The 57,671-nt window shown below is 67.8% G+C and carries 50 protein-coding genes, 1 tRNA gene and 1 pseudogene (1 of these 52 running past the window's edge); 40 read left to right on the plus strand and 12 right to left on the minus strand.

Annotated elements, in window-relative coordinates; genetic code table 11:
- Positions 1–446: 446 nt before the first annotated feature.
- Positions 447–1,286: a hypothetical protein gene (locus AC5RV3_RS00005; protein ID WP_494120445.1), complete on the minus strand. Its 840-nt coding sequence runs from the start codon at positions 1,284–1,286 to the stop codon at positions 447–449.
- A gap of 234 nt (positions 1,287–1,520) precedes the next feature.
- Here AC5RV3_RS00005 and AC5RV3_RS00010 point away from each other — a divergent pair, with 234 nt between their 5' ends.
- The 10 genes from AC5RV3_RS00010 to AC5RV3_RS00055 all read left to right on the plus strand — a co-directional run bounded on the left by AC5RV3_RS00010 (position 1,521) and on the right by AC5RV3_RS00055 (position 11,220).
- Positions 1,521–2,321 (plus strand): hypothetical protein, encoded by an 801-nt coding sequence (locus tag AC5RV3_RS00010; RefSeq protein WP_494120446.1) that lies wholly within the window; start codon positions 1,521–1,523, stop codon positions 2,319–2,321.
- Positions 2,311–3,291 (plus strand): HAD-IIA family hydrolase, encoded by a 981-nt coding sequence (locus tag AC5RV3_RS00015; RefSeq protein WP_494120447.1) that lies wholly within the window; start codon positions 2,311–2,313, stop codon positions 3,289–3,291. Before AC5RV3_RS00010 ends, AC5RV3_RS00015 begins: the two co-directional genes overlap by 11 nt.
- Positions 3,292–3,351: 60 nt before the next feature.
- On the plus strand, positions 3,352–3,555 hold the full coding sequence (locus AC5RV3_RS00020; protein ID WP_494120448.1) for a hypothetical protein: 204 nt from the start codon (positions 3,352–3,354) through the stop codon (positions 3,553–3,555).
- 5 nt (positions 3,556–3,560) lie between these two features.
- On the plus strand, positions 3,561–4,433 hold the full coding sequence (locus AC5RV3_RS00025) for a TlyA family RNA methyltransferase (protein ID WP_494120449.1): 873 nt from the start codon (positions 3,561–3,563) through the stop codon (positions 4,431–4,433).
- On the plus strand, positions 4,430–5,425 hold the full coding sequence (locus AC5RV3_RS00030) for an NAD kinase (RefSeq protein ID WP_494113766.1): 996 nt from the start codon (positions 4,430–4,432) through the stop codon (positions 5,423–5,425). The genes AC5RV3_RS00025 and AC5RV3_RS00030 overlap by 4 nt, the downstream gene beginning before the upstream one ends.
- Entirely contained in the window at positions 5,422–7,134 is a 1,713-nt protein-coding gene (gene recN / locus AC5RV3_RS00035; protein ID WP_494120450.1) for a DNA repair protein RecN, read from the plus strand. The genes AC5RV3_RS00030 and recN overlap by 4 nt, the downstream gene beginning before the upstream one ends.
- Positions 7,135–7,252: 118 nt before the next feature.
- A complete protein-coding gene (gene pyrG, locus AC5RV3_RS00040; protein ID WP_494120451.1) occupies positions 7,253–8,974 on the plus strand; it encodes a CTP synthase in 1,722 nt (573 codons plus the stop codon).
- The gene (locus tag AC5RV3_RS00045) at positions 8,975–9,652 is read left to right on the plus strand and encodes an NUDIX domain-containing protein (RefSeq protein WP_494120452.1); all 678 of its coding nucleotides are present in this window, start codon (positions 8,975–8,977) and stop codon (positions 9,650–9,652) included. It abuts the gene before it with no gap.
- 93 nt (positions 9,653–9,745) lie between these two features.
- A complete protein-coding gene (gene xerD, locus AC5RV3_RS00050) occupies positions 9,746–10,639 on the plus strand; it encodes a site-specific tyrosine recombinase XerD (protein WP_494120990.1) in 894 nt (297 codons plus the stop codon).
- A gap of 77 nt (positions 10,640–10,716) precedes the next feature.
- Positions 10,717–11,220 (plus strand): 8-oxo-dGTP diphosphatase, encoded by a 504-nt coding sequence (locus tag AC5RV3_RS00055; RefSeq protein ID WP_494120453.1) that lies wholly within the window; start codon positions 10,717–10,719, stop codon positions 11,218–11,220.
- On the opposite strand, the gene AC5RV3_RS00060 is transcribed toward AC5RV3_RS00055, so the two are convergent.
- From AC5RV3_RS00060 to AC5RV3_RS00075, 4 genes are read right to left on the minus strand one after another with little or no spacing between them, the layout of a single operon-like run.
- Positions 11,217–12,377: a bifunctional 2-methylcitrate synthase/citrate synthase gene (locus AC5RV3_RS00060; RefSeq protein ID WP_494120454.1), complete on the minus strand. Its 1,161-nt coding sequence runs from the start codon at positions 12,375–12,377 to the stop codon at positions 11,217–11,219. The genes AC5RV3_RS00055 and AC5RV3_RS00060 overlap by 4 nt on opposite strands.
- 21 nt (positions 12,378–12,398) lie before the next feature.
- Positions 12,399–13,304, minus strand: a complete 906-nt coding sequence (gene prpB, locus AC5RV3_RS00065; protein WP_494120455.1) for a methylisocitrate lyase — start codon at positions 13,302–13,304, stop codon at positions 12,399–12,401.
- Positions 13,305–14,825, minus strand: a complete 1,521-nt coding sequence (locus AC5RV3_RS00070; protein WP_494120456.1) for an MmgE/PrpD family protein — start codon at positions 14,823–14,825, stop codon at positions 13,305–13,307.
- A complete protein-coding gene (locus AC5RV3_RS00075; protein WP_494120991.1) occupies positions 14,826–15,497 on the minus strand; it encodes a GntR family transcriptional regulator in 672 nt (223 codons plus the stop codon). It abuts the gene before it with no gap.
- 263 nt (positions 15,498–15,760) lie between these two features.
- On the opposite strand from AC5RV3_RS00075, the gene AC5RV3_RS00080 reads away from it, so the two are divergent.
- The 13 genes from AC5RV3_RS00080 to AC5RV3_RS00140 all read left to right on the plus strand — a co-directional run bounded on the left by AC5RV3_RS00080 (position 15,761) and on the right by AC5RV3_RS00140 (position 26,554).
- Entirely contained in the window at positions 15,761–16,651 is an 891-nt protein-coding gene (locus AC5RV3_RS00080) for a ParA family protein (protein ID WP_493987502.1), read from the plus strand.
- On the plus strand, positions 16,651–17,598 hold the full coding sequence (locus AC5RV3_RS00085; RefSeq protein WP_494113757.1) for a segregation and condensation protein A: 948 nt from the start codon (positions 16,651–16,653) through the stop codon (positions 17,596–17,598). Before AC5RV3_RS00080 ends, AC5RV3_RS00085 begins: the two co-directional genes overlap by 1 nt.
- Complete coding sequence (gene scpB / locus AC5RV3_RS00090; RefSeq protein ID WP_494120457.1) at positions 17,591–18,217, plus strand: SMC-Scp complex subunit ScpB; 627 nt, start codon at positions 17,591–17,593, stop codon at positions 18,215–18,217. Before AC5RV3_RS00085 ends, scpB begins: the two co-directional genes overlap by 8 nt.
- 59 nt (positions 18,218–18,276) lie before the next feature.
- Entirely contained in the window at positions 18,277–19,527 is a 1,251-nt protein-coding gene (locus tag AC5RV3_RS00095; RefSeq protein ID WP_494120458.1) for a pseudouridine synthase, read from the plus strand.
- A gap of 3 nt (positions 19,528–19,530) precedes the next feature.
- A complete protein-coding gene (locus AC5RV3_RS00100; protein WP_494120459.1) occupies positions 19,531–20,649 on the plus strand; it encodes a prephenate dehydrogenase in 1,119 nt (372 codons plus the stop codon).
- Positions 20,646–21,350: a (d)CMP kinase gene (cmk, locus tag AC5RV3_RS00105; protein WP_494109104.1), complete on the plus strand. Its 705-nt coding sequence runs from the start codon at positions 20,646–20,648 to the stop codon at positions 21,348–21,350. The genes AC5RV3_RS00100 and cmk overlap by 4 nt, the downstream gene beginning before the upstream one ends.
- A 275-nt stretch (positions 21,351–21,625) precedes the next feature.
- Positions 21,626–23,179, plus strand: coding sequence for a ribosome biogenesis GTPase Der (gene der, locus AC5RV3_RS00110; protein ID WP_494120460.1), 1,554 nt, complete (start codon positions 21,626–21,628; stop codon positions 23,177–23,179).
- A 126-nt stretch (positions 23,180–23,305) separates the two neighbouring features.
- Positions 23,306–23,379, plus strand: a tRNA-Pro gene (locus AC5RV3_RS00115).
- 141 nt (positions 23,380–23,520) lie between these two features.
- On the plus strand, positions 23,521–23,907 hold the full coding sequence (gcvH, locus tag AC5RV3_RS00120) for a glycine cleavage system protein GcvH (protein WP_493977985.1): 387 nt from the start codon (positions 23,521–23,523) through the stop codon (positions 23,905–23,907).
- A 75-nt stretch (positions 23,908–23,982) separates the two neighbouring features.
- Entirely contained in the window at positions 23,983–24,462 is a 480-nt protein-coding gene (locus AC5RV3_RS00125) for an FHA domain-containing protein (protein ID WP_494113529.1), read from the plus strand.
- A 75-nt stretch (positions 24,463–24,537) separates the two neighbouring features.
- Positions 24,538–25,215 carry a transcriptional regulator FtsR gene (gene ftsR / locus AC5RV3_RS00130; protein ID WP_494120992.1) on the plus strand — a complete coding sequence of 226 codons (678 nt, stop codon included), beginning with the start codon at positions 24,538–24,540 and terminating at the stop codon, positions 25,213–25,215.
- 11 nt (positions 25,216–25,226) lie between these two features.
- Positions 25,227–25,730, plus strand: a complete 504-nt coding sequence (locus AC5RV3_RS00135; RefSeq protein WP_494113528.1) for a bifunctional nuclease family protein — start codon at positions 25,227–25,229, stop codon at positions 25,728–25,730.
- Positions 25,731–25,957: 227 nt separating this feature from the next.
- On the plus strand, positions 25,958–26,554 hold the full coding sequence (locus AC5RV3_RS00140; RefSeq protein ID WP_493999446.1) for a MerR family transcriptional regulator: 597 nt from the start codon (positions 25,958–25,960) through the stop codon (positions 26,552–26,554).
- Between the two features lie 132 nt (positions 26,555–26,686).
- On the opposite strand, the gene AC5RV3_RS00145 is transcribed toward AC5RV3_RS00140, so the two are convergent.
- On the minus strand, positions 26,687–27,526 hold the full coding sequence (locus AC5RV3_RS00145) for a ParA family protein (protein ID WP_494120461.1): 840 nt from the start codon (positions 27,524–27,526) through the stop codon (positions 26,687–26,689).
- Positions 27,527–27,831: 305 nt separating this feature from the next.
- Between AC5RV3_RS00145 and AC5RV3_RS00150 the strand changes: the two genes are divergently transcribed.
- Entirely contained in the window at positions 27,832–31,263 is a 3,432-nt protein-coding gene (locus AC5RV3_RS00150; protein WP_494120462.1) for a pyruvate carboxylase, read from the plus strand.
- Positions 31,264–31,336: 73 nt separating this feature from the next.
- On the opposite strand, the gene AC5RV3_RS00155 is transcribed toward AC5RV3_RS00150, so the two are convergent.
- Positions 31,337–33,145, minus strand: coding sequence for an AMP-dependent synthetase/ligase (locus AC5RV3_RS00155; RefSeq protein ID WP_494120463.1), 1,809 nt, complete (start codon positions 33,143–33,145; stop codon positions 31,337–31,339).
- 176 nt (positions 33,146–33,321) lie between these two features.
- Here AC5RV3_RS00155 and AC5RV3_RS00160 point away from each other — a divergent pair, with 176 nt between their 5' ends.
- On the plus strand, positions 33,322–34,281 hold the full coding sequence (locus tag AC5RV3_RS00160; protein ID WP_494120464.1) for an ROK family glucokinase: 960 nt from the start codon (positions 33,322–33,324) through the stop codon (positions 34,279–34,281).
- Positions 34,282–34,296: 15 nt separating this feature from the next.
- Here AC5RV3_RS00160 and AC5RV3_RS00165 read toward each other — a convergent pair whose 3' ends face one another.
- Together AC5RV3_RS00165 and AC5RV3_RS00170 are read right to left on the minus strand one after the other, a co-directional pair.
- Positions 34,297–34,767, minus strand: coding sequence for a hypothetical protein (locus AC5RV3_RS00165; RefSeq protein WP_494120465.1), 471 nt, complete (start codon positions 34,765–34,767; stop codon positions 34,297–34,299).
- Complete coding sequence (locus tag AC5RV3_RS00170; RefSeq protein WP_494120466.1) at positions 34,754–35,542, minus strand: alpha/beta hydrolase; 789 nt, start codon at positions 35,540–35,542, stop codon at positions 34,754–34,756. The genes AC5RV3_RS00165 and AC5RV3_RS00170 overlap by 14 nt, the downstream gene beginning before the upstream one ends.
- 159 nt (positions 35,543–35,701) lie before the next feature.
- On the opposite strand from AC5RV3_RS00170, the pseudogene AC5RV3_RS00175 reads away from it, so the two are divergent.
- Positions 35,702–36,388 (plus strand): annotated as a pseudogene (locus AC5RV3_RS00175) (lysophospholipid acyltransferase family protein); the annotation flags it as partial.
- A gap of 490 nt (positions 36,389–36,878) precedes the next feature.
- The gene (locus tag AC5RV3_RS00180; RefSeq protein ID WP_494120467.1) at positions 36,879–38,264 is read left to right on the plus strand and encodes a class II 3-deoxy-7-phosphoheptulonate synthase; all 1,386 of its coding nucleotides are present in this window, start codon (positions 36,879–36,881) and stop codon (positions 38,262–38,264) included.
- 123 nt (positions 38,265–38,387) lie between these two features.
- Here the strand turns inward: AC5RV3_RS00180 and pknB are convergent, their stop codons facing one another.
- On the minus strand, positions 38,388–40,373 hold the full coding sequence (pknB, locus tag AC5RV3_RS00185; RefSeq protein WP_494120993.1) for a Stk1 family PASTA domain-containing Ser/Thr kinase: 1,986 nt from the start codon (positions 40,371–40,373) through the stop codon (positions 38,388–38,390).
- A 77-nt stretch (positions 40,374–40,450) separates the two neighbouring features.
- Positions 40,451–42,211, minus strand: a complete 1,761-nt coding sequence (locus tag AC5RV3_RS00190) for a LysM peptidoglycan-binding domain-containing protein (protein WP_494120468.1) — start codon at positions 42,209–42,211, stop codon at positions 40,451–40,453.
- Positions 42,212–42,428: 217 nt separating this feature from the next.
- Here AC5RV3_RS00190 and AC5RV3_RS00195 point away from each other — a divergent pair, with 217 nt between their 5' ends.
- A complete protein-coding gene (locus tag AC5RV3_RS00195) occupies positions 42,429–42,782 on the plus strand; it encodes an Rv2175c family DNA-binding protein (protein ID WP_494120469.1) in 354 nt (117 codons plus the stop codon).
- 76 nt (positions 42,783–42,858) lie between these two features.
- Here the strand turns inward: AC5RV3_RS00195 and AC5RV3_RS00200 are convergent, their stop codons facing one another.
- Complete coding sequence (locus AC5RV3_RS00200) at positions 42,859–43,959, minus strand: polyprenyl synthetase family protein (protein ID WP_494120470.1); 1,101 nt, start codon at positions 43,957–43,959, stop codon at positions 42,859–42,861.
- 105 nt (positions 43,960–44,064) lie between these two features.
- Between AC5RV3_RS00200 and dinB the strand changes: the two genes are divergently transcribed.
- The 12 genes from dinB to murG all read left to right on the plus strand — a co-directional run.
- The gene (gene dinB, locus AC5RV3_RS00205; RefSeq protein WP_494120471.1) at positions 44,065–45,381 is read left to right on the plus strand and encodes a DNA polymerase IV; all 1,317 of its coding nucleotides are present in this window, start codon (positions 44,065–44,067) and stop codon (positions 45,379–45,381) included.
- Positions 45,382–45,553: 172 nt separating this feature from the next.
- A complete protein-coding gene (locus AC5RV3_RS00210) occupies positions 45,554–45,928 on the plus strand; it encodes an SCO2097 family morphological protein (RefSeq protein WP_494113518.1) in 375 nt (124 codons plus the stop codon).
- A gap of 415 nt (positions 45,929–46,343) precedes the next feature.
- A complete protein-coding gene (gene mraZ, locus AC5RV3_RS00215) occupies positions 46,344–46,775 on the plus strand; it encodes a division/cell wall cluster transcriptional repressor MraZ (protein ID WP_493987551.1) in 432 nt (143 codons plus the stop codon).
- A gap of 200 nt (positions 46,776–46,975) precedes the next feature.
- Complete coding sequence (rsmH, locus tag AC5RV3_RS00220; RefSeq protein ID WP_494120472.1) at positions 46,976–47,965, plus strand: 16S rRNA (cytosine(1402)-N(4))-methyltransferase RsmH; 990 nt, start codon at positions 46,976–46,978, stop codon at positions 47,963–47,965.
- Entirely contained in the window at positions 47,962–48,627 is a 666-nt protein-coding gene (gene ftsL / locus AC5RV3_RS00225; RefSeq protein ID WP_494120473.1) for a cell division protein FtsL, read from the plus strand. Before rsmH ends, ftsL begins: the two co-directional genes overlap by 4 nt.
- 27 nt (positions 48,628–48,654) lie before the next feature.
- On the plus strand, positions 48,655–50,433 hold the full coding sequence (locus tag AC5RV3_RS00230; protein ID WP_494120474.1) for a peptidoglycan D,D-transpeptidase FtsI family protein: 1,779 nt from the start codon (positions 48,655–48,657) through the stop codon (positions 50,431–50,433).
- Positions 50,430–52,088, plus strand: a complete 1,659-nt coding sequence (locus tag AC5RV3_RS00235; protein WP_494120475.1) for a UDP-N-acetylmuramoyl-L-alanyl-D-glutamate--2,6-diaminopimelate ligase — start codon at positions 50,430–50,432, stop codon at positions 52,086–52,088. The genes AC5RV3_RS00230 and AC5RV3_RS00235 overlap by 4 nt, the downstream gene beginning before the upstream one ends.
- Before the next feature lie 6 nt (positions 52,089–52,094).
- Entirely contained in the window at positions 52,095–53,618 is a 1,524-nt protein-coding gene (locus tag AC5RV3_RS00240; protein ID WP_494120476.1) for a UDP-N-acetylmuramoyl-tripeptide--D-alanyl-D-alanine ligase, read from the plus strand.
- The gene (gene mraY / locus AC5RV3_RS00245; RefSeq protein WP_494120477.1) at positions 53,615–54,727 is read left to right on the plus strand and encodes a phospho-N-acetylmuramoyl-pentapeptide-transferase; all 1,113 of its coding nucleotides are present in this window, start codon (positions 53,615–53,617) and stop codon (positions 54,725–54,727) included. The genes AC5RV3_RS00240 and mraY overlap by 4 nt, the downstream gene beginning before the upstream one ends.
- Complete coding sequence (gene murD, locus AC5RV3_RS00250) at positions 54,724–56,256, plus strand: UDP-N-acetylmuramoyl-L-alanine--D-glutamate ligase (protein WP_494120478.1); 1,533 nt, start codon at positions 54,724–54,726, stop codon at positions 56,254–56,256. Before mraY ends, murD begins: the two co-directional genes overlap by 4 nt.
- On the plus strand, positions 56,256–57,572 hold the full coding sequence (gene ftsW / locus AC5RV3_RS00255; RefSeq protein ID WP_494120479.1) for a putative lipid II flippase FtsW: 1,317 nt from the start codon (positions 56,256–56,258) through the stop codon (positions 57,570–57,572). The genes murD and ftsW overlap by 1 nt, the downstream gene beginning before the upstream one ends.
- Before the next feature lie 49 nt (positions 57,573–57,621).
- Positions 57,622–57,671: the beginning of an undecaprenyldiphospho-muramoylpentapeptide beta-N-acetylglucosaminyltransferase gene (gene murG, locus AC5RV3_RS00260; RefSeq protein WP_494120480.1), read on the plus strand. The gene runs 1,069 nt beyond the window's last position; 50 of the gene's 1,119 nt are visible here — the first part of the coding sequence; it begins with the start codon at positions 57,622–57,624; the stop codon falls past the right edge of the window.

The raw sequence follows: 57,671 nt of genomic DNA on the forward strand, positions 1-57,671 counted from the left end.
CGATGGTACTGCACTCGGGAGGGTGTGGGAGAGTAGGTCGCCGCCGGACATTCTTTGAACACGGGAAGGCCCCGCCAACGATGGCGGGGCCTTCCCGCGTTTAACCAGGGTCCCGATTCGTTAGTGGAGTCACAGTCCGCCGGCGGTTGTCTGCAAGTAGCGGAACAGTCGGCTGGACTAGAATGGATCGATGGTACGGGCGCGCCACAGAGAATTGCGCCCACAACAAGACAAGCATTTCATAGGGATTTTGATGGCTGTGGTTGGCTGGTTCGACCTTGGCCCGCACTGAGAGGAGTTCCGGCATGGCTGATTTCCGGGGTCGTGAAGGACGAGACGACAGGGGTGCAGGCAGAGGCAACTTTGGCAACCGGTCAGGAGCCGAGCGCTCCAGCGAGGGCGGCCAGAGAAAGCGCCCCGACAACCAGGACCGGCGCAGCAGCGCCTCAGGTAACGCTGGCGGCTTCCGTTCGCGGGATGATCGTCCGCGTGAGGATCGTGGTGAGCGTCGGGACTTTGGGGATCGTCGTTCGCAGGGGGACCGCCCCCGCCAAGACCGCGGCAGCAGCAGCCGATCGGGTAGCGACGGTTTCCGTTCGCGGGATGATCGTGGTGAGCGTCGGGACTTTGGTGACCGTCCCCGTCAGGACCGTGGTGAGCGTCGGGACTTTGGCGATCGTCGTCCGCAGGGGGATCGGCCGCGTCAGGACCGTGGCGGCAGCGCATCCGGTAATGACGGCGGCTTCCGTTCGCGGGATGATCGGCCGCGTCAGGATCGTGGTGAGCGTCGGGACTTTGGCGATCGTCGTCCGCAGGGGGATCGTCCGCGTCAGGATCGTGGTGAGCGTCGGGACTTTGGCGATCGTCGTCCGCAGGGGGATCGTCCGCGTCAGGATCGCGACGGCGGCACATCCGGTACGGCTGGCGGCTTCCGTTCGCGGGATGATCGTGGTGAGCGTCGGGACTTTGGTGACCGTCCCCGCCAGGATCGTGGTGAGCGTCGCGACTTTGGCGATCGTCGTCCGCAGAGTGACCGTCCCCGTCAGGATCGTGGTGGTAGCGCATCCGGTACGGCTGGCGGCTTCCGTTCGCGGGATGATCGGCCGCGTCAGGATCGTGGTGAGCGTCGGGACTTTGGTGATCGGCCGCGTCAGGATCGTGGTGAGCGTCGGGACTTTGGTGATCGGCCGCGTCAGGATCGTGGTGAGCGTCGGGACTTTGGTGATCGGCCGCGTCAGGATCGCGGTGACAGGTCGTTCGACCGTGCCGGCGGAGCCCCCGAACACAACGCCCGGGACCTGCGCAGCTCCAACCGGGTCGACCGCCCGCGATCGCCGGAGATTGACCCCGACGTCACAGGGACAGAACTGGACCGCGTCACTCGCGCCCAGCTGCGGACCTTGGAATCCAAGAACGCTGAATGGGTTGCCAAGCACTTGGTGATGGCCGGACGGCTACTCGACGAGGAACCGGAACTGGCCTTCCAGCATGCCTTGGCGGCAAGCCGCAGGGGTGGGCGTATGGCACCAGTGCGAGAGGCCGTCGGCCTGACTGCCTACGCGGCCGGTCACTACGGTGAAGCCCTGAGGGAGTTCCGCACCTTCCGCCGGATCAGCGGTTCCAACGAGCACCTGCCGATCATGGCCGACTGCGAACGTGGCCTCGGGCGCCCGGACAGGGCGTTGGAGCTGACACGATCAGAGGACGCCGAAACTCTGGATACGACGGGCAAGGTGGAGCTGGCGATTGTGGCTTCCGGTGCACGCTCCGATCTGCAGCAGTATGATGCGGCGGTTGCAGCCTTGGAGATTCCGCAACTGGACCGGAACCGGGCGTTCTCCTACAGCCCGCGGCTCTTCCGCGCTTATGCGGACGCTTTGGATGCCGCTAACCGCAGCGAGGAAGCACAGCAGTGGAGACGCCAGGCGATGGTGGCCGAAAACGCTCTGGGTGTGGGAGATTTTGCCGAACCTGAGATTGTCGACTTGGTCGGCGATGACATGGAACCGGCCGACGGCCCGCGCGAGGCAGGATCCGCTGCTGAAGAGCCAGCTCTGGTCGGCGACGCCGGCATGACCGGGCCGGTTGAATCTGAAGAGGCGATGCCGGACGACGGTGAAACCGAAACTGCGGACGAGTCTCTGGCAGGCTCCGATGAAGTGGCTGCTCCAGCTGCTACGGACGCCGAAGCTACGGACGCCGAAGCTACGGACGCCGAAGCTACGGACGCCGAAGCTACGGACGCCGTAGACACGGACGTCGAAGCCACGGGCGCTCCCGGCGCCGCACCTGCGCCGGCCAGCAGGGACAATGACGGTTAAGCCCCTGATCTCCGGCTATGACGCCGTGCTGTCGGATCTGGACGGCGTCGTCTACGCCGGGCAGAAGGCCATCCCCGGGGCCGTCGAAGCGTTGAAGCGCCTCGCGGAGACCCGGACCGCACTGGGGTACATTACCAACAACGCGTCCCGGTCACCGGCGCAGGTGGCCGCTCATTTGCGCGAGCTCGGTGCGCCGGCCACCGCCGATCAGGTCTTCGGATCGGCACGCGCCGGTGCGCTGATGCTTGCTCGGCACGTTCCCGCGGGCTCCAAAGTCCTGGTCACGGGCAGCCAGACACTGGCGGATGAAACAGCGGCCCAGGGCTTCGTCCCGGTCCGCTCCGCCCTCGATGCTCCGGTTGCCGTGATCCAGGGGTTCGACCCAGAGCTGGGCTGGAAGGACCTGGCGGAGGCGTCATTCGCGGTCGCCGCTGGCGCCGTCTGGATCGCCACCAACACCGACCTGACCATTCCCCGGGAGCGTGGGATCGCCCCCGGAAACGGGTCATTGGTGGCCGCCGTCCAGGCGGCCACCGGCGTGGCCCCTCTGGTCGCAGGAAAGCCGGAAGCGGGCATCTTTACGACGGCGGCTGCGGCGTTGGGAGCGCACCGGCCGTTGGTGGTGGGGGACCGGCTCGACACTGACATCCTGGGCGGCAACAACGCAGGCATGGACACGGCAGTCGTACTGACCGGCATTGACGGGGTCGAAACGGTGCTCGCCGCGCGCACGGCGGAACGGCCACGGTATCTCCTGGGCAGCCTGACCGAACTGTACCGGCCCTATCCTGCCGTTACGCCTGACGGCTCCGGGTTCCGCTGCGGTGCAGCGCTGGCCGCCGTCGAAAACGGAAAGCTCACCGTCTCCGGCAGCCGGGAGGATGCGGACACCTGGCGGGCTGCCTGCGCGGCCTGGTGGGATGCCTATCCGCACCAGGCATCCGCGGCCACGCCTGACCTTTCCGACTGAACGCCGATATTAGACTGACTCATGCGGTTGGGAACATCCGCCGACGCAAGGGAGGAAAGCTTGCACCTGCCGGAAACAGGGGAAAGCGGCGGCCAGATGCAGCCGCAGTGGCCAGTCCCCGGTGACTCCACGGCCGACGAGTCAGTCGACACCATCATCTCCGCCCTGACCCGTATTCCGGACCTCCCGGTACGCGAGCACCAAGCGGTGTACCAGCAGATCCACGACGATTTGTTGGCCGACCTGGAGACCGAGGCTGATTGAGCCCAATGCCCAGACTGGACCAGGAGCTCGTTGCCCGCGGATTGGCACGGTCCCGTACCCATGCAGCGAAGCTCATAGCGTCAGGGCGGGTCAGCCGTGCCGGAACCGTTCTGACCAAGGCGTCGGCCGCCGTCGGCCCGGACGACCGGCTGGTTGTGGCCGCCGACGGAGGCCCCGACTACGTCAGCAGGGCCGGACACAAACTGGCCGGCGCACTGGCGGCCTTCCCCGCAGTTGATCCGGCCGGCCTGCGCTGCCTCGATGCCGGAGCTTCTACCGGCGGTTTCACCGATGTACTGCTTCGCTCCGGGGCGCGGGAGGTCGTCGCCGTGGACGTCGGGCATGGCCAGCTCGTCGACGCGATTCGCACGGACAGCAGGGTCAGGGTGTTCGAAGGCATGAACGTCCGGTATCTCGACCCGGCAGCGATCGGCGGACCGGTGGATCTGACCGTCGCGGATTTGTCGTTCATCTCCCTCACCATGGTCATCGAACCCTTGGCCGGCGCCACCCGTCCGGCCGGGAATCTCCTGCTGATGGTCAAGCCGCAGTTCGAGGTTGGCCGCGAACGGCTGGCGCGCACCGGCGTCGTAAGTTCACACGCGGAACGCTACAGGGCGGTACGCAACGTTGTTGCCGCGGCCTTGGAGAGGGGGCTGGACGTACGCGGATTGGCGGCCAGTCCGCTCCCGGGTCAGGACGGGAACGTCGAATATTTCCTGTGGATAAGTGTGCCGCCGGGGGCTCCCGAGCGCAGAACGGGTAGTGTGCTGCAGGGGGCAGTAGACGCAGCAATGGCCGATTTCCCGCAGGATCGGGGAGCTCGGCCGGACCAGTTGAATGAACCGAGAGGGCAGGAACCGGAAGTGGAGCGATGAGCCGGCGGATATTGGTGCTCGCGCATACCGGGCGGGCAGACGCCTTGGCGGCCGCCCAGGAAACGTGCGCCCAACTCCACTCGTCGGGCCTGGTGCCGGTCATGCGACGGGAGGAGGTCGGACACCTCCAGGAGACCTATGGCGAGCTGGCCGTTCCCACCGAGATCCTGGACGAGGACATCAGCCTGGACGGTGTCGATCTGGGCATGGTGCTCGGCGGTGACGGCACCATCCTGCGCGCCGCTGAACTGGTCCGGGAATCGGACGTCCCGCTGCTTGGCGTCAACCTTGGACATGTCGGCTTCCTGGCCGAGAGCGAGCGGGCGGACCTGGCCCAGACGGTCCACTGGGTGGTAAACCGCGAATACACAGTTGAAGAGCGCCTGACCATTGACGTGCAGGTGTGGCTGGACAAGCGCAAGATCGGCCATACCTGGGCGCTGAACGAGGCAGCGGTGGAAAAAGGCGACCGGCAGCGGATGCTGGAAGTAGTGGTCGAGGTCGATGCCCTGCCCATCAGCTCGTTCGGGTGCGACGGCGTGGTGATGGCCACCCCCACCGGGTCGACGGCCTATGCCTTCTCGGCGGGCGGCCCGGTGGTTTGGCCGCAGGTGGAAGCCCTGCTGATGACACCGATCAGCGCCCACGCGCTGTTCGCCAAACCGTTGGTGGTTGCCCCGGATTCGATCATGGCAGTGGAAGTGCTCAGCCGCAGCGATGCCAACGGCGTATTGTGGTGCGACGGCCGCCGCAGCTTGGAGCTGCCGCCCGGTTCCCGGATCGAAGTGACCCGCTCCAACAAACCCGTGCGGCTGGCCCGCACCCGGAGAACGCCGTTCTCGGAGCGTTTGGTCCGCAAATTTGAACTACCGACGTCGGGATGGCGCGGCCCCGTCAGCCCCTCGGAAGAACAACCGCCGACCTCGTCCCTGCCTACCGTGCGAACAGTGGAACCACGCTACGCCCAGCCAAGCCAGGAGGCGCCGAAGTGATCGAAGAAATCCGGATCCGCAACCTGGGCGTCATCACCGAGGCCACGCTTCCGTTGGGGCCGGGCCTGTCGGTGGTGACGGGCGAGACCGGAGCCGGCAAGACCATGGTGGTCACCGCGCTTGGCCTGTTGCTGGGAGCCCGCGCCGACGCCGGGGCGGTGCGGACCGGGGCACCCAACGCCGTGACCGAGGCCGTGGTTCAGCTTGCCGCGGGAAGTCCTGCCCTGGCCCGCGCTAGTGAAGCGGGGGCGGACATCGACGAGTTCGACGGCGGAGCCGAACTGATGCTCGCCCGTACGGTGAACGCCGACGGCCGCAGCCGCGCGCACGTCGGCGGCCGGGGAGCGCCGGTGGGAACGCTGGCCGAAATAGGCGGCCACCTGGTGGCGGTCCACGGCCAAACAGACCAGCTGCGGCTCAAGAGCCAGCAGGCGCAGCGGGAAGCGCTGGACAAGTTCGCCGGTGAAGCCCTCACCACGGCGCTGTCCGGTTACGCGGCATCGTTCGCCCGTTGGAAGGAAGCCAGCGCCGAGCTGGAGACCCTGCGCACCGAAGCCCGCGAACGGCTGCGCGAAGCCGAGGCGCTGCAGCAGGCACTGGAGGAAATTGATGGGCTGGACCCCCAGCCCGGTGAAGACGACGCCCTCAAGGCCGAAGCCGTGAAGCTGGCGAACGTCGAGGAACTGCGGGCTGCTGCCACCTTGGCGCACCAGGCACTCGTGGCCGAGGAGTACACCGACTCTCCGGACGCGACGGCCCTGGTGGACGCGGCGAAGCGGTCGCTGGAGCAGGTCCAGGACGAAGACGCCGAACTGGGCCGCGCTGCGGCCCGACTGGCCGAAGTCGGAATCATCCTCGCCGACGTCGCCGCGGAGTTGGCGAGCTACGGCGCCTCGCTGGACAGCGAGGGCCCGGGCCGGCTGGAAGAGGTCGAAGCGCGCCGGGCCGACCTGGCACGGCTTGTGCGCAAATACGCGCCCAGCATCGACGAAGTCCTCGAGTGGGCCGTTCAGGCCCGCAGCCGCCTGGAGGACCTGACCGACGACTCCAGCCGGATCGAGCGGTTGGAGGCGGAAATCGCCGAACTGGACTCCGCCTTGGCCGTCCGGTCCGCCGCCGTGACGGCGCTGCGGCGTGAAGCCGCTGCCGAACTTGGCCGCCGGGTCGGCGCAGAACTGTCGGCCCTTGCCATGGCCGAGGCCGAACTGTTGATCGACATCGAACCGGCGCCCGCCCTGACGGTGCACGGCGCCGACGTCATCACGTTCTTGCTGAAGCCGCACCGGGGCGCCCCGCCGCGCCCGCTCGGCAAGGGTGCCTCCGGCGGTGAACTGTCCCGCGTGATGCTTGCCATCGAAGTGGTGCTGGCGGAGGTGGATCCCGTGCCCACCTTCGTCTTCGATGAAGTCGATGCCGGCGTCGGCGGCAAGGCAGCCGTCGAGATCGGCCGTCGCCTGGCCATGCTGGGCCGCTATGTGCAGGTCATCGTGGTGACGCACCTGCCGCAGGTGGCGGCCTTCGCCGACCAGCACATCCGCGTGATCAAGACGGCCGGCGGGGACGACGGCGGAATGACCGCCAGTGACGTCCGGTTGCTCGACGACGAGGAACGGGTGACCGAACTGGCCCGCATGCTTGCGGGCCAGGAAGAATCCCATTCCGCCCGGGCCCACGCCCAGGAACTGATCGACGGAGCGAGGGCGCTGTAGCATCGGCTACAGGCACGACCAGCCCCGCCGCCGGCGGGGGAGGAGTTGACCGGCGGGTGTGTGTTCGCACACCCGGCAGCGGTCGGAACGGCCTTGAGATCCGAGGGCGTCCAGAAAGGTGATAGGCTCGAATTCCGTGGTGCAGCGAACTAATTCCCGGTTTTCCAAGTCGTCCAAGACGACCAAACATATCTTCGTCACCGGCGGCGTGGCGTCCTCGCTCGGGAAGGGACTGACGGCTTCAAGCCTCGGCCACCTGCTCCGTGCCCGCGGCCTCTCCGTGACGATGCAGAAGCTCGATCCCTATCTGAACGTGGATCCGGGCACGATGAATCCCTTCCAGCACGGTGAAGTCTTCGTCACGGACGACGGCGCGGAAACCGATCTGGATATCGGACACTACGAGCGGTTCCTGGACGAGAACCTGGACGGCTCGGCAAACGTGACCACCGGCCAGGTTTACTCCACGGTGATCGCCAAGGAACGCCGCGGCGAATACCTCGGCGACACCGTTCAGGTCATCCCGCACATCACCGATGAGATCAAGCGCCGCATGCGCCTGCCCGCCGAGCCTGTCGCGGGCAAGAAGGTTCCGGACGTGATCATCACCGAGATCGGCGGCACCGTCGGCGACATCGAGTCGCAGCCGTTCCTCGAATCCGCCCGCCAGGTCCGCCAGGATGTCGGGCGGAACAACGTGTTCTTCCTCCATGTCTCGCTGGTGCCGTACATCGGCCCGTCGCATGAGTTGAAGACCAAGCCGACACAGCATTCCGTCGCCGCGCTTCGCTCCATCGGCATCCAGCCGGACGCCATCGTCATCCGGTCCGACCGGGAAGTCCCCGCGGCGATGCGGGAGAAAATCGGCCGCATGTGCGACGTGGACATCGACGCAGTCATTGGCTGCCCGGACGCGCCAAGCATCTACGACATCCCCAAGACCCTGCACTCGCAGAACCTGGACGCGTACATCGTGCAGCACCTTGACCTGAAGTTCAAGGATGTCAACTGGACGAAGTGGGACCGGCTGCTGTCGGCGGTCCACAACCCGAAGCACCACGTCGAGGTGGCGCTGGTGGGCAAGTACATCGACCTGCCCGACGCCTACCTGTCGGTGACCGAAGCGCTGCGCGCCGGCGGCTTCGCCAACCAGACCCGGGTGAAGATCCGTTGGGTTCCCTCGGACGACTGCGCCACCGAAGAGGGCGCGGCCGCCGCACTCGACGGCGTGCACGCCATGTGCGTTCCCGGCGGCTTCGGCATCCGTGGCCTGGAGGGCAAGCTCGGCGCACTCAGGTACGCCCGCGAACACAAGCTGCCCACCCTTGGGCTGTGCCTGGGCCTGCAGTCGATGGTGATGGAGTACGCCCGCAACATCGTGGGACTGGAAGACGCTTCGTCCACCGAGTTTGATCCGGACACCAAGCACCCGGTGATCGCAACCATGGCCGAGCAGCTGGACATCGTCGACGGCAAGGGCGATTTGGGCGGCACCATGCGCCTGGGCCTGTACGAGGCAGCGCTGCAGTCGGGTTCGGTCGTTGCAGAGACCTACGGCAGCACCAAGGTCAGCGAACGTCACCGTCATCGCTACGAGGTCAACAACGAATACCGCGACCAGCTGGCTGCGGCGGGCCTGGTTTTCTCGGGTACCTCCCCGGACGGCAAGCTGGTGGAGTTCGTTGAACTGCCCCGTGACGTGCACCCTTACTACGTCTCCACCCAGGCGCATCCGGAACTCAGCTCGCGCCCCACGCGCCCGCACCCGCTGTTCGCGGGCCTCGTTGCCGCCGCCCTGGAACATGGCAAGGCCAAGACACCGGCAAAGTCCGGAGCCTGAGTGTCGGCACACCCCGAGGCCTTCGCGGACGTCCCTGATCCGCGTCCGCTGGTCGACAGCCATACGGTGTACCGGGGACGCATCTGGGACGTGGTCAGCGACACCTTCACCCTCGGCCCGGGTACCGGCGAGACGTTGGTGCGCGACTACATTGCACATCCGGGGGCGGTGGCCATCCTGGCGATGGACACGCAAGGACGGGTCCTGCTGCTGAGGCAGTACCGCCAGCCCACCAGGATGTCGCTGTGGGAGATCCCCGCGGGCCTGCTGGACGTGGACGGCGAGGACTTCGTGGATGCCGCCGTGCGGGAACTCGCCGAGGAAGCGGATCTGGTGGCCGGCCGCTGGAACGTGCTCGTGGACTTCTTCAATTCGCCCGGGTCATCCAGCGAGGCGATCCGGATCTACCTGGCCCGTGACCTCTCGGAGGTTCCGGAAGCCCAGCGGCATCAGCGCACCGATGAGGAAGCCGAGATCGAGCACCTCTGGGTGGATCTGGACGACGCGGTGGACGCGGTCATGGCCGGACGTCTGCACAATCCGTCGGCCGTGACCGGGGTGCTCGCCGCCGCCAGGGCTGCCGCCACCGGCTTCGAGGACCTGCGCCCGGCAGATGCTCCATGGCCCGAGCATCCCAGCCAGCGCCCGGACGGTGCCGCTGGAACCGGCCGGGACTGATCCGCCATCGCGTCCGTGCAGGCCCCGTCAGCCAAAGGAGACGAATTCACCGCGACGCCGTTGGGCCGCGCCGCGGGCGACTACTTGCAGCACATGGCGGTGGAACGCGGGCTGGCTGCCAACACCGTAGCGGCCTACCGCAGGGATTTGGGCCGTTACCTGCGTTTCCTGCAGGCGCGTGGGGTCGGCGTGCCGGCCGCGGTGACCCGGCACGATGTCTCGGCGTTTGCCCAAGCCATCACCGATGGGTCCGACGGCGCCGCCGCGCTGAGCGTCAGGTCCGCGGCGCGGACCATCGTGGCCGTGCGGGGGCTGCATAAGTTTTGGACGCTTGAAGGGATCACGGAAACCGACCCCGCCACTGACGTGCACCCGCCGATGCCCGGCAAACGCCTGCCGAAGGCGATTTCCGTAGCGGCTGTGACCCGGATCCTCGAGTCGGCCGGGGCAGACACCCCCACCGGGCTGCGCGACCGGGCGCTCTTGGAGTTCCTGTACGCGACCGGCGCGCGGATCAGCGAAGCGGTTGGCCTGGACGTCGACGATGTCAGCGTCGAACCGCAAGGCGACGGTCCCGCCGTCGTCCGCCTGTTTGGGAAAGGGTCCAAGGAGCGGCTGGTGCCGCTGGGCTCCTTTGCTGCCCAGGCGGCGGACGCATACCTCGTCCGGGGACGCCCGGCTCTGGCCGCGAAGGGACGCGGCACGCCGGCGTTATTTTTGAACGCCCGCGGTGGCCGGCTGAGCCGCCAAAGCGCCTGGACCATTTTGAAGACTGCCGCGGAGAAGGCCGGGATCACCCAGCCCGTTTCCCCCCACACCCTCCGGCACTCCTTCGCCACCCACCTGCTGGAGGGCGGCGCGGACGTCCGGGTGGTGCAGGAGCTGCTGGGCCACGCGTCCGTCACCACGACGCAGATCTACACGCTCGTCACCGCCGATACCCTGCGCGAGGTTTACGCGGCGGCGCATCCGCGGGCCCGGGGCTGACGGGTATCCGCGGAGCGCGGGTTGGTTGCAGCAGAACATAACCCCCGGAGCCATGGCGCCGGGTTAGACTCGCTGCCATGACTGTCGCCGTTGCCCTGTGCTTCCTGCTCCGGGAGGAGGACGGGCGCCGTTACGTGCTCCTCGGCCGGAAGAAGACCGGGTTCGGCACCGGGAAGGTCGTGGGGGTCGGCGGCAAGGTGGAGCCGGGCGAGGGCGACGACGATGCAGCCCGCCGGGAGATGCAGGAAGAGACCGGAGTACGCGTCGGGCCCGAGGCGCTGGAGCAGGCCGGACGCATTTTCTTCGATTTCCCGGAACAGCCCGCGTGGAACATGGACACCGCGCTCTTCGTGGCCCGGCGGTGGGAGGGCGACCCGGTCGAGTCTGCGGAAATTGCCCCGGCCTGGTACCGCGTGGACCGGCTGCCGCTGGGGCAGATGTGGCAGGACGCCGGCCATTGGCTGCCGCTGGCGCTGTCCGGGCAGCGGCCGCGGCTGCGGGTGCTGATGCAGCCGGATAACGAAACAGTGGCCGGCGTCGAGAATCTCGACACCGGCCACCGCGTGGCCTGGCAGACTTAGCGTCCCAGCTCCCGCTGGGCGGGCCCGTTGTATTCACTGAGCGGACGGATCAGCGAGTTCGACTCCAGCTGCTCCATGATGTGCGCCGTCCAGCCGGTGATCCGGCTGGCCACGAACAGGGGAGTGAACATTTCCGTGTCGAACCCCATCAGGTGGTAGGTGGGGCCGGCGGGGTAGTCCAGGTTCGGCTTGATGTCCTTCGCCTCGGCCATCGCGTGCTCCAGGCCGTCGTACAGGCCGAGGATTTCGGGGCGGCCGTAGTGGTCGATCATCTTGTCGAGGGCGGCCTTCATGGTCGGCACGCGGGAATCACCGTGCTTGTAGACCCGGTGGCCGAAGCCCATCACCTTCTTCTTTTCCGCCAGGGCCTGCTCCATCCAGGTCCGGGCCCGGGCGGCGGCCTCCTCGCGGGTTTCGTCGGTGCGGATGCCGATTTGTTCGAAGGTGTGCATCACCGCTTCGTTGGCGCCGCCGTGCAGCGGGCCTTTCAGCGCGCCGATGGCACCGGTGACGGCCGAGTGCAGGTCGGACAGCGTGGAGGTGATGACCCGGGCGGTGAAGGTGGAGGCGTTGAACGAGTGCTCCGCGTACAGGATCATGGAGACGTTGAACGCCTCCACGACCTCGGGGGCAGCCTCCTCGCCGAAAGCCATCCAAAGGAAGTTCGCCGCGTAGCCCAGGTCTTCGCGCGGTTCCACCAGGTCCTGGCCGCGGCGCCTGCGCTGGTCGTAGGCCACGACCGCCGGGAAGGCCGCAAACAACTCCAGGGCCTTGGCCATGTTCGCCTCCGGCGACGAATCCTCGGCCAGCCGGTGGCGGGCGCCGATCACGCTGGCCGCGGTCCGGCAGACGTCCATCGGGTGGGCTTCAACCGGCAGCGAATCGATGACCGACTTCACCACCGGATCCAGTGCGCGGCCGCCGCGTTCGGCCGCGGTGAAGTCCCGCAGCTGGTCCGCGTCGGGCAACTCTGAGTTCCACAGCAGATACGCCACCTCTTCGAAGCTGCAGTGCGCGGCCAGATCTTGGACCGGGTATCCGCGGTACAGCAGCGAGTTGGTCTCCGCGTTGACCTTGGAGATCTTCGTGGTGTCGACGACGACGCCGGCCAGCCCCTTGCGGATCTGCGGTGCTTCGGTTGATGCATCAGTGCTCATGGCGACTCCTATGTCTTGTGGTCAGTGCCGGCCGGGCACCGGGAAATTGAATACAGAGGTGTCGAATTGGTTATACGCCTCATAATCCACCAATTCGTACAAACGCGCACGGGTGAGCATGTCCGCGACCTGCGATTGCTGGGTCCCGTCGGCCTTGATGGCGTCGAGGGTCCGCTCGGCCGCGCCCATGGCGCTGCGCAGCAGAGTGACCGGATAGATCACCATGGTGACCCCGGCGGACGACAGCTGGTCCGCGGTGAACAGGTCGCTCTTGCCGAACTCGGTCATGTTGGCCAGCACGGGCACGTCAACTGCTTCGCGGATGGCAGCGAATTCCTCCAGTGTCCTCATGGCTTCCGGGAAGATGGCGTCGGCGCCGGCGTCGACCAGCGCGCGGGCACGGTCTTGGGCGGCAGCCAGGCCGTCGACGGCTCGGATATCGGTCCGCGCCATGATCAGGAAGTTTTCGTCCCGGCGGGCGTCCGCGGCGGCGCGGATCCGCTTGCTCGCGGTCTCCAGGTCCACCACGTTCTTGCCGTCCAGGTGGCCGCAGCGCTTGGGATTGAACTGGTCCTCGATGTGGCAGCCGGCCAGGCCCGCGTTCTCCAGTTCCTGGATGGTGCGGGCCACGTTCATGGGTTCGCCGAAGCCGGTGTCGGCGTCCACCAGGGCCGGCAGGTCGGTCACCCGCGCGATTTGGCCGGCCCGGGCAGCGACTTCGGTCAGCGTGGTCAGGCCGATGTCCGGCAATCCCAGGTCGTTGGCCAGCACGGCGCCGGAGATGTACACGCCGTCGAACCCCTTCTCCTGGATCAGCCGCGCCGAGAGGGGATTGAACGCGCCGGGGAACTGCTGCAGCTCCCCGGAAGCCAGCCCCTCGCGCAGTGTCCGGCGCTTCTGCTCCGGGGTGGTCGCAGAGTAAAGCATTTAGAACAGCCCCTTCGGTCCGGCCGCGAGGTCGATGACCCCGCCGGCTGCCTGGATATTCAGCTGGTCGAGCTCACCGGCGGCGAGTTCGGGCAGGCGCTCGGCAGCGGCCAGGAACCTGTCGATTTCAGCCTCGTCGACGATTCCAGCCGCCAGCGTACGCAGCTTGTTGACGTACTGTTCCCGCGCGAACGGGCGGGCGCCCAGCGGGTGGGCATCGGCCACGGCGATTTCGTCGGTGATGACCGTGCCGTCGGCCAGGGTGATCTCCACGGAGCCGCCGAATGCCTTCTCGGAGACGTCCAACGAATGGTAGCGGCGGGTCCACTCGGGGTCTTCTTCGGTGGTGACCTTCTGCCACAGCGCCACGGTGTCCGGTCGGGCGGCCCGCTCGGGGGCGTACGAGTCAACGTGGTGCCAGGCGCCGTCCTGCAGGGCCACCGTGAAGATATAGGGGATCGAATGGTCCAGTGTTTCGCGGGACGCCGCGGGGCTGTACTTCTGCGGATCGTTCGCGCCGGAACCAATCACGTAGTGCGTGTGGTGGCTGGTCTTGATCAGCACCGACTTCACGTTCTCGGCGCGGGTGGCTTCCGGGTGCGCGCGGTGCAGCTTGCGGGCCAGGTCGATCCAGGCCTGGGCCTGGTACTCGGCCGAGTGCTCCTTCGTGTAGGTGTCCAGGATGGCGCGCTTGGGCTCGCCCGGGGCCGGCAGCGGGACGTCGTAGGAGGCGTCGGGGCCGTCCAGGAGCCAGGCGATGACTCCGTCCTCGCCCTCGTAGATCGGCACGGGAGAGGTCTGTCCGCGCATGGCCCGGTCCACGGCTTCCACGGCCATCTTGCCGGCGAAGGCCGGTGCGTGGGCTTTCCAGGTGGAGATTTCGCCCTTGCGGGATTGGCGCGTCGCCGTCGTCGTGTGGAGCGCCTGGCCGACAGCCTGGAAGATGGTCTCCACGTCCAGGCCCAGCAGCGTGCCGATGCCGGCGGCGGCCGACGGGCCCAAATGGGCAACATGGTCGATCTTGTGCTTGTGCAGGCAGATGGCCTTGACCAGGTCCACCTGGATCTCGTAACCGGTGGCGATGCCGCGCATCAAATCCCGGCCACCCGCGCCGACGTGCTGGGCCACCGCGAGTATCGGCGGGATATTGTCGCCCGGGTGCGAGTAGTCGGCGGCCAGGAACGTGTCGTGGTAATCCAGTTCGCGCACGGCCACGCCGTTGGCCCAGGCCGCCCACTCCGGGGAGGTTTTCCCGGCGACGCCGAAGACCCCGGCGCCCTTGCCGCCGCCGGAGACCGGGTGGCTCAGCGCCTGCGCCCGTGCGGCGATAATCGGCCCGCGGTTCAGGGAGGCGACCGCCACCGAGGCATTGTCGATGATCCGGTTGATGACCATCTCGGCTACGTCGTCGGTAACCTCCACCGGGTCGGTGGCTACCCGGGCAATCTTCTGGGCTAGCTGGTCCTCGCGCGGCAGGTTCTCTTCGCTGCGGTAGACGCGAACGTGGTGCTTGACGGTCATTCAGGCTGTCCTCTCGGCTGGCAGGTCGGTCCGGTGTTTCGGATCGGTGGTCTTGAAGTGTTCAAGGCTCTGGTGGAGATGGATGCGGGTGGCCGCGGCTGCCACCTGGCTGTCGCCGTCTGCGATGGCGCCGGCGATATTGGCGTGTTCGGCCGCCGACGCCAGCAGGCGGGCCGGGTTGTCCCGCGCGAGCCGGCGGATCCTCACCAAGTGGACGCGCAGGTTGGCCATCGCTTGGCGGAGGTAGGTGTTGGCAGCGGCGCGGTCCACTGCGGCGTCCAGCCTGCCGGCCAACTCGTAGTAGTCCTGCGGATCCGGCACGGCGCCGCGCATGGCCTCGGCAGCCGCAAGGAATTCCTGCTGCAGCCGCCGGAATTCGGCCGGTTCGCCGCGTTTGGCGGCCAAAGCCGTCGCCTGGCACTCCAACGCCGTGCGCAGTTCGAAGAGCTCGGTGACGTTCTCCAGCGAGACATCGGCGACGACGACCCCGCGTCCGGTGTGGGGCGTCGTCAGCCCTTCCGCGGTCAGCCGGCCCAACGCCTCGCGGAGCGGGGTGCGGGAGATGCCCAGCCGGGCGGCCTGTTCCACCTCGGCCAGGACGGTACCCGGAGGCAGCCGCCATTCCACAATGTCCTCGCGCAGCGACCAGTACGCCCGTTCGCCGGCACGCAAGTTCCGCTTCATGGTGCCAGTGTATACACAGTTGCGTCAGTCGTGCGCGAAAAGCGGAAAAAGCGCCGAGTTTGTATACATCGGTGCGCCGCCGGGCTCTCGAAGCGGGTCTTCTACCCCACCCAGGGCGCTGAACGTTAGACCTCTACTTGAAGCTAAAGGCTCGCCGGTCATCAGCCGCCTTTCGATCGATAACAGGACGGTCACTGTAACCTTGTCAGGAAGAAGAACGGCAGCGAAACGATGGAAGCTGGGTTAGATACGTGAGCAGCGAACAAGGTTCGACAACCACTCTGCGGCAAGCGGACGAGGATGTCCTGGGCCCGACCGGGCGGCCGCTGACCGAGTTCCCAGAACCGCCCGTCCTGACGTCCCATGGTCCCGCGCGAATCGTGGCCATGGTCAACCAAAAGGGCGGGGTCGGCAAGACCACGTCCACCATCAACCTCGGCGCAGCCCTGGCCGAGGTCGGCCGCAAGGTCCTGCTGGTCGATTTCGACCCGCAGGGCGCCCTGTCCGCGGGGCTGGGCACCAATCCGCATGAGTTGGACCTGACCGTCTACAACGTGCTGATGGACCGCAAGACCGACATCCGCGAGGCGATCCAAGCCACGGACGTGGAAAACATCGACCTGCTGCCGGCCAACATCGACCTCTCGGCCGCGGAGGTGCAACTGGTCAACGAGGTGGCGCGCGAACAGGTTTTGGCCCACGCGCTGCGCAAGGTCGAGGACGACTACGACGTCATCCTGATTGACTGCCAGCCCTCGCTGGGCCTGCTGACCGTTAACGCGCTCACCGCAGCCCACGGCGTGATCATTCCGCTCATCTGCGAGTTCTTCGCCCTGCGCGCGGTGGCGCTGTTGGTGGAGACCATCGAAAAAGTCCAGGACCGGCTGAACCCGCGCCTGCAGATCGACGGCGTGTTGGCCACCATGTATGACGCCCGCACCCTGCACAGCCGCGAGGTCATCGGCCGGCTGCTGGAAGCGTTCGGCGACAAGGTCTTCGAAACCGTGATTAAGCGCACCATCAAGTTCGCCGATGCCACCGTGGCCGCTGAACCGATCACCAGCTACGCGGGCAACCACGCCGGCGCGACCGCCTACCGCGATCTGGCCAAGGAGCTCATCGCCCGCGGCGGCGCCCCCTGATGAGGCCGGCGCCGGCAGGGACAGTCCCGGCAGGGACGGTGCCGGCGGGCGGTGCCCCGGCACGGCAGGACTCCGTGACCGGCGTCCAGGAGGGCGACCGGAAGCCGGCGGGCTTCGCCGTCACCCTGGACAATTTCAGCGGGCCGTTCGATTTGCTGCTGGGGCTGATTTCCAAGCACGAACTGGACATCACGGAAGTGGCGCTTGCCCGCGTCACCGACGAGTTCATCTCCTACATCCGCCGCCTGCAGGCCGACGGCAACGACAAGGCCCTGGACGAAGCCAGCGAGTTCCTCGTGATCGCGGCGACCCTGCTGGACCTGAAGGCCGCCCGGCTGCTGCCTACCGGCGAGGTGGAGGACGACGAGGACATCGCCCTGCTCGAGGCCCGGGACCTGCTCTTCGCCCGGCTGCTGCAGTACAAGGCCTTCAAGGAAATCGCGGCCCTGCTGGGCCAGCGCCTGGCCCGGGAGGCAGAACGCTTCCCGCGGCAGGTTGCGCTGGAGCCGCAGTTCGCGGCGTTGCTGCCCGAGCTCGTGTGGCGCACGCCGCTGGCGGAGTTTGCCGCCCTTGCGGCCAAAGCACTGGAGCCCAAGGAGCCCGCGCCGACCCAGGTGGGGCTCGCGCACCTGCATGCGCCGCCGGTCAGCGTGAAGGAGCAGGCGGCCATCCTTGGGGCACGCCTGCAGGCGGGCCGGCCGCTGTCGTTCCGTGCGCTCACCGATGACGCGGACGGCGCGCTGGTGGTGGTTGCGCGGTTCCTGGCGCTGTTGGAGATGTTCCGCGACGGCGTCATCGCGTTCGACCAGGTTGCGCCGCTCGGCGAGCTGACGGTCCGCTGGACCGGCCCGGATACGGATTGGACCGGCGATAGCCTCAGCGAAGAATATGACAACGCACCGGCGGCCGACACGGCCACGGACGGAACGGAGGGACGCGATGACTGATCCGCTGGAGGAATCGGCCGGGCCCCGGATCGACGTGGAGGCGTTGCCGGGCGGTGCCCGCGCCGCCTTGGAAGCGGTCCTGATGGTGATCGACGAACCGGCCACCGATGTTGAATTGGCCACAGCACTGGCCCTGCCGGTGGACACCGTCCGGGCCCTGCTGCTGGACCTGCAGCGGGATTACGACGGCAGTGCACCCGGCAGGCCCGCCGCGGAGCCGCGGGGCTTTGAGCTGCGCAACATCGCCGGCGGTTGGCGGATCTTTTCGCGCAGTGATTTCGCGCCGCTGGTGTCCCGCTTCGTGCTGGAAGGCCAGACCGCGCGGTTGACCCAGGCCGCGTTGGAGACGCTGGCCGTCATTGCGTACCGGCAGCCGGTCTCGCGGGCCCGCGTTTCGGCGATTCGAGGGGTCAATGTCGATTCCGTGGTTCGTACGCTGACTCAGCGCGGACTCATCGAGGATTCCGGCACCGATCCGGAGACCGGAGCCATCCTGTACCGGACCACCTCTTATTTTCTGGAAAGATTGGGGATAGGAAGCATCGGCGAACTGCCGGAGATCGCCCCGCATCTGCCGGGGCTGGAAAACCTGTCCGAGTACGACGACGCTTCGCTCTAGGCTGCCGGCCTCCGGCAGCAGCAGACCATTGCAGTAGTTTCCACGGGTAAGGATCCACCATGACACAACCGCCTCGTTCCGGTTCCGGACGGAACAACCCCCGCGGCGGAAAACGTCCGGGCGACGGCCGCCGGCCGGACGATGCTGAGCGCCGTCCGCAGGGCGGTTCCGCCCAGGGACGCGGCCGGCTCGGTCAGGGGTCCGGCGGCGCGGGCCGGACCGGTGCCGGCAAGCCGGGCGGCGACCGGTCCGGCGCGGCCGGACGGGACCAGGGCCGTAACGAGTTCGGCAAGAGCTCCGGTCAGCCGGGAGCCCGCCGCGGTCCGGCCGACCCCGGCGCGGCCAAGCACGGCAGCCGCAAGCCGTCGACGGCCGGTCCGGGCGCAGGAAAGCCAGGCAAACCGGCCGGCGGCAAGGCCGGCGGCAAGGCCGGTGCCGGCAAGTCACGCGGCGGGAAGCCGCAGCGTCCCGCCGGCCCGCAGCCCTTCGGGCGGGAGCGCTTCGGCCAGAACCTCGGACCGGTCAGCCGTCCGGGCCGTCCCTCGCGGGCGGGAGCGGGAGCGTCCTCCGAGCTGCACGATCCCGAGGGAGTGCGCCTGCAGAAGGTCCTCGCCGGGGCCGGTGTAGCCTCCCGCCGCGTGTGCGAAGAATTGATCCAGGCCGGCCGGGTCGAAGTGGACGGCGTGGTCGTGCGCGAACTCGGCGTGCGCGTCGACCCGTCCCGCGCCGTGATCCATGTGGACGGTATCCGCGTCCAGATGGATGAAACGCTCACGTACCTGGTCTTCAACAAGCCCAAGGGCGTCGTCTCCACCATGGAGGATCCGGAAGGACGCCCCTGCATCAGCGACTACCTCAAGCCGCAACAGGGCCAGCGGCTGTTCCACGTGGGCCGGCTGGACCAGGCCACCGAAGGCCTGCTGCTGCTGACCAACGACGGCGAACTCGCCAACCGCCTCACCCACCCGTCCTACGAGGTCCCCAAAACGTACCTGGTGCAGGTCCGCGGGCCCATGCCGCACGGCGTCGGGGCGCGGATGAAATCCGGAATCGAACTGGAAGACGGCGTGTCCTCGGTCGATTCGTTCAAGCTGGTCGACTCCACGCCGGGACATGTCCTGGTGGAAGTCGTTTTGCATTCGGGCAAGAACCGCGTCGTGCGCCGGTTGTTCGACGCCGTCGGCCACCCCGTGGAACGGCTCGTCCGGATCCAGTTCGGCCCCATCCGGCTGGGTGATCAGCGACAGGGCAGCATCCGCGCCCTGGGCCGCCAGGAAGCAGGGCATCTGCTGGCCTTGGTGGGGATGTAGCCGGTGAACCCAGCACACGCGCAGGCCACCCATCTGTCCGGTCCGGTCCTGGTGATCGGGACCGGGCTGCTCGGAGCCAGCATCGGGCTTGGCCTGCGTGCCCGTGGTATCGATGTCCTGCTCTCGGACCCGTCGCCGTCGGCCCAGGCCGTGGCGCAGGACATCGGTGCCGGACGGATCCTGCCCGCCGGGGAGAGGGTGGAACCCCAGCTGGTCGTCGTCGCGGCGCCGCCGGATGTCACCGCCGCCGTCGTGTCGCGGGCCCTGCGCGACTACCCGGACGCCGTCGTCGTGGATATTGCCAGCGTCAAGACGGCCGTCTTCGAGGCGCTGGCCAAGGATCCGGACCTGGGGGAGGCGGACCTTGGCCGTTACGTGGGCACCCACCCGATGGCGGGACGGGAAAAATCCGGCCCGGTCGCGGCCCGCGGCGAGATCTTCACGTCGATGCCGTGGGTCCTGTGCCCATCGGAGTTGTCCCTGCCGGGTGCGGTGAAGACCGCACACGCGCTGGCGATCGACCTGGGCGCGGTGGTTTCCCAAATGTCGGCCGACGAACATGACGCCTCCGTGGCGTTGATCTCGCACCTGCCGCAGGTGATGTCGTCGCTGCTGGCCAGCCGGCTGCAGGACACGCCGGCGCACGCCTTGTCCCTTTCCGGCCAGGGCCTGCGCGACGTCACCCGGATCGCGGCCAGCGACCCGGCGTTGTGGGTGCAGATCCTCGGCGCGAACGCGTCCCGGCTCGTGCACATCCTGTACGGCGTCCGCGAGGACCTGGAACGGCTGATCACGACGCTTGAGCACCCCGAGGCCGACGGCTCCCGGTTGGACCTGGCCCAGCTGATCAGCGAGGGCAACGCCGGCCAGGCTCGGATTCCCGGCAAGCACGGTGCCCCTCCGCAGGCGTTCGCGTGGCTGACCGTCCTGGTCGACGATACGCCGGGCCAAATCGCCCGCCTGCTCACCGAGATCGGCGAGGTGGGCATCAACCTGGAAGACCTGCGCCTGGAGCACTCGGCCGGCCAGCCGGTGGGGCTGGCGGAGCTCGCCGTGCTGCCCGGCAAGCGGCACGAATTGATTGATTATTTGACTTCACACGGATGGAAGGTTGTGCAATGAGCGCGGCGGAAGTGGATATGGCTCGTTACCGGCAGGGCAAGGCGCTGGTGGTTGCCATCGACGGGCCGTCGGGCTCCGGAAAGTCGTCCGTCAGCAAGGAAGCCGCCCGCCGGCTGCACGCGTCCTATCTCGACACCGGCGCCATGTACCGGGCCGTGACCTGGTACTGCGTCAACACCGGTGTGGACTTGGCGGATGCGGCGGCCGTCGAGCAGGCCAGCAAGGACGTCGACCTGCAGATCAGCACCCATCCCGACGACGAGTATGTGCGCATCGGCTCGACGGACATCACCGACGAGATCCGCGAGCCGTCAATCTCCGCATCCGTGAGCGCCGTGGCCACCACGCTGGGGGCGCGGGCCGAGCTGGTCCGGCGCCAGCAGCAGATCATCGCCGATTCCGGCCGCCGGATCGTTGCCGAGGGCCGCGATATCACCACGGTGGTTGCTCCCGACGCCGAGGTGCGGCTGCTGCTGACCGCCAGCGAAGAGGCGAGGCTGCGCCGGCGCGGCCTCCAGCTGGGCGGGACGCAGAGCGACGCCGACCTGCACGAGCAGGTGCTGGCCCGCGACGCGAAGGATTCGACGGTCGTGAACTTCTCCGAGGCCGCCGACGGCGTCTTCACCGTGGACTCCTCCGATCTGGATTTCGAACAAACCGTCGAAGCGGTGCTCGCCGTCGTGCGGCATGCCGCCCACTGAACCAGCCGGCGCCGGCACCGGTGCGGATCACCGGCGGCAGCGGGATGCTACCCCTCGCCGCGGCCGCGTTTTCCACGTGGCGTTCGTCTCCCCGGAGACCTGCCGGCGGCTGCCCTCGGTGTCCGGCCGTGTTTCAATGGACACTGCAGCCGAAGAGATCCGCCGGCAGCTGTCCGGCCATTGCCGGCACAGCGTGGCGTTCACCGGGCAGCCGCTTCCGGCCAACCACGCCCGCGACGACAATCGGCTTGCTGCCTACCCAGAAGGAACAGACGATGAGTGACACCCAGCCCGGATCCTCCCCGGCGGACCGGCCGGCCGACGAGGAATACCGTCCGGCGGGCGAGGACCAGATCGCCGAGCACATGCTTGAGCTCGATGATGCCGAAGCCGAATTGCGCGCCGCGTCGCTGCGCGCCGGCCTGGCCGACTACGACCTTGACGACGAGGACGCCGCGCTGCTGGCCGCGGCCGGAGAGCCCGTCCCCGAAGACGAACCGCTGCGGGTGGCGCCCGTGCTGGCCATCGTCGGCCGGCCCAATGTGGGCAAGTCGACGCTGGTGAACAGGATCCTGGGCCGGCGCGAGGCAGTGGTCGAAGACACGCCCGGCGTCACCCGCGACCGGGTCTCCTACTCGGCCCACTGGAACGGACGCCCCTTCACCCTGGTGGACACCGGCGGCTGGGAGCATGATGCCCGCGGCATCCACGCCCGCGTCGCCGACCAGGCCGAAATCGCGGTGGACATGGCCGATGCCGTCCTGCTGGTCGTCGACGCCAACGTTGGGGCCACAGCCACCGACGAAGCAGTGGTGAAGATGCTCCGGCGCAAGAAGAAGCCGGTCATCCTCGTGGCCAACAAGGTGGACGACATGGCCCAGGAAGCCGAAGCCGCCACCCTCTGGGGCCTCGGTTTCGGCGAGCCCTATCCCGTATCGGCGCTGCACGGCCGGGGCACGGCCGACATGTTGGACGCCGTCATGGAGGTGCTGCCGGAGTTCTCCGCGTATGGGGGGCTGGAACGCACCGGGGGGCCCCGCCGGGTCGCGCTGATCGGCCGTCCGAACGTGGGCAAATCGTCGCTGCTGAACAAGCTGGCCGGCAGCGAGCGGGTGGTCGTCGACTCGATCGCCGGCACCACGCGCGATCCGGTCGACGAAATGATCGAACTGGGCGGGCGGACGTGGCGCTTCGTCGACACGGCCGGGATCCGCCGCCGCGTGCACATGCAGCAAGGTGCCGACTTCTATGCTTCGCTCCGCACGCAGGCAGCGCTCGAAAAGGCGGAGGTCGCCGTCGTGCTGTTGGCCGTGGACGAAGTGCTCAGCGAGCAGGATGTGCGCATCCTGCAGCTGGCCATCGATTCCGGCCGGGCGCTGGTGCTCGCCTTCAACAAGTGGGACCTGCTGGACGACGACCGCCGCCGGTACCTCGAACGCGAGATCGAGCAGGACCTGGCCCACGTGGACTGGGCGCCCCGGGTGAACATCTCGGCCAAGACCGGCTGGCACAAGGACAAATTGGTCCCGGCGCTGGACCGCGCCCTCGAATCCTGGGACAAGCGCATCCCCACCGGCCGCCTCAACGCCTTCCTGGGCGAGCTGGTCGCGGCCCACCCGCACCCGGTGCGCGGCGGCAAGCAGCCGCGCATCCTGTTCGGCACGCAGGCTTCCTCCCGGCCGCCGAAGTTCGTGCTGTTCACCACCGGTTTCCTGGACCCCGGCTACCGCCGCTTCATCACCCGCCGGCTGCGTGAAACATTCGGCTTCGAAGGCACCCCGATCGAGGTCAGCATGCGGGTGCGCGAGAAGCGGTCCCGCAAGCACTGATCCGGCCCCGGCGCGCGGTCCGGGCACCGGCGCCACCGCCCCGCGGGGGCGCCGGTGGTCATGGCGCAAGGAAAAATGCTGTACAGTATTTGAGGTGGTTCCGCCGGTTGCATGAAGGCGGAACTTCGGGTTGTGGCGCAGCTTGGTAGCGCACTTGACTGGGGGTCAAGGGGTCGCAGGTTCAAATCCTGTCAACCCGACAGCAAGGGATCCGGTCCGCGAGGGCCGGGTCCCTTTTCCATTGGCTTGTGCAAGGCCCTCTATGCCTATACTTTCAGCGATGGCGGGGAACGGATCCCTGCCGCAGCAACTGGCCGTCCATGGTGCGAGAAAGGCAACCGATGAGCAATATTCCTGCCGACCTGAAGTACACAGCCGAGCATGAGTGGGTGGCTGCCGCGGACGCCGAGGGCACGGTGCGCCTGGGCATCACTGACTTCGCACAGGACGCCCTCGGCGACGTGGTCTACGTGCAGATGCCGGAAGCCGGCTCTTCCATTACCGCCAATGAGGTCATCGGCGAGGTGGAATCGACCAAGAGCGTCAGCGACATCTACGCTCCCGTCAGCGGCGAAGTCGCGGCCGTCAATGACGCGCTGGAGTCCGACCCCGCCCTGATCAACTCCGATCCGTACGGGGAGGGGTGGCTGCTGGAGGTCAAGCTTTCGGATCCGGCAGCGCTGGAGACTCTGCTCAGTGCCCCGGAGTATGAACAGCAGGTAGGCTAGGAGCTACCGGAGCCACACGACGGCCAACCGGTCCTGAACCGGTTGGCCGCTACATTTCTACGGGAGGAACTATTGATGGTGGGCGAAGCTCGTAACGCCACAAACAGCGGGAACGGCGACGGCCGGAACCCGGAGGCGAACGCGGAAACCACATCCATCTCTTTGCCGCCGCAGACGCTGGTTAACGTCGCCAAACCGAGGCTTACCTCCGAGGAGGAAGCATCGGTGCTGGCGCTGCCTGCTGGGTCGGCGCTGCTGATAGCCCACGGCGGCCCGAACGCCGGGGCGCGGTTCCTGCTGGACCAGGACGTCACCACGGCCGGCCGGCACCCGGAGGCGGACATCTTCCTTGACGACGTCACGGTGTCGCGCAAGCACGTGGAATTCCGCCGCTCCGGCGACGGTTTCATGGTGGTGGACTCCGGCAGCCTCAACGGCACCTACGTCAACAACGACCGCGTGGACAGCCTGCAGTTGCGGACAGGCAATGAGGTGCAGATCGGCAAGTTCCGCCTGACCTACTACGCAGGCACGGCGGCAAAGGGGCAGGGCTAACCTGTGCCCGGGTCCCAGCCAGCACGGCGCACCCTCGGGTCGTCCCGGGAGGGGTACCGCAGCAGCGTCCTCAATATCGGCGAGGTGCTGCAACAGCTGACCGAGGAGTTCCCGCAGATCACGGCTTCCAAAATCCGCTTCCTGGAGGAAAAAGGGCTGATCAGTCCCCAACGCACGCCGGCCGGCTACCGGAAGTACACCACCCAGGACGTTGAACGCCTCCGTTTTGTGCTGGCCCTTCAGCGCGACCAGTACCTGCCGCTCAAGGTCATCAAGGATTACCTCGACGCGATAGACCGTGGCGAGCGGCCGGAAGCCCTTCCCGGCGGCATGACCCTGGCTCCCCGGATGGTCTCGGAACCGCTGGCGGCAGAACTCAATGGACGGGGCCGGGCGTTTACGCGGGCCGAACTGCTGCAGATCAGCGGAGCCTCCGCGGAGCTCGTGGACGACCTTCTCGCCTACGGGCTGATCAACGCCCACGATGCCTGTTTCGATGAACACGCACTCAAGGTCGTGCGCGCCTGCACGCAGCTGGGCAGCCATGGGATCGAACCGCGGCACCTCCGTCCGTTCCGGGCCGCCGCGGACCGCGAGGTCGGGCTGGTGGAGCGCGCCGTGGCACCGCTGGCGTCCCGGCGCGACGTCGCCTCCCGGGCGCGTGCCGCGGAAGCCGCCAAGGAAATCAGCGATCTGTGTTTGAACCTGCACACTGCGCTGGTTCACGGGCACCTGGCCCAAATGGACCGCTGAACGGAGAAGCCATGCTCGAACTCGAGGTTGTCGGAGTCCGCATTGAACTCCCGTCGAACCAGCCGCTGGTGCTGCTCAAGGAAACCGACGGCGAACGACACATACCCATCTGGATCGGGGCGCCGGAAGCCAGCGCGATTGCGTTCGCCCAGCAGGGCATCAAACCGCCGCGCCCCATGACCCACGACCTGCTGCGCGACGTCGTCGACGTGCTCGGCCGGCGCATCACTGAAGTCCGCCTGGTGACGGTCCAGGACACCGTCTTCTTTGCCGAGCTGGTGTTCGACGGCGGGGCCACCGTCAGCTCCCGCGCCTCGGACGCCATCGCTGTGGCACTGCGCGTGCCCTGCCCGATCTACTGCGCGGACGAGGTGATGGATGAGGCCGGGGTCAAGATCGCCGAAGCGGCCGACGACGAGGAATCCGACGGCCAGGCGCAGGAGACCGCGGAAAGCCAGTTGCGCGAGTTCAGGGAATTCCTGGCCGACGTGGAGCCCGAGGACTTCGAGAAATAGCCGACGCCGGCCTCTGGCCCGGCGCCCCAACCGCCGGTCCCGGGTCCGGGCATCCGACACGCCGCAGCAAAAAAGCCAGCGTCTTTGACCGGCGGCCCCCGCCGTTCTAACGTCGAAGCATACAGTTCCCATTGCAGCGCAGGCCAACTCAGGGCAGACTTAGACCAGACCTCTGGGCTGACTGCGATGCTCATTCCCCACAGGGAACTTCGACAAGGAGGGTTCACGTGAGTCCTAAAGGTGATGCGGGCGAGATGCCGCACGCTCTGCAGACCGGCGCTGCCATACCCGCAAGTGCCCAGGGCTTGCTGTTCACCGAAGACCTGCCCGTACTGGACGAGGACGCCGGCTACCGCGGTCCCACGGCATGCAAGGCGGCCGGCATCACCTATCGGCAGCTGGACTACTGGGCACGCACTGGACTGGTGGAACCCGCCGTGCGCGGCGCATCGGGCTCCGGCTCCCAGCGCCTGTACAGCTTCCGCGACATCCTGGTCCTGAAAGTGGTCAAGCGCCTGCTCGACACCGGCGTCTCGCTGCAGCAGATCCGCTCCGCCGTTGGCCACCTGCGCGAACGCGGCGTGGAAGACCTGGCCCAGATCACCCTCATGAGCGACGGGGCCAGCGTCTACGAGTGCACCTCCGCAGACGAGGTCATCGACCTGGTCCAGGGCGGACAGGGCGTCTTCGGCATCGCTGTCGGCCGGGTGTGGCGGGAGGTCGAAGGCAGCCTCGCGGAGCTCCCCAGCGAACATGCCGCAGAGGAGCAGGACTTTCCCGACGACGAGCTGAGCCGCCGGCGCGCTGCGCGCAAGATCAGCTGAGCGATAACAACGGCTTAAACAGCGGGAGGGGCTCCGGGGAAACCTGAGCCCCTCCCGTACTTTAAGGTGCGATCCAGGCGGTCCCTGCCGCCGGGCCGGGACCCGCTGCCAACCGGGCCGCCAGCCTGGCCGTCAGCTGGGCTGGCGGCGGAGCGCGCGGCTGCGCATCCGCCCGGAGTCGGTCAGGTTCCTGAGCAGCTCGTCGAAAAGCTCGGCCGCCTGCCGTGCCGATTCACCCGGCCACTGGTGGACGGAATGCGCCGCACCCTGGATCTGCTGCCAGTTCGCCTGCTCCGCGATGGTGGGGGAGAGCAGCAGGTCGCCGAACATGGTTTGCATTTCCGCCAGCCGGTAACCGTGCTCATTGGAGCTGGGCCGGACACGGTTGGCCACCACCCCGGCCGTCTTCAGGTCCGGGGCGAATTCTTCCCGGAACAAATCGATGGCCCGCATGGTGCGTTCGGTGCCGGCCACCGAGAAGAGGCTTGGCTCGGCCACAAGCAGCACCCGGGTGCTCGCCGTCCACGCCATGCGCGTCAGTCCGTTGAGCGACGGCGGGCAGTCGATGAGCACCAGAGAGTAATCATTGACCCGGGAGAGCACGGTGGAAAGCCTGCGCAGGTCCCGGCGGCTCAGATCGGGCCGGTCGTAGATGCCGGAGTAGGCAGAACCGATGGCGACGTCGAGAACCTTCCGCCCGGCAGCCGGCGCGCTGCCGGAATCCGCTGACGCCACCCAGCCGCTCGGGGCGACGTTGGCCCGCAGATCGGCTTTGCGCGCGTTCTTGAGGAGCCGGCCGACGTCGGTCTGGCGGGACGGTTTGACGCCGAGTCCCGTGGTCGCGTCAGCGTGCGGATCCAAGTCGATGACCAGCGTGGGGATTCCCGCTGCCAGCGCCGCAGAGGCCAGGCCCAGCGTGACCGAGGTCTTGCCGACCCCGCCCTTGAGGCTGCTGATGCTCACTACTTGCACGTAAAAACCAAAACCTAACGTATCGAGTCGTGGGGCTTCTGCGCCGGACCTGTCTTCACGGCACCCTATTCATCATAAGTGGAGCGCCGCAGCACACCGTGCCACCCGCGCCGTCGGGGCGTTTCGCCGCCGGCGCCGTAACATGCGGACCGTAAGGACGGCCACAGTGCGTGATCTGTGCAACACTGGCTTGCCAGTGCAACGGGCCGTCCGTGAGACTTGGCTCACTGGAGTCCGCCGGCGCCGGCGCCGGACGGTCGTGCTTCACCCACAAAGTCCGGACCCGGCAACGATGCAGGAGTGAAATGTTCGAAAAGATCCTGGTAGCCAACCGTGGCGAAATCGCCATCAGGGCGTTCCGCGCGGCCTATGAGCTGGGCGCCAAAACCGTGGCGGTGTTCCCGTACGAGGACCGCAACTCGATCCACCGGCAAAAGGCCGACGAAGCGTATCTGATCGGTGAGCAGGGGCATCCAGTCCGGGCTTACCTCGACGTCAACGAGATCATTCGGGTCGCCAAGGAATCGGGCGCGGACGCCATCTACCCCGGCTACGGGTTCCTGTCCGAGAACCCGGAGCTGGCCCGCGCCGCTGCCGGTGCCGGCATCGCCTTTGTCGGCCCAAAGGCCGAGGTGCTGGAGCTCGCGGGGCACAAGGTCCACGCCCTGCAGGCAGCCCGCAAGGCCGGGATCCCGGTGCTGAAGTCCACCGAACCCAGTGCGGATCCGGAGAAGTTGCTGGTCGAAGCCGAGGAGATCGGCTTCCCGATCTTCGTCAAGGCAGTTGCCGGCGGCGGCGGCCGCGGCATGCGGCGGGTCGACAGCCGCAATGAACTTCCGGACGCCCTCGCGGCCGCCATGCGGGAAGCCGACACCGCCTTCGGTGATCCCACCGTATTCCTTGAACAGGCCGTGCTGCGGCCGCGCCACATCGAAGTGCAGATCCTGGCCGACGGTCAGGGCAACGTCATGCATCTCTTCGAACGCGACTGCTCGCTCCAGCGCCGACACCAGAAGGTCATCGAAATCGCCCCCGCACCCAACCTGGACGAGGGCATCCGGCAGGCACTGTACCGGGACGCGGTCAAGTTCGCGCAAGCGCTCGGTTACACCAATGCCGGCACGGTTGAGTTCCTGGTGGACACGGTCGGTGAACGGGCCGGGCAGCATGTCTTCATTGAGATGAACCCCCGCATCCAGGTCGAGCACACGGTGACCGAGGAGATCACCGACGTCGATCTGGTGCAGTCCCAGCTGCGCATTGCCGCAGGTGAGACCCTGGCCGACCTGGGCTTGTCCCAGCAGGCCGTGTCCGTCAACGGCACCGCCATGCAGTCCCGTATTACCACCGAGGACCCGGCCAACGGATTCCGTCCGGACGTGGGCAAGATCACCGCCTACCGGTCGGCCGGCGGCGCCGGCGTCCGGCTGGACGGGGGCACCATCTACACCGGTGCCGAAATCAGCCCGCACTTTGACTCGATGCTGGTCAAGCTCACTTGCCGCGGCCGCGACTTTGCGACGGCGGCCGCCCGCGCCAAGCGTGCCCTGGCCGAGTTCCGCATCCGCGGCGTCTCCACCAACATCGCGTTCCTGCAGGCGGTGCTGGAGGATCCGGACTTCCTGGCCGGCAACGTCGCCACCTCGTTCATCGACGAGCGGCCGGAACTGCTCAGGGCCCGTGTCTCGGCCGACCGCGGCACCAAGCTGCTCACCTGGCTGGCGGACGTCACCGTCAACAAGCCGCACGGCGAGCTGCCCGTGTCCACGGCACCGGTGGCGAAGCTGCCCGAACCCGCCAGGCAGGCGCTGGAGGCCACCGGTGCGCTGACAGCCGTTCCGGCGTCCGGCTCCCGGCAGCGGCTGCAGCAGCTGGGCCCGGAGAAGTTCGCGGCCGCGCTGCGGGCCCAGACAGCCGTGGCGGTCACGGATACGACCTTCCGTGACGCCCACCAGTCGCTGCTGGCCACCCGGGTGCGCACCAAGGACCTGCTCAACGCCGCACCCGCCGTCTCGGCCCTCACCCCGCAGCTGCTCTCGGTCGAGGCGTGGGGCGGCGCAACCTACGATGTCGCGCTGCGGTTTTTGGGCGAGGACCCGTGGGAGCGCCTGGCGGCGCTCCGCCAGGCGATGCCGAACATCTGCCTGCAGATGCTGCTGCGCGGACGGAACACGGTCGGCTATACCCCGTACCCGGAGGAAGTCACCACGGCGTTCGTCCGGGAAGCGGCCGCCACCGGCATCGACATCTTCAGGATTTTCGATGCGCTCAACGATGTCTCCCAGATGGAACCTGCGATCCGGGCCGTGCGGGAGACCGGAACGGCCGTGGCCGAAGTAGCGCTTTGCTACACCGGAGACCTGCTGGATCCGGCGGAGGACCTGTACACGCTGGATTACTACCTGGAGCTGGCCGGGCGGATCGTTGACGCCGGGGCGCATATCCTGGCGATCAAGGACATGGCCGGTTTGTTGCGCCCGGCGGCCGCGGCGAAGCTGGTCACCGCGCTGCGCGAGCGCTTCGACCTGCCGGTGCACGTGCACACCCACGACACGGCCGGGGGCCAGCTGGCGACGCTGCTGGCCGCCGTCGATGCCGGTGCAGACGCGGTCGACGTCGCCAGCGCGGCCATGGCCGGCACCACCAGCCAGCCGCCCATGTCGGCGCTGGTCGCGGCGTTGGCGCACACCGAACGCGACACCGGCCTGGACCTGGCCGCCGTGGGCTCGCTGGAGCCCTACTGGGAAGCGGTCCGCCGCGTCTATGCCCCGTTCGAGTCGGGGCTGCCGGGGCCGACCGGCCGCGTGTATGCGCACGAGATTCCGGGCGGCCAGCTCTCCAATCTCAGGCAGCAGGCCATCGCGCTGGGACTCGGGGAGCGGTTCGAGGCGATCGAGGACATGTACTCCGCCGCGGACAAGATCCTGGGCCGCTTGGTGAAGGTGACCCCGTCGTCCAAGGTAGTGGGCGACCTGGCCCTCCAGCTGGTCGGCGCAAACGTCGATCCCGAGGAGTTCGCGTCCGACCCGGGGAAGTACGATATCCCCGATTCCGTCATCGGCTTCCTCTCCGGCGAGCTGGGCGATCCTCCCGGCGGCTGGCCGGAGCCGTTCCGCACCAAGGCCTTGGCGGGGCGCAATATCAAACCGCGCAACGAGGAGTTGACGGCCGAGGACTCGGCAGCGCTGGCCGCGGACCCGGCCACCCGGCGTGCGGCCCTGAACCGGCTGCTGTTTGCCGGCCCGGCCAAGGAGTTCGAGAAAATCCGGGAAACGTACGGCGACGTGTCCGTGCTGGACACGCTGGACTACCTGTACGGGCTGCAGCCGGGAACCGAACACGTGATCGAGCTCGAAAAGGGCGTCCGCCTGATCGCCATGCTGGGGGCCATCTCGGAGCCGGATGAGAAGGGCATGCGCACCGTGCACTGCACGCTCAACGGCCAGCAGCGCAATGTGATGGTGCGCGACGCCAGCGTGGAATCCGAGGTCAAGGTCGCGGAGAAGGCCGACCCCGCCCAGCCGGGACACGTGGCGGCTCCGTTCGCGGGCGCAGTCACCGTCGTCGTCAAGGTCGGCGACACCATCAAGGCGGGCGACACCGTGGCCACCATCGAGGCGATGAAGATGGAGGCCGGCATCACGGCTCCCGCCGGAGGCACCGTCACGCGGCTGGCGGTCTCCGCCGTCGAACAGGTCCAGGGCGGAGACCTGCTTCTGGTCATCGACCCGGCCTAGGGCCGGAGGCACGCACCCGGGAAGAGACACGCAGGGCCGCGGCTGAAGCCGCGGCCCTGCGTGTCCGGCAAGGTTACTGACGCACGCCGGCGTAAATCTGCTCCACGTACTCGTCGAAATCGGCCAGCACCTGCGCCCGCTTGATCTTCAGCGACGGTGTCAGGTGCCCCGATGCTTCCGTGAAGTCGGACGGGATGATCCGGAAGGACTTGATCCCTTCCGCCTGGGAGACGGTCTGGTTGGCCCGGTCGATGAGCGCCTGGATTGCCGCCTTCACGACTTCGTGGTCGGCTGCCTGGTCCATCGTGGTGCCGGCGGGCAGGTTGTGGCGGTCCAGCCAGCCGGGCAGCGCCTCCTCGTCCAAGGTGATGAGCGCGGAGATAAACGGCCGGTTGTCGCCGATCACCACGCATTGGGAAACCAGCGCATCGGCGCGGATCTGGTCTTCGAGCTGGGCCGGGACAACGTTCTTGCCGCTGGCCGTGACGATGATTTCCTTCTTCCGGCCGGTGACGCGCAGGAAACCGTCGGCGTCCAGTTCGCCGATGTCACCGGTGCGGAACCAGCCGTCTTCGAAGGCCTCGGAGGAGAGGTCGGGACGGTTGTAGTAGCCGCGAAGCACACAGACGCCCTTGGCGAGGATCTCGCCGTCGTCGGCGATCTTGACGGCGTTTCCGGGCAGCGGGGCCCCGACCGAGCCGATCTTGACCAGTTTGGGGGTGCTAACCGACACCGGGGCCGTGGTTTCGGTCAGGCCGTAGCCTTCCAGCACCAAAAGGCCGATGCCGTGGAAGAAGTGCCCCAGCCGTTCGCCCAACGGACCGCCGCCGGAGACCGCGTGCTCGACCCGACCGCCCATCGCCTCACGGATCTTGTGGTACACCAGCTTGTCGAAGAGCTTGTGCTTTAGCTTGAGCATCAGCGGTACCTTGCCGGCTTCATCGGCCCGGGACCAGGCGACGGCCGTGTCCGCGGCAGCATGGAAGATCTTGCCCTTGCCGCCATCTTCCGCCTTGAGCATGGAACTGTTGTAGACCTTTTCGAACACCCGCGGGACAGCCAGGATGAAGGTTGGCCGATAGCTTTGCAGATCCGGCAGCAGGTTCTTGATGTCCGGAGTATGCGCCACGGTGGCACCCACGGCGACGCACAGGACGGAGACAAACCGCGCGAAGACGTGGGCCAGCGGCAGGAACATGATGGTCTGTGCGCCCTCGTGGGCCACTTCCGGCAGCGCCGCCGCGGCGTTCTTGGATAGCTCCACGAAGTTTCCGTGGGTCAGTTCACAGCCCTTGGGCCGGCCGGTGGTGCCGGAGGTGTAGATGATCGTGGCGAGGTCGTCCAGGCCTGCGACCGTACGGCGTTCCTCCACGGCGGCGTCGGGAACATCCCGGCCGGCGGCGCGGAGCGCGTCCAGCGACTCCTCGCCCAGCTGCCACACGTGTTTCAGGTCCTCCAAGCCTTCGTTGAGGGCGGCCTGGCGGATCTTCGCCTCATGGGAGGCGCTTTCCGCGAAGACTGCCACGGCACCGGAATCGCCGAGGATCCAGGCGATTTGGCTGGGAGAGGAGGTTTCGTAAATCGGCACCGACACGGCGCCGGCGAACCAGATGGCGAAGTCCACAAGGGACCATTCATAACGTGTTCGGGCCATGATGCCTACCCGGTCTCCCGGCTGAACGCCGCTGGAGACCAGCCCCTTGGCCAACCGGGTCACGTCCGCGAGGAACTCAGTGGCACGGATGTCCTGCCACTTCCCGGATGAGTCCTTGCGGGAAAACAAGGCCGGATTCGATGCCTTCTGCGCCTGCTCAACCACCAGGCCGGCGATATTGGCATCCCGTGGAACGTCAACCAGGACGGGCACGCTGTATTCGCGCACGATAGCTCCTCACTTCTTCAGCTGTGGCCAGCTCGGTATAGCCTCCCTGATGGAGGTTCCTTTTAGCCTATAACCTAAATCACAGCGGATATTGGCAGGTAACCTACGAAACGGTAACGGGTCGGCCCGCTCCTCGCCTAAGCCCCCAGCCTGGATGGGCTGCTTAAGATGGTCTGGTGGAGAACAGCGCCCTGGCGGTGGGGATAGACATCGGCGGCACCAAGGTGGCGGCCGCGGCCGTGGACCGGTCCGGGGGCGTCGTCGCTGAGCTGGTCCGCCCCACGCCAGGACGCGATCCGCGGCACGTGGAACACCTCATCGCGACGTTGGTGCGGGAGTTGGCGGCGGACCACCACGTCGCCGCGGTGGGCGTCGGAGCGGCGGGGTGGATGGATCTTGCCGGCGGGACCGTGCTGTTCAGCCCGCACCTGGCGTGGCGGAACGAACCGCTGCGGGACAACCTGGAGCGGCTGCTGGGCCGGCCCGTCACCGTGGTCAACGACGCCGATGCCGCCGCCTGGGGCGAGTTCCGCTTTGGTGCCGGAACGGGAGAGCGGCGTCTGGTCTGCATCACCCTGGGCACCGGCATCGGCGGAGCCATGGTGATGGATGGCCGGCTGGAGCGTGGCCGGTGGGGTGTTGCCGGGGAATTCGGCCACCAGGTCATCATGCCCGGCGGGCACCGCTGCGCGTGTGGAAACCGCGGCTGCTGGGAGCAATACGCCTCGGGCAATGCCCTGGGACGCGAGGCCCGGGAGCTGGCCGCGGCGAACTCCCCGGTGGCCCAGCGCTGGCTGCAGGCCGCGGGCGGGGTGGTGGATGACATCACCGGTGCGGTGGTGACGGACCAGGCGAAACGGGCCGACCCTGCCAGCATCCGGCTGCTGGAAGAGGCCGGGGAATGGCTGGGGCTGGGGCTGGCCAATCTTGCCGCGGCGCTGGATCCCGGCATGTTCGTGATCGGCGGCGGGCTGTGCGAAGCCGGCGACCTGCTGTTGGAGCCGGCCCGCCATGCGCTGGAGCGGAACCTGACCGGCCGCGGGTTCCGGCCGGTGGCGGACGTGCGGTTGGCTGGCCTGGGGCCGAAGGCCGGAATGATCGGCGCCGCGGACCTGGCCCGCGGCGCTTCCACCTGATTCCACGGCCAATCGCTAGACCCGCGCGCCGTCGTCGTGCCCGTCGCGTTCCTTCGGCAGCCGGAAGACCAGGTAGACGGCAGCGGCCACGAAGAGGGCCACCAGCGCCAGTACCGCAGTGAAGGGTGCGCCGGGCCAGAACATGGCGGTCAGCAGCAGGCCCAGCGGAGCCCCCACAGCCCCGATCCACGCCAGTACCAGCAGCGGTTCGCCTGCGCCCAAGGGAGCAGGTTCCGGCGGCACGTAGCCCTCGTCGTCGTCCGGTTCCGCGACGGTGTAATCCCGCGGGCCGGGCGGGGCTTCATGCGCCGGGACCTCCGGCAGGCGGTTCTCGAAAATCTCGCGCAGGCGTTGGGGATCGGCACCGTTGCCGGCAGCGGGCCGGTCCGGAGGCGTGCCGTCCGCGCTCCCGGAGTCTGTCTCTTCCAGCCGGGCCACCAGATCCCGCCAGGCGGCGTCGTCCCGGTCCTGGTCATGCCCGGGCATGGGTGGCTCCCGTCTGCCCCAGTGACGTGGCCGCAGTGGCCTGGATGAATTCGGCCGACCGGCGGTAGATCAGGTCGGCGTCGTGGTCCATGGTGGCCACGTGATAGCTGTCCGCCAGCGGCACCACCTCCAGCCGGTCCGTGCCGATCCGCCGCCGGAGCACATGCATGGAAGATTCCGGGACTATGTGGTCCACCGCGGAGCGGAAAACGAGTGTCGGAGCAGTGACGCGGGGCAGATCGGCCACGACCGTCTTGAAGAGCTGGCCCAGCTGGTGCGCGGCAGCCACCGGAGTGCGTTCGTAGGCGCCCTCATCCATGCCCGGCTTGTTGATGTCGTTGCCAATGGCCGGCACCGAGCGCAGGACGTACTTCAACAGGCCCGTGAGCGGCGCCCGCGGGTCCGCGATGGTGAGACCCGGGTTGACCAGCAGCAGGCCGGCGACCGGGCGGTGCGCGGCCAGCCGCAGCGCCAATGCCCCGCCCATGGACAGCCCGGCCACGAAGACGTGGCTGCGCTCGCGGGCGAGCTCCGAAAAGGCCTGCTCGGCCGCCCCGTACCAGCTTTGCCAACGGGATGTGGCCAGATCCTGCCACGTGGTGCCGTGACCGGGCAGCAGCGGCAACCGTACCGCGAAGCCGGCATCGGCCAGGCTTTCCGCCCACCCCCGCATACTGCGCGGGGAACCGGTGAAACCATGCAGCAGGACGACGCCGACGCGGGAATTCGGGCCGTGCCCGGGGCTGGAAAAGACGCCGTCGGCAACAGAAGTCATGGCACTATCGTGTCATTATGGGAGCCGTTCGGCCATCGATAGCCGGCCGGTTCCTTCTCCGGTACCCCCATCCTGCGCAGCCACGCAGACGCAAAGCTGGAGTAGAGTCTCAAGCGGTATTGGTAAACCGGCCGGCGGCGGCGGAACGGAAAGGCACACGTGTTCTACTGGTTCATGAAGACCATCGTCGTAGGACCGGTGGTCCGGCTACTCTTCCGGCCATGGGTCAAGGGGCTGGACAACATTCCGGACAGCGGCCCAGCGGTGCTGGCCAGCAACCACCTTTCCTTCTCCGACTCGATTTTCCTGCCCCTCGCGGTGCCCCGGCCCGTCGTGTTCCTGGCCAAGAGCGAGTACTTCACCGGCAAAGGCGTCAAGGGCAAGCTCACCGCGGCTTTCTTCAGGATGACCAACCAGCTTCCAATGGACCGATCCGGCGGAGCGGCCTCGGCCACGTCCCTGCTGGCAGGACGGGACGCGCTGCAGGACGGCGGCCTGCTGGGCATCTACCCGGAGGGCACCCGGTCCCCGGACGGAAAGCTGTACCGAGGCAAGACCGGTGTGGCGAAGTTGGTGCTGCACACCGGCGTGCCGGTGATCCCGGTAGCGATGATCGGTACGGACAAGGTGCAGCCCATCGGCCGGCGCATCCCCAACATCCGCCGGGTGGGCATCATCATTGGCAAGCCGTTGGATTTTTCCCGCTACCAGGGGCTGGAAGACGACCGGTTCATCCAGCGTTCGGTCACCGACGAGATCATGTACGAGATCATGCGGCTCTCCGGCCAGGAATACGTCGATTCGTACGCCAGCACGGTCAAGGCCAGGCTGACCGCACGCAAACCTGCCAAGGCGGAAGGCCAGCGCCACGCAGCCGTCGGGCTGCCGCCGGAGCAACCGGAGCCTCCAAAGGCCAAAGCGCCCGGAGCCATCACGGTTGTCGGCGGTCCGGCACCCGCCGCCGCTGGACCGGCACCCGCCGCCGCTGGACCGGCACCCGCCGCCGCCGGACCCGCACCCGCCGCGGCCGGACCGGGGGAGGCGCAGTCCGAGGCGGACGAGCCCGCTGCCGGCCAGGCCGCAGCCGCCACACTCTCCGGCGCCCTGCCCGAGAGCGCGGCCGAGAGCGCGGCCGACAGAGCGGCCGGGCAGAGCGGTGCAGGCGGCGAAGCCGAAGCGGACGGAGCGGCTGCGGCCGGCCTCCCGGCCGCCGGGGGAGCAGTCCCCGGATCCGGCCGGAAGCGCCGGCGCTGACGCCGTCGGAATGTGACGCCCATGTGGCCGCCCATGACCTCTTCACGTGAAGCCAGCGAAGCCGCAGGTCTACGATTGAAGGGTGACCGATACAACCTTCATTTCTTCCGTTCCCGACCAGCTGCCGACGGCAGCGGACTATCCCGGTCTGGATGACTGGCGAGAGCTGCCGGTGGTGCAGCAGCCCACCTGGCACGATCCCTCGGTCTACGCGTCCTCCGTTGCCGAGCTGAACTCCCTGCCGCCGCTGGTCTTTGCCGGGGAAGTCGACGTCCTGCGGGAGCGTCTGGCCCTGGCTGCCGATGGTAAAGCGTTCCTGCTCCAGGGCGGGGACTGCGCCGAAACCTTCGGCGGAGCCACCGCCGACAAGATCAGTGCCCGCGTCAAGACCATCCTGCAGATGGCCGTGGTGCTCACCTACGGCGCCTCGCTGCCCGTGATTAAGATGGGCCGGATGGCCGGCCAGTTCGCGAAGCCCCGCTCGTCCAACGACGAAACCCGTGAAGGCGTGACGCTGCCGGCCTACCGCGGCGACATGGTCAACGGCTTCGATTTCACCCCCGAGTCCCGGGCCCACGATGCCAGCCGGATGGTGCAGGCGTACCACACGTCCGCTTCCACCCTGAACCTGATTCGGGCGTTCACGCAGGGCGGTTTCGCCGACCTGCGCTTGGTGCACCACTGGAACAAGGGCTTCACGGCCAATCCGGCACATTCACGCTACGAGTCACTGGCACGCGAAATCGACCGTGCCGTGAAGTTCATGGACGCCTGCGGCGCCGACTTCGACGCCCTCAAGCGGGTCGAGTTCTTCGCCAGCCATGAAGCGCTGGTGCTGGACTACGAGCGCGCGCTGACCCGCATCGATTCGCGGACCGGTCTGCCGTACAACACCTCGGGGCATTTCCTCTGGATCGGTGAACGTACCCGCCAGCTGGACGGCGCCCACGTGGACTTCCTGTCCAAGGTGCGCAACCCCATCGGCGTCAAGCTGGGCCCGACCACGTCCGCCGACGACGCCCTGCGGCTGATCGACAAACTTGATCCCCAGCGCGAGCCGGGCAGGCTGACCTTCATCACCCGGATGGGTGCCGGCAACATCCGCCATAAGCTGCCGGAGCTTGTGAAGCGGGTCACCGAGAGCGGTGCCAAGGTGCTCTGGGTGACCGACCCCATGCACGGCAACACGGTCACCTCGCCCAACGGATACAAGACCCGGAACTTCGACGACGTCATCGAAGAGGTGCGCGGTTTCTTCGACGTGCACCACGAACTGGGCACGTTCCCGGGCGGCCTGCACGTGGAAATGACCGGCGACGACGTGGCGGAGTGCCTCGGCGGCGCCGATCCCATCGATCAGAACGCCTTCCTGGACCGCTACGAGTCCGTCTGCGACCCGCGGCTGAACCACATGCAGTCCCTGGAAATGGCGTTCCTGGTGGCGGGGGCGCTCTCCCGCCAGCGGTAGCCCGACCCACGCTTGCCGCCCGGCGCTGCTCAGGACGGGGACACGGAAGGCCCGGAACCAGGTGAACAGGTTCCGGGCCTTCCGGCCGTCACGGGACGCGGGCGCCGCCGGCGGCTGGCAGCATCAGACCACGGTCAGCGTGACGACCGAGCCCTCCGGCAGAGACCCACTGTCCGGGTCCTGTGTCCGCACGGTGCCGAAGAAGCCGCCGAGGAACTCCTTGACCTTCACCTCGAAGCCCAGTTCCTCCAGCGCACGCTTCGCCTCGTCCACCTGCTGGCCCACAGTGTCCGGGACCTCGACCATCCGCGGGCCCTTGGAGAGTGTCAGGGTGACGGTGTCGCCGCGAATAACCTGGCCCTCGGCCGGCGTCTGCGCCGCCACCGAGCCCGCCGGAACGTTGCGGTCGAACACGGCCTCCGGGGCCACCTCCACCTTCAGGCCGGCGCCTTCCAAGGCTGCGGCGGCGTCGGACTGCGGCTGGCCGACCACCTGCGGCACGCTGAACGGCTTCGGCCCCTTGGAGACCGTGAGCCCGACGGCGGTGCCCCGCCGCAGCTGTTCGCCTTCGGCGGGTTTGTGGCTGAGGACGATGCCTGCCGCTACTTCCTCGTCGTACGCTTCCTTGACGTCCCCGGCGGCAAGCCCTGCTTCTTCCAGCGCGGCGGTGGCCTCCTTCACGCTCATGCCCGCCAGCGGCGGCACCCCGAAGAGCTCCGGGCCCTTCGATACCACGAGGGCCACCTGCTCGAAGCGGCGGATTTCGACGGGCGCATCGGGTTCCGTGCCGACGGCCAACCCCGCGGCCACCTTCTCGTCGAAGACTTCCTCGAGCGTGAACTCCAGCCCCTGGTCCCGGAGCATGCCCTCAGCTTCCGCCACCGGCTTGCCGGTTACGTCGGGAACGGAAACGATGGCGCCGGGCCCGATGCCGAAGAACCACCCTGCGGCTGCGACCAAGGCAGCCACGATGGCCAGGACGACAATCCAGATGATGCCTCGGCGTCGGGGATTGCCGCGGCGCAGGTTTTGTTCAGGGCGCCGCGAGCGGCGGGCCACTTCCCGCTGGCGCTTCTTCGATTCGCGGGCGGACAGCGGCCGCTGCTGCCCGGCCGGCGCCGCTGCGGCGGCCTCGCCGGCGCTGAAAACCTGCGTGTGGTGTGCGGAGCGGGAAATGACGGTGGTGCGGTGCGGATCGGAAGGGATGACCTGGGTGGATGATGTCGCCGCCGGCCCGGTCCGGGCTGCCTGGGCATCCAGCTGGGCATCGCTGAGCGACTTGTGCACGTGCCGCAGTTCGCCCAGCAGCGCTGCGGCGTCCACCGGCCGCTGGTCCGGATCCGACCCCGTGCACCAGAGCACCAGCTCGTCGAGGTCGGGAGCCAGCCCGGGAACCAGGGTTGACGGCGCGGGCACGGTGGAATTGACGTGCTGGAACGCCACCTGGATCGGCACCTCGCCGGTGAACGGCTGGCGCCCGGTCAGCATCTCGAACAGCATGATGCCCACCGAGTAGACATCGCTGCGTTCATCGGCCGCGGTGCCGGTGACCAATTCGGGCGGCAGGTATGCGACGGTCCCGATCAGGGACCCGGTGCTGGTGCTGGTGGTCACGGCGCGCGCCAAGCCAAAATCGCCGAGCTTGACCCGCCCGTCGTCGGACATCAGCACGTTCTCCGGCTTGATGTCGCGGTGCACCAGACCGGCGGCGTGCGCGGCGGCCAGCCCTTCGATGACGGGATCAAGGACTGCCAGGGCGTGCCGCGGCGTCAGCGGAGCGGACTCGTCGAGCAGGTCCCGCAGCGTGTGCCCGGGCACGTATTCCATCGCGAGGTAGGCGACGTTGCCGTCGATGCCCTGGTCGTAGACGCCCACCACGTGGGGGTGCGAGAGCCGGGCCGCGGACTTGGCCTCGCGTTCGAACCGTTCCAGGAAACCGGCGTCTTCCGCCAGGTAGGGATAGAGCACCTTGAGCGCCACATTGCGGTCCAGCCGGGTGTCGGACGCCAGGTAAACGGTGGACATCCCGCCGCGCGCCAGGCGCGAGGCAACCCGGTAGCGCCCGTCGATCAGGGCGCCGACCAGTGAATCAGTTGCCGGTTGCACTATACGATCCTAAGTCCTCACAGCGAAAGGACCCGAATCCACACCGTGGTTCGGGTCCTTTGCACGGGGACGGCGGCCCGCTAGAACTTCTTCATGTGCGATTTCACCGCGGCCACGTAGGCCTTCGTGTCGCTATACATGCCGTAGGTCATCACGCCGTACTGGCCCTGGTAGTAGGACGCAATGGCGATGTCCAGGGACGGGCTGGTGCTCACCAGGGACCGGATGATCGCTACGCCGGCGGTGGCGTTGTCGTAGGGGTCGAGCAGGTTGAGCTTGCGGCCCACCAGGGTCGAGGCCCACTCGCCCGAGGACGGAATGACCTGCATGGCGCCGATCGCGTTGGCCGGCGACACGGCGTCCTGCTGGAAGCCGGATTCCTGGTAGGCGTGCGCCAGGGCGAGCCGCGGATTCACGCCCATCTTGACCGCCGTTTCGGCGATGATGTCCTTCATCTGGGCCTGGGTGGGCTGCGGCGTGGAGAGCAGCAGGCGCTTGTTTTCGTTGGCCTTGCCGACCACCGCGGCCGGATACGTGTAGTGCAGGAAGGTGCTGGGCACCAGCGGCTGGGCCGAAGCGTTGCCGACGTTCGACGTCGTGGTTTGCGCACCGCCGGGGACGCTGATCTTCTGGCCCGGATAAATGATCGAGGTCGACTTCAGGCCGCTGGACTGCAGCAGGCTGGACAGCGTCACGTTGAGCTTGCCGGCAATGCCGGAAAGCGTGTCGCCGGACTTGACCGTGTAGCTGCCCCTGCCGGTGGCTGCGGTGCTGCTGGCCGGCGCCTTGGACGACGCCGACGCGCTGGTCACGGACGAACCGCTCACCTTGATCTTCTGGCCGGGGTGGATGACCGAGGTGACCTTGAGGTTGTTGGCGGCGAGGACGGCGCCCAGGCTCATGCCGTGGCGGGCGGCAATTCCGGAGAGGGTGTCACCCGGCTTGACCGTGTAACTGCCGGTGCCCGAGGGGGCGCTGGTCCGGGTGGAAGGTTTAGCCTGGGCGGCGGACGGGACGCTGGAAGCCTTGGTTCCGCCCGTGACCGAAACCTTCTGGCCCGGGTAGATGATCGAGCTGATCTTGAGGTTGTTGGCGGAGAGGAGGGCGCCCAGGCTCATGCCGTGCTTGGCGGCGATGCCGGAGAGCGTGTCGCCGGACCTGACCGTGTAGCTGCCGGCGCTGGTCTTGGTGGAAGGTTTCGCCTGGCTCGCGGCCGAGGCGGTGGAGACGCGGGCGGCCCCGCCGTTGACCGAGATCTTCTGGCCCGGGTAGATGATCGAGCTGATCTTGAGGTTGTTGGCGGAAAGGATGGCGCCCAGGCTCATGCCGTGCTTGGCGGCGATGCCGGACAGGGTGTCGCCGGACTTGACCGTGTAGCTGCCGGAACGGGACGAGGACTGCGTCGCCGCCTTGCCGGAGGACTTCGCTGCCGAGCCGCCCAGCTTGATCTTCTGCCCCGGGTGGATGATGGTGCTGGCACCCAGGCCGTTCAGCGACAGCACTTTCTGCACGGACAGGCCGTAACGGGCCGCTATGCCGCTGACCGTCTCACCGGCCCGGACCGTATGGGCGGCGGGAGTGGTCTGCGCCCGGAGCGAAGCGGGCAACTGGGCAACAACCTGGGAAGCGGGAATGAAAGCAGTCGCCGGAACGGTGACGCCCGGAATCGCCGCCTTGGGCTGCAGCGCCGAGCGCGGTGGCAGGTCGGCTGCCTGGGCCGGCATGGCCAAAGCAGCGGAGGACAGCACGACGGCGGGAATCGCCGCGGTTGCTGCCGCGGACAGCAGCACCCGGCGGGGCTGGCTGCGGTCGGTGCGCGTGATCGGGCGCTGATCGGTCATTGGTGTCCCTCATCCTTGTTTTGCGGCCTGGCGAGCGTCCCCCAACGGGCCGCACAGTGGTACTGGAGTGCCATTTGTTATCGATGTGAAAACTGTTACTCAAGTGAATTTACACTATTGACGCATAACACAAAAGCCACTGCGGGAGAATGAAGAATGAAGGCGGCGTGTCGAAAAGGAAATGGCTCAGCGGGGGCCGCCGTGGCACCCTTATACGGTGAGTGAACTTGAAGAACTGATTTCCGATTGGCTGCCGCTTCCGGACGTTGCCGAGCAACTGGACGTCTCCATTAAGAAGGTGCACGCCCTGCTTGAAGAACGCGCCTTGGTCGAGGCGCGAGTGGGGGAGCGCAGGATCCGCTCGGTGCCGGCGGCGTTCCTGGTCGGCGGAACCGTGCTCGAGAGCCTCAAGGGGACGTTGGCGGTACTGTCCGATGCCGGCTACAGCGACGAGGAAGCCCTGCTCTGGCTCTTCACCGCCGATGATTCCCTCCCGGGCCGGCCCATCGACGCGCTGCGCGAGGGCCGCAAGACCGAGATCCGCCGCCGCGCCCAAGCGCTCGGCTGGTAGGCGTCCGGCCTCCTGCGGCACGCCCCCGGACACGCGCCGGGGCCGGGTCCAGGGCAACGGGCTCTAGGCAACCGGCTCAGGCGCTGCGGCGCACCGCCGAGTCGGCCAGCCTGCCCAGGGCCTGGCGCACGCCGTCCGGTACCGGCAGGGCTGCCAAGGCTGCGTCCACCGCAGCGGTCCGGTCGGAAATCATTTGCTCGGCGGCAGCCAGGGCGCCGCTGCTGGTGATCAGGCCCCGCAGCTCTTCCACCGCCGCGTCAGAGAGCTCCGGTGAGCCCAGCCGGGTCTCCAGCAGGGTGCGTTCGGCCGGCGTGCAGTGGTTGAGCGTGTGTGCAATCAGCACAGTGCGCTTGCCTTCCCGCAGGTCGTCCCCGGCCGGCTTGCCGGTGGTGGCCGGATCACCGAACACGCCCAGCACATCGTCACGGATTTGGAAGGCCTCGCCCAAGGGCAGCGAGAATGCCTCGTAGGCCTCCAGCAGCCCGGCCGAAGCGCCCGCCAGCGCACCGCCCACGCACAGGGGATGCACGGTGGAGTACTTGGCCGACTTGTAGCGCAGGATCTGCAGGGCGCGGTCCACGGCGGCTTCCGCCGGGCGGCCCGGTCCGGCCGCTTCCTCCAGCAGGTCCAGGTACTGCCCGGCCATGACCTCCGCGCGCATCCGGTTGAAAATAGCGCGGGCGGGCGTCCCCGATGCGGACTCCGCCCCAATCCCGGCAAAGACTTCTTCGCTGAGGGACAGGCACAGGTCGCCGGCCAGCAGGGCGGCGGCCTGCCCGTAGCGTTCGGCGTCCAGCGCCCAGCCGTTGAGCCGGTGCTGCTGTTCGAACCGCCGGTGCACGCTCGGGCTGCCCCGCCGGGTGTCCGAGCGGTCGATGATGTCGTCGTGGATCAGTGCCGCCGCCTGGAAGAGTTCCAGCGCGACTCCCACCTGAACGGACTGGCCGGCGAGCACAGACCCCCCTGCCCCGCGCCATCCCCAGTAAGCCAGCAGCGCCCGGAGGCGCTTGCCGCCCGCGGTGAGGTCGGTGATGGCCTCCACCAGCGGTGCCGCGTCCGGGGCCGCATCCTGCAGCAGGTCCTTCTGTCCGGCCAGGAACTCCCGGAGCAATCCGGCCACGGCCTGCCGGAAGTCCTCCTGTTCGGCAGCGACCGTCGTCGTCAATGAGGGCTCCACGCCGTTACCTCCGGTCTGCCCGTGCGGGGCGGGATTCTTCAGGGCGGTACAGCATGCGGCGGAGCTCCTCGCGGTGGTACTGATGTCTCCAGCCCAGTCTAGACAATGTGGTGGGGCCGCCGGGCGGTGGCTGCCCCTGCGCGGCACGGCAGGCGACGGCCCGCCTACGATAGTGCTGTGACCTCCCCGGACCAGCAGAACTGCACCATTCTCCACGTGGACATGGACGCCTTTTTCGTCGGCGTGGAGTTGCTGGAGCGCCCGGAGCTGGTCGGGCAGCCGGTCATCGTGGGATCCGCCTCCGGCCGGGCGGTGGTGCTCTCGGCATCGTATGAGGCCCGCAAATACGGCGTCCGCTCGGCGATGCCGATGGCGCGGGCACGCATGCTGTGTCCGCAGGCGCTCATCATAGAACCCAGCCACACCAAGTACCAGCAGGCCTCCGCCCGGATTATGGCGATCTTCCGGGAAATCACGCCGTACGTGGAACCTCTCAGCGTCGACGAAGCTTTCCTCGACGTGGCCGGTGCGCGCCGGCGGCTGGGCGAGCCGCTGGAGATCGGCGCGCTCATCCGCCGCAGGATCTCAGCCGAGCTGGGGCTGACGGCGACGGTAGGCATCGCCGCCACCAAGTTCGTGGCGAAAATAGCTTCCACGCATGCCAAGCCGGACGGACTGCTGCTCATACCCGAGGCCGAGACGGTCGACTTCCTGCATTCCCTGCCGGTAGGAGCCCTGTGGGGAGTCGGTGCCAAAACGCGGGAGGTCCTGGCCCGCCTCGGCATCCGTACCGTAGCTGATGTGGCACAGACTCCGCCCGCCGCGCTGCACCGCGTCCTGGGAGCCACCGGCGACCACGTCCATCGGCTGGCCTGGGGCATCGACGACCGGACGGTCACCCCGGAACGGGTGGAGAAGAGCATCGGTGCCGAAGAAACCTTTGAAAAGGACGTCGACGACGACGAGCTGCTGGAGCGCGAACTCCTGCGGCTGGCCTATCGGACGGCCGCCAGGCTCCGCGCCGGGAACATGCGCGCCGGGACCATAGCGCTGAAACTTCGGTATTCCGACTTCACCACCCTGAACCGGTCACGGAAGCTGCCGGCGCCATCGAACAGCGCCCAGCAGTTGCAGGCCGCAGCGGCGGGGCTTCTGGCGGCCATCGGCGAGCGTCCGCAGGCGGTCCGGCTCATCGGATTGCGGGCGGAGCAGTTGGAGGACGCCGGCCGGGGCGGCCAGCAGTTGAGCTTCGACGGCCACGAGGATACTTGGCACAGTGCCGAACAAGCCTTGGACGAAGTAAACCGGAAGTTCGGCGGCGCGGGAATCGTGCCTGCCTCGTTGCTCAAGTCCGGGCCGCGCAAGCCGACGGAACAGGGCCCGGAATCCGGCCGCCGGCCGCGGCGGGGCCGGGGCGCTTGAAATCGCTGAGGATGGGATCACAGTTGGGTCATCGTAGCTTTTGATTGCAGGCTTTGCGCTCTATTCTTAGTAGCAGAGGTCAATTCGGTTCCGGTTGGTTTCAGGAACTCTTGTCCCGTGGAGTTCGTTGTACGCTATGCACCCCTGGGGGACTGGAACAAAGGAGGCTCAGATGCCACTCTCAGAGCATGAACAGCGGCTGCTGGAACAACTGGAGCAGCAGTTGCATGCTGATGACCCGAAGTTTGCCAGCCACATGGAATCGGCCAGCGGCCGATCGTTGTCGACGCGCCACATCGTCGTGGGCTCACTCGTCGCGATTGCCGGAATCCTGGTCCTGCTCACCGGCATCCTCAGTCAGATCATCGCCGTCGGAGTCTTGGGTTTCATCATCATGGGTGCCGGCGTTTACTGGGCCACCACGCGCCGGGCCGGGGCAGGGTCGCCGCGGTCAACCGGCAACAAGCAGACTTCCTCGTCGAAGGGCGGCTTCATGGCGAGCCTCGAGGAGCGGTGGGACGAACGGCACCACGGCGAAGACCGCTGACACCAGACCCGGCCACCGGGAGCGGCCGCTGAGGCTCCTCCACTTTGCCCCACCCGGCCGTTAACGGCCGGACAGCACGAAGGCAAGACCCGTCAAACGTCGGGTCTTTTCGTGTTTAAACGGCCCGTTAAGCGCCGCTCCGCTCCATTCCGCCCCACCACGGCCGGTGCTGCCGGCCTGGACCGGAGCCTCCTGGATCTCCTGCCGCCGGGGGCTCCCCAAACCCTCCACTTCCCTCCCACTTCGCTCCACCCGCCTACTTCCGCGGCCTCATGCGGATGGCACCGAACATTTCTAGCTACAAAAGGGGCCGGAAGTAGTTGACTGTGGCGTGATGTGGAGTAAAGTGGAGGACATAAGAGGGTAGTGGTGACGCAGGGGGCGACGGTCTCCTCTAATCGGCAGGGCGGTGGCGATGTTCCTCGGGACACATTCGCCGCGACTGGACGAGAAGGGGCGCCTGATACTTCCCGCAAAGTTCCGCGAGGAGCTTGCCGATGGACTCGTCCTGACGAGGGGCCAGGAGCGTTGCATCTACGTCTTCAGCCAGAAGGAATTCGAACGGGTTCACGAGGAGATGCGGAAGGCTCCGATATCTTCCCGCCACGCCCGCGACTACATTCGGGTCTTTCTGTCCGGAGCCTCTGACGAAGTACCGGACAAGCAGGGCCGGGTCACCATCCCGCCGGCACTGCGAACCTATGCAGGGCTCGACAGGGAGTTGGCGGTCATCGGCGCGGGAACCCGCGCGGAGATCTGGGATGCCCGGGCCTGGGACGACTACCTTCAGGAGCAGGAAACCGCCTTCTCCGAAACAGACGAAGACGTACTGCCCGGAGTCTTTTGACCCCGGGCGACAAAACACCACACGCGGCACGGACCTCCTTGGATGAGATCTCCAGCCGCCCGGCAGGTCCAACCTGGCTCACCTTCCCCGGAGCCAGGCGGGACAGGCCAGGCGCGGATGGGGATCTGGTTCAAGGACCTTCGGCCTTAAAAGACAGCGACGAACCGGTCCCATGTACCGGCAGGAAAGAAGGATTCAGGATGGACAGCGAGCGGCCGGCAGGGGAGCGCCACATTCCGGTGCTCCGCGACCGCTGCATCAACCTGCTCGCCCCGGCCATCGAACGCGCGGTGGCGGAACGGGGCCGCGCCGTCGTCGTCGATGCGACGCTCGGCATGGGCGGACATTCGGAGGCCATGCTGCAGCGCTTTCCGCAATTGCACCTGATCGGGATCGACCGGGACGAACAGGCGCTGGCGCTGGCCGGAGAACGGCTCCGGCCTTTCGCCGGGCGCACCGATCTGGTTCACGCGGTTTACGACGAGATCGCCGACGCGGTCGATGACCTCGGTGTCGGCCAGATCGACGGCGCGCTGTTCGACCTGGGCGTCTCCTCGCTCCAGCTGGACGAGCGGGACCGCGGTTTCGCCTATTCCTACGACGCACCCCTGGACATGCGGATGGACACCAGTCGGGGGATGACTGCCGCTGACATCGTCAACACGTATGCCGAGGCGGACCTGGTGCGCATCATCCGGCGCTGGGGCGAAGAAAAGTTTGCCGGACGCATCGCGTCCAGCATTGTGGCAGCCCGCGATGAAGCCCCGCTGACCACCACCGGTCAACTCGTGGACGCTATCCGCAAGGTCGTGCCGGCTGCCGCGGCGCGGACCGGCGGTCATCCGGCGAAACGCACCTTCCAGGCGCTGCGCATCGAAGTCAACGAGGAGCTGGACGTGCTTGAGCGGGCCCTGCCCGCCGCCATCGACGTGCTGACCCTCGGGGGCCGGATTGTCGTGATGTCTTACCACTCGCTGGAGGACAAGATCACCAAGGCCGTCTTCGGCCAGCTCTCGAAGTCGTCCGCGCCCCGCGGCTTCCCCGTGGAACTGGAAGAACACAAGCCGCAGCTGAAGACCCTGACCAAGGGCACGGAAGTGCCTACGGCGGCAGAGATTGAAGAGAACCCGCGGGCCGCGTCGGCCAAACTGCGGGCCGTAGAACGGATCCGGAACAGGAGCGCAAAATGAGTGCCAGTGCCCACGCGGCCCGTCCCGACCAGCATCAGTACGTGCACGGCAGCGCTGCGCCGGCCCGAGGTCCCGCAAGCGCGCCCCGGCAGGTGCCCCGCCGTACCCCGCTCTCCGTTGTACCCAACGGCCCGACACGCAAGCGGGTGCCGTTCGCCCTGTTCTGTTTCACCGTCCTGGTGCTCGCCCTCGGCAGCGTACTGATGCTGAACATCTCGGTCTCCAGCGGGCAGTACAAGCTGGTGGAGCTGCGCAACGAGCAGGTCTCCCTGGCCCAGGCAAACGAAAAACTGACACAGCAACTCGAAAACAACCAGGCTCCCCAGAATCTGGCCGCGAAGGCGGCAGAATTGGGAATGGTAACGTCTCCGTCGGTCGGCTCCATCAATCTGGAGAGCCAGAAGGTCACCGGGAAGCCGAAGGCGGCGGAATTAGGCGCAGCCCCGGAGCTGTTGGTGGCCCAGCCGGAAAATCCGGTCCACCAGCCGGCCGCGAAGGACGGAGCCGGGAAGAAGGACGGCGCCCCCGCGGCGGCGAAGGAAACGGCGAAACCTGCTGCCGCTGCGGAAGCCGCTGCAGAAGGGGACGCGGCACCGAAACCAGCCGAAAAGCAGCTGAACGGCGGCAGCATCCCGGCGCCGAAGCAACAGACAGGCCAGTAACCGCCCGGCAACGCAAACGAGGTACCTGTGGCAGCACCAACAGCCGACCGGCAGCACCCCAACCGCACGGCGAGGGCCACACGGAGGCTCCGGGCCGGGCTGGCGATAGTGCTGATCCTGCTGGTTATCCTCGGGGCCCGTTTGTTTCAGCTTCAGGGACTGGACACGGCCGGCATGGCCCAGGCTGCAGTGGACAAGCGTCTGCGCACCGTCGACCTGCCCGCGCTGCGCGGCGAGATCCTGGATGCCAACAACAACGTGCTCGCCCGCAGCGTGCAGCGGTTCGACGTGGTGGTGGACCAGCGGCTGGTCGAGGACTACACCCGGTTCGATCCGATCAGCCAAAAGTCCGAGGACGTCAAGATCGCCGACGCCATTGCCGAGCTGGCGGGCATCCTGGGCCAGGACGTGGAGACCGTCACCACAGCGGTCACCGGCGACAAGCCCTTTAATTACGTGGCCAAATCGGTCACCCCGGAAGTCCAGCAGAAGATCGAGGACCTGGCCTTCCCCGGGCTGTCCGCCCGCGCGACCACCATCCGCAACTACCCGGCAGGGGCGGTGGCCGGTTCCGTGGTCGGGTTCATGCGGTCGGACGGCGTGCCGCTCGAAGGCATCGAGGCCTCGCAGAACGACGTCCTCTCCGGGACGCCGGGCTCGAAGACCTACGAAATCGGCGCCGACGGCATCCGCATCCCGGTCGGCACCTATGAAGAAGTCCCGGCCGTGGACGGCCAAAGCGTGCGCCTGACCATCAATACCGACATCCAGTGGTACGCCCAGGAAGTCATCGCCGAGACCGTGCAGGACTACGGCGCCGACTACGGTACCGTCGTCGTCCTCAATGCCAAGACCGGCGACCTGATCGCACTGGCGGACTCCACGACGGTTGACCCCAATGACCCGGGCGCCACGCCGGACAGCGAACGGCAGTCGATGGCGGTGACCCGTGCCTTCGAGCCGGGATCGACGACCAAGATGATCACCATGGCGGCCGCGATCGAGGAGGGCATCACCACCCCGCTTTCGCGGTACACCATCCCGCCCAAGTACACCGTCAACGGCCAAACCTTCCAGGACGCGACACCGCACGGCACCCTGACGCGCACCACGGCCGGCATCTTCGCGCAGTCGCTCAATACCGGCACCACGATGATCGGGCAGCAGCTGACGCGGCAGCAGCGCTACGACTACCTGCGGAAGTTCGGCATCGGCCAGCGCTTCGACATCGGCATCAACGGCGCCACCGCCGGCCTGCTGGCCGAGCCCGGGACGTGGGACGGGCGGCAGGAATTTACCGTTCTGTTCGGCCAGGGCCTCGCGCAGACGGCCCTCCACACCGCCGTTGCCTTCGGCACGATCGCCAACGACGGCGTGCTGATGCAGCCGCGGCTCATCGACGCCTACATCGACCCGAACGGCACCGAGCACGAGGTGCCGGTCGAGAAGGGCAGCCGGGCGGTTTCCAAGAAGACCGCCAACCAGGTGCAGGACATGCTGGAAACCAACTCGAAGTACCACAGTGGCAAGCCCGGTAACATTAAGGAGTACCGGATCGGGGTCAAGACCGGTACAGCCGAAGCACCGGCCGCCGACGGGGGATTCAGCGGCTACACCATCTCGATGGCCGGCATCGCCCCGATGGAGTATCCGCAGTTCGTCGTCGTGGCGACCATCCAGCGGCCGCAGGGCGGGGTGCTGACGCTGACAGCCGGACCGACGTTCAAGAAGGTCATGACGCAGGTCCTCAATGCCTACGACGTGCCGCCGTCCACCAGCAAACGGGTCGACCTGCCGCTGGAATGAGCCAACCTGGAGAATATGTGAGTTCCACTGCCGAGCAGCCCCACCGGTCCGCCTCGCCCCTGCGGCCCCAAACGGTCAGGCCGGTCCGGCTGGCGGTTCTGAGCAGCATGCTGCAGCACCGCGGGCTTCCCGTACCGGAGGGCGGCCCGGCGTCGGAAGACCTGGCCTTCACCGGGATCACCATAGATTCGCGTTCCGTCGAGCCGGGGGACCTGTATATCGGCCTGCCCGGAGCCCGGCAGCACGGCGCCGACTTCGCCGCCCAGGCCGAAGCGGCCGGAGCGGCCGCCATCCTGACCGACGACGACGGCGCCCGGCGGGCAGCCGGCCTGGCACCGGGCCTGCCCGTGCTGCGGTCGCGGGACCTGCGCGCACTCGTGGGGCCGCTGGCGGCCGCGGTCTACCGCAGCCAGCCGGCGGGCGGCCAGGCGCCGGCGCTCTTTGGCGTCACCGGAACCAACGGCAAGACCACCACCACCTACTTCATCAAGTCCCTGCTCGAGGCGCTGGGCCTCAGCACCGGACTGATCGGAACCATCGAGATCACGGCCGGTTCCGAACCGATTCCCAGCGCCCTGACCACGCCGGAATCGCCGGAGGTGCACGGGTTGCTGGCCCTGATGCGCGAACGCGGGCTGGACGCGGCGGCCATGGAGGTCTCCTCGCATGCCATTTCCTTCCGGCGGGTCGATGCCGTCCGGTTCGACGTGGCCGGCTTCACCAATCTCACCCAGGACCACCTGGACCTGCACGGGAGCATGGACGAGTACTTCGAGACCAAGGCCCGCCTGTTCAGCCCGGAGCGGTCCGGCCACGCGGTCGTCAGCGTCGACGACGACTGGGGCCGCCGGCTCGCCGGCCAGGCCCGGGCGGCCGGAGTGCCGGTGGCCGCCCTGGCCACGCAGGGCGGCAGCGCCGACTGGTCCGTCCGCAACCCGGTCCGTGAGGGCCTCGGGCACCGGTTTGAACTGCACGGGCCCGGCGGCGTGCTGCTGCGGCTGCACACCGGCCTGCCCGGCTCGTTCAACATCTCCAACGCCGCGCTGGCGGTGGCGATGGTGGCAGCCTCCGGAACCTCTCCGGCCAGGCTACAGCAGGCACTGGACGCGGCGGATCCGCTGACCGTCGAGGTTCCCGGCCGGATGCAGGTGCTCAGCGAGAACCCGGCAGCGATTGTCGACTTCGCGCACAATCCCGACGCGCTCGAGAGAACCCTGGCCTCGGTGCGCCGTCCCGAACCCGGGGCCCGCGTGATCGTTGTGTTCGGGGCGACGGGAGAACGCGACCAAACCAAGCGCCCGCTGATGGGGGCCATCGCCGCCCGGCTCGCCGACGTCGTCATTGTCAGCGATGACGACCCGCACGGCGAGGATGCGGCCCGCATCCGCGCCGATGTGCTGGCCGGCGCCCGTGCCGCGGCCGAACAGGAGCAACTGCCGGCCGAGATTCTCGAAGTCTTCCCCCGCGCGGAGGCCATCGAGCGTGCCGTGGCCCTGGCCACGCCCCGGGACACGGTCCTCGTCGCCGGCCGCGGCCACGAGGTCTGGCAGGAGGTCAACGGGGAGAACCTGGCCCTCGACGACCGGGAGGAACTGCGCGGGGCCCTGCACCGGCACGGATTCGAAGTGCTCTCCCCGGACGCGGTAGAGTCCTAGATCGTCATGATTGAACTAACTGCAGCCGATATAGCGGCGATTACCGGCGGACGGATCGTTGGGGAGCCCGTCGGTGCCACCGGGGAGACCGCCGGCATCACCGTGAGTTCCGCCACCACAGACTCCCGCGAGATTGAACCCGGCGGCCTTTTCGTGGCCAAACCGGGCGAGACGGCAGACGGGCACTTCTTCGTCGCCGCGGCGTTTGAAGCCGGTGCCGTGCTGGCGCTGACCGAACGCGAGGTCTCCGACGCCGCCGGCCGCCTCCTGCCGCAGATCGTTGTGGCGGACGCCGTGCTGGCCATGGGCGCCGTGGCCGCGGCCATCGTGGCGCGGCTGCGCGCAGCCTCGGGGCTCGAGGTTGTGGGCATCACCGGCAGCGCCGGCAAGACCACGACCAAGGACCTGCTGGCGGGCATCCTGCGCCGGGTGGCGCCCACCGTGGCCCCGATCGGCTCGTACAACGGCGAGGTCGGCGTCCCGCTGACCGTGTTCGCCGCGGACTTCGACACCCGCTACCTGGTGGTGGAGATGGGTGCCACCGGCATCGGCCACATCCGGTACCTGACGGACATGGTCAACCCCGGCGTCGGCGTGGTGCTCGGCGTCGGCAGCGCCCACGCGGGGGAATTCGGCGGCGTGGAGAACATAGCCATCGCCAAGGGCGAGCTTGCCGAGGCAGTGCCAGCCGGCGGTACCGTCGTGCTCAACGCAGACGATCCCCGCGTCCAGGCCATGGCCGCCCGCACCCGGGCCGGCATTCTGTACTTCAGCGCCGACGACGACTTCACCCTGCCCGACGGGAGCGCGGCACAGTTGCTGCGGGCCCTCGGCGCCGGCGTCAACGACGCCGGGCACCCCGAATTCACGCTTCGCTTCCCGGACGGCTCCGAGCACCGGGTGACCTCCGGGCTGATCGGCGTCCACCACGTGACCAACCTGCTGGCCGCCGCCGGCGCCGCCTGGGCGCTGGGCGTGCCGGCGGAAACCATCGCCGCGGGCCTGAACGGGGCCGGCCCCGCCAGCCGCTGGCGGATGGAGCGCACCGAGCGTGCGGACGGCGTCACGGTGATCAACGATGCCTACAACGCCAACCCGGAATCCATGCGGGCAGCGCTGCGCACGCTGGCCGAACTCGGCCGCGGCCGCCGTACCTGGGCGGTGCTGGGCGAAATGCTGGAACTGGGCGAAGACTCCGTGCATGAGCACGACGCGATCGGGCGGATAGTGGTCCGGCTGAACATCTCGCACCTGATCGTGGTGGGAGAGGGGGCCAAGGCCATGCACAACGCCGCCGTCCTGGAAGGCTCCTGGGGCGATGAATCGCTCTGGGTACGCACGCCCGAGGAGGCCCGCCGGGTGCTCGAGGAGAAGCTGGAACCGGGCGATCTGGTGCTGTTCAAGTCCTCCAACGGAGCCGGGCTGCGCTTCCTGGGCGACCGGGTAGCATTGGCAAATCCGTCTGCGAATGGCCCCGCGGCGGCTGCCCCGCGCGGAAGCGAATCCCAAGAGGAAGGCCAGGCGCAGTGATAGCCCTGCTGATCGGTTCTGCCCTGGCGCTGGTCCTGTCCCTGCTCGGTACGCCCTTGTTCATCAAGCTGTTGGTGAGGAGGGGCTACGGCCAGTTCATCCGCGACGACGGCCCGACGGCGCACCACACCAAGCGCGGAACGCCCACCATGGGCGGCGTGGTCATCGTGGCCTCGGTGATGCTCTCCTACTTTGCCACGCACCTGATGATGTGGCTGATGAACGGGGACGCGCACCACGGGCCCACCGTCTCCGCAGCCGTGCTCATGCTGCTGATGGCCGGCATGGGGCTGGTGGGTTTCCTGGACGACTTCATCAAGATCTCCAAGCAGCGCAGCCTCGGGCTGCGGGCCTGGGCCAAGATCGTGCTGCAGGGCATCGTCGGCATTCTCTTTGCCGTCCTGGCCCTCAACTTCCCGGACAACATGGGCCGCACCCCGGCGTCGATGAACATCTCCTTCGCCCGTGACATCCCGTGGCTGGACCTCGCCTTCGGCGGCACCGTGCTCGGCACTATCCTGTTCATCATCTGGTCGAACATCATCGTCACCGCAGCTACCAACGGCGTGAACCTGACCGACGGGCTGGACGGGCTCGCGGCGGGGGCGTCGGTGATGGTCTGCGGCGCCTACATGCTGATGGGCATCTGGCAGTTCAACCAGAGCTGCGGCTCGGTCAAGGTGCCCGGGGAGGTCTGCTACGAGGTACGCGACCCGCTGGACCTCGCACTGCTCGCAGGAACCATGGCCGGCGCGCTGATCGGGTTCCTGTGGTGGAACACCGCGCCCGCCAAGATCTTCATGGGCGACACCGGGTCGCTGGCGATCGGCGGCGCCATCGCCGGGTTCGCCATCCTGTCCCGCAGCCAGCTGCTGCTGGTGGTCATGGCCGGCCTGTTCGTGATCATCTCCCTCTCCGTGATCATCCAGGTGGTCTACTTCAAGGCCAGCGGCGGCAAACGCGTCTTCAAGATGGCACCGCTGCAGCACCACTTCGAGCTCAAGGGCTGGGCCGAAGTCACCGTGGTCGTGCGCTTCTGGATCATCGCCGGGCTGTGCGTGGCGGCCGCGCTGGGCATCTTCTACGCCGAATGGGTCCTGGGCTCATGAGCCGGCTCGATTCACTCACCTCCTGGGACGCGGACTGGTCCGGGCTGCGCGTGGTGGTTGCCGGCATCGGGCTGTCGGGATTCTCCGCTGCCGACACGTTGATCGAACTGGGCGCAGCCGTCGTCGTCGTCGACGGCAGCGACACGGAGGAAAACCGGGCCAAGGCAGACACGCTGAAGATTGTCGGGGCCCGGCAGGTCCTCCTCGGCGAAGACCACGCCCGCGCACTGCCCGCCGTCGGCGGGGAGCCGGCCGAGCTGGTGGTCGCCTCGCCGGGCTGGCAGCCGCGGTCCCCGCTGCTGGCGGCCGCCGCTGACGCAGGGATTCCGATCTGGGGCGACGTCGAACTCGCTTGGCGGGTCCGCGAACGCGCCGGCCGGCGCACTGCCGAATGGCTGGCCATCACCGGTACGAACGGTAAGACCACGACGGTGGGGATGGCCGAATCCATGCTGCAGGCGGCCGGGCTGCGCGCCATCGCGGCGGGCAACGTCGGCACGCCGATCCTGGACGCAGTGCGTGATCCCATCGGCTACGACGTCATCGCCGTCGAGCTTTCCAGCTTCCAGCTGCACTGGACCCACACGATGTCCCCGCTGGCCTCCGTGGTGCTCAACGTGGCCGAAGACCACGTGGACTGGCACGGAACCTATGAGGCGTACCTGGCCGACAAGGCCAGGATTTATGAGCGGACCAGGATCGCGTGCATCTACAACGCCGAGCAGCGCGAGACCGAGGAGATGGTCGAAGAGGCCGACGTCGTCGAAGGCTGCCGGGCGATTGGCTTCACCACCGGAATGCCCTCGGTCAGCATGGTCGGCGTCGTGGAGAACCTGCTGGTGGACCGGGCCTACATCGAAGAACGCCGGGACTCCGCGGCCGAGCTGGCAGGCCTCAGCGACCTGGGCCAACCGGCGCCCCGGCACCAGGTGGCCAACGCCCTGGCCGCCGCCGCCCTGGTCCGGGCCTACGGCGTGGAACCGGCCGCGGTCCGCGAAGGACTGCGGCGGTTTGATCCGGGGGCACACCGGATCCAGAAGGTGCTAAAGCGCGCCGGAGTGCTGTGGGTCAACGATTCCAAGGCGACGAACCCGCATGCGGCTTCGGCCTCGCTGGCGTCTTTTTCCCCGGTCGTGTGGATCGCCGGGGGACTGTCCAAGGGCGTCAACTACGACGAGCTGATCGCCGACCACGCGCGCAGGCTGAAGGCGGTCGTGCTGATCGGCAGGGACAACACCGCCCTCCTGGCCTCGTTGCAGCGACACGCACCGGATGTTCCCGTCGTCCACGCGTCCCCGGGGGACACTGGAGGCAGGCCGCCGACGACGGGGAACGCCGACGGCGAAACCGTGATGGCGGCGGCCGTGGAAGCAGCAGCCGGCATCGCCGCCGACGGGGACACCGTGCTGATGGCCCCGGCAGCCGCGTCGATGGACCGGTTCACGTCCTACGCTCACCGCGGCAACGCGTTCATGGAAGCCGTCCGCCGGTACGGAGAGGGACAGGTACCGTCGACTAAGGAGCAGTAATGGCCACCACCCGCAGCGGAAGCCGGACACCGGCCCCCGCCGCTGCCCGCGGACACGCCGCTCCCGGGACGGAGGCCGCCCCCGCCGGCCGCCTGCGCGAGCTACGCCAGCGCGGCACCGACCTGTTGGACCGCATCCAGGGCACCGGAACGCAGTCCAGCGGGGCCAGCTACTACCTGATCCTCGGCTCCGCCCTCGCCCTGACCGCCATCGGCCTGTTGATGGTGCTCTCGTCGTCGGCGGTGGAATCCATCGCCGATGAAACCTCGCCGTTCACCCTGTTCATGAGGCAGGCCCTCTTCGCCGGCTTGGGCGTCACGGCGATGCTGGTCCTCTCGCGCTGGAAGGTCTCCACCTACCGAAAGCTGGCCTGGCCTGCCCTCGCGGTGTCGGTGCTCCTGCTGCTGTTGGTCTTCACCCCGCTGGGCGAGTCGGTCGGCGGCAACCGCAACTGGATCCACCTTCCCGGCAATGTTTCCCTGCAGCCCTCGGAAGTCGCCAAGCTGGGGATGTCCCTGTGGATGGCGACGGTGCTGGCGGCCAAGGAACGGCTGCTGGGCCAATGGAAGCACCTGCTGATCCCGGTGGTGTTCCCCGGTGCGCTCCTGGTGGTCGGCCCGGTGCTGCTGGGCAACGACCTGGGCACCGCGATGATCCTGATGCTCATCATCGCCGGCGGGCTGTTTTTCGCCGGCGCCCCGTTGAAGCTGTTCGGCCTGGCCGGACTCGGAGCCAGCGCGCTGGTGTTGCTGCTCGTGGTGGTCAGCCCCAACCGCATGGGCCGCATCCTCATGTGGACCGACCAGAGCTGCGAGGCGACGACGGGGCTGAACATGCAGTCCTGCAACGGGCTCTTCGCGCTGGCCTCCGGCGGCTGGTGGGGTGTGGGACTGGGCCAGAGCCGGCAAAAATACAACTGGATTCCGGAGGCCCACAACGACTACATCTTCGCCATCATCGGCGAAGAGCTCGGCCTGCTCGGCACCACCGTGATCCTGGCCCTGTTTGGTGTCCTGGCCATCGCGCTGGTCCGCACCGTGATGCGCCAGGAATCCCTTTTCGTACGGGTCCTCGCCGGTTCCATCATGGTCTGGATCATCGGCCAGGCGTTCGTGAACATCGCGGTGGTCACCGGCCTGCTTCCGGTGATCGGGGTGCCGCTGCCGTTCATCTCCTACGGCGGTTCCGCCCTGACGGTGACCCTGGCCGCCGTCGGTGTACTCTTGTCCTTTGCCCGGACCGATGTGCCTGGCCGGAAGAAGTCCGGGGGACTCCTTGCCCGGCTGCGCCAGCAAGCGCCGGCCGGGAACCGCTGACCCCATCCCAGACCACCAGCAGTCGAGCAGAAGGTATTCCAGCTACACCATGAACACTTTTGAGCCCTCTGTGGTCCTGGCCGGCGGCGGCACCGCCGG

This window comes from Arthrobacter sp. Y3221114 (assembly GCF_059092625.1).

Excerpts from the sequence above, each read along its gene's own strand:
- AC5RV3_RS00010 (WP_494120446.1), top strand. The coding sequence starts at position 1,521 with ATGGCACCAGTGCGAGAGGCCGTCGGCCTGACTGCCTACGCGGCCGGT.
- AC5RV3_RS00015 (WP_494120447.1), top strand. The coding sequence starts at position 2,311 with ATGACGGTTAAGCCCCTGATCTCCGGCTATGACGCCGTGCTGTCGGAT.
- AC5RV3_RS00025 (WP_494120449.1), top strand. The coding sequence starts at position 3,561 with ATGCCCAGACTGGACCAGGAGCTCGTTGCCCGCGGATTGGCACGGTCC.
- AC5RV3_RS00030 (WP_494113766.1), top strand. The coding sequence starts at position 4,430 with ATGAGCCGGCGGATATTGGTGCTCGCGCATACCGGGCGGGCAGACGCC.
- xerD (WP_494120990.1), top strand. The coding sequence starts at position 9,746 with ATGGCGGTGGAACGCGGGCTGGCTGCCAACACCGTAGCGGCCTACCGC.
- AC5RV3_RS00055 (WP_494120453.1), top strand. The coding sequence starts at position 10,717 with ATGACTGTCGCCGTTGCCCTGTGCTTCCTGCTCCGGGAGGAGGACGGG.
- AC5RV3_RS00060 (WP_494120454.1), bottom strand. The coding sequence starts at position 12,377 with ATGAGCACTGATGCATCAACCGAAGCACCGCAGATCCGCAAGGGGCTG.
- prpB (WP_494120455.1), bottom strand. The coding sequence starts at position 13,304 with ATGCTTTACTCTGCGACCACCCCGGAGCAGAAGCGCCGGACACTGCGC.
- AC5RV3_RS00070 (WP_494120456.1), bottom strand. The coding sequence starts at position 14,825 with ATGACCGTCAAGCACCACGTTCGCGTCTACCGCAGCGAAGAGAACCTG.
- AC5RV3_RS00085 (WP_494113757.1), top strand. The coding sequence starts at position 16,651 with ATGAGGCCGGCGCCGGCAGGGACAGTCCCGGCAGGGACGGTGCCGGCG.
- scpB (WP_494120457.1), top strand. The coding sequence starts at position 17,591 with ATGACTGATCCGCTGGAGGAATCGGCCGGGCCCCGGATCGACGTGGAG.
- AC5RV3_RS00095 (WP_494120458.1), top strand. The coding sequence starts at position 18,277 with ATGACACAACCGCCTCGTTCCGGTTCCGGACGGAACAACCCCCGCGGC.
- cmk (WP_494109104.1), top strand. The coding sequence starts at position 20,646 with ATGAGCGCGGCGGAAGTGGATATGGCTCGTTACCGGCAGGGCAAGGCG.
- der (WP_494120460.1), top strand. The coding sequence starts at position 21,626 with ATGAGTGACACCCAGCCCGGATCCTCCCCGGCGGACCGGCCGGCCGAC.
- gcvH (WP_493977985.1), top strand. The coding sequence starts at position 23,521 with ATGAGCAATATTCCTGCCGACCTGAAGTACACAGCCGAGCATGAGTGG.
- AC5RV3_RS00125 (WP_494113529.1), top strand. The coding sequence starts at position 23,983 with ATGGTGGGCGAAGCTCGTAACGCCACAAACAGCGGGAACGGCGACGGC.
- AC5RV3_RS00135 (WP_494113528.1), top strand. The coding sequence starts at position 25,227 with ATGCTCGAACTCGAGGTTGTCGGAGTCCGCATTGAACTCCCGTCGAAC.
- AC5RV3_RS00150 (WP_494120462.1), top strand. The coding sequence starts at position 27,832 with ATGTTCGAAAAGATCCTGGTAGCCAACCGTGGCGAAATCGCCATCAGG.
- AC5RV3_RS00165 (WP_494120465.1), bottom strand. The coding sequence starts at position 34,767 with ATGCCCGGGCATGACCAGGACCGGGACGACGCCGCCTGGCGGGATCTG.
- AC5RV3_RS00170 (WP_494120466.1), bottom strand. The coding sequence starts at position 35,542 with ATGACTTCTGTTGCCGACGGCGTCTTTTCCAGCCCCGGGCACGGCCCG.
- AC5RV3_RS00190 (WP_494120468.1), bottom strand. The coding sequence starts at position 42,211 with ATGACCGATCAGCGCCCGATCACGCGCACCGACCGCAGCCAGCCCCGC.
- dinB (WP_494120471.1), top strand. The coding sequence starts at position 44,065 with ATGTGGTGGGGCCGCCGGGCGGTGGCTGCCCCTGCGCGGCACGGCAGG.
- AC5RV3_RS00210 (WP_494113518.1), top strand. The coding sequence starts at position 45,554 with ATGCCACTCTCAGAGCATGAACAGCGGCTGCTGGAACAACTGGAGCAG.
- mraZ (WP_493987551.1), top strand. The coding sequence starts at position 46,344 with ATGTTCCTCGGGACACATTCGCCGCGACTGGACGAGAAGGGGCGCCTG.
- rsmH (WP_494120472.1), top strand. The coding sequence starts at position 46,976 with ATGGACAGCGAGCGGCCGGCAGGGGAGCGCCACATTCCGGTGCTCCGC.
- ftsL (WP_494120473.1), top strand. The coding sequence starts at position 47,962 with ATGAGTGCCAGTGCCCACGCGGCCCGTCCCGACCAGCATCAGTACGTG.
- AC5RV3_RS00235 (WP_494120475.1), top strand. The coding sequence starts at position 50,430 with ATGAGCCAACCTGGAGAATATGTGAGTTCCACTGCCGAGCAGCCCCAC.
- AC5RV3_RS00240 (WP_494120476.1), top strand. The coding sequence starts at position 52,095 with ATGATTGAACTAACTGCAGCCGATATAGCGGCGATTACCGGCGGACGG.
- murD (WP_494120478.1), top strand. The coding sequence starts at position 54,724 with ATGAGCCGGCTCGATTCACTCACCTCCTGGGACGCGGACTGGTCCGGG.
- ftsW (WP_494120479.1), top strand. The coding sequence starts at position 56,256 with ATGGCCACCACCCGCAGCGGAAGCCGGACACCGGCCCCCGCCGCTGCC.